At 69.8% G+C, this 57,127-nt stretch carries 49 protein-coding genes and 1 pseudogene (1 of these 50 cut by a window edge); 14 read left to right on the top strand and 36 right to left on the bottom strand.

Translation table 11 applies throughout. The features are described from left to right. The 7 genes from MMB92_RS21005 to MMB92_RS20975 all read right to left on the bottom strand — a co-directional run. Positions 1-655, bottom strand: partial view of a Gfo/Idh/MocA family oxidoreductase gene (locus MMB92_RS21005; RefSeq protein WP_006488917.1) — the 5' portion only. The gene continues 518 nt to the left of window position 1, outside the view; only the first 655 of its 1,173 coding nucleotides appear in the window; it begins with the start codon at positions 653-655; its stop codon lies beyond the left edge, outside the window. Between the two features lie 32 nt (positions 656-687). Further along, entirely contained in the window at positions 688-1,614 is a 927-nt protein-coding gene (locus MMB92_RS21000; protein WP_277562905.1) for a TIM barrel protein, read from the bottom strand. A gap of 39 nt (positions 1,615-1,653) precedes the next feature. Next, positions 1,654-2,667 (bottom strand): Gfo/Idh/MocA family oxidoreductase, encoded by a 1,014-nt coding sequence (locus tag MMB92_RS20995; RefSeq protein ID WP_006497760.1) that lies wholly within the window; start codon positions 2,665-2,667, stop codon positions 1,654-1,656. Between the two features lie 74 nt (positions 2,668-2,741). Then, positions 2,742-3,653 carry a sugar phosphate isomerase/epimerase gene (locus tag MMB92_RS20990; RefSeq protein ID WP_196445999.1) on the bottom strand — a complete coding sequence of 304 codons (912 nt, stop codon included), beginning with the start codon at positions 3,651-3,653 and terminating at the stop codon, positions 2,742-2,744. A gap of 43 nt (positions 3,654-3,696) precedes the next feature. Further along, complete coding sequence (locus MMB92_RS20985; protein ID WP_034200677.1) at positions 3,697-4,722, bottom strand: ABC transporter permease; 1,026 nt, start codon at positions 4,720-4,722, stop codon at positions 3,697-3,699. A 27-nt stretch (positions 4,723-4,749) separates the two neighbouring features. Next, positions 4,750-6,333, bottom strand: coding sequence for a sugar ABC transporter ATP-binding protein (locus tag MMB92_RS20980; protein ID WP_012492539.1), 1,584 nt, complete (start codon positions 6,331-6,333; stop codon positions 4,750-4,752). Positions 6,334-6,399: 66 nt separating this feature from the next. After that, on the bottom strand, positions 6,400-7,326 hold the full coding sequence (locus tag MMB92_RS20975; protein ID WP_012492538.1) for a sugar ABC transporter substrate-binding protein: 927 nt from the start codon (positions 7,324-7,326) through the stop codon (positions 6,400-6,402). Between the two features lie 317 nt (positions 7,327-7,643). On the opposite strand from MMB92_RS20975, the gene iolC reads away from it, so the two are divergent. From iolC to MMB92_RS20950, 5 genes are all read left to right on the top strand, one after another. Continuing rightward, positions 7,644-9,599 carry a 5-dehydro-2-deoxygluconokinase gene (iolC, locus tag MMB92_RS20970; RefSeq protein ID WP_196445998.1) on the top strand — a complete coding sequence of 652 codons (1,956 nt, stop codon included), beginning with the start codon at positions 7,644-7,646 and terminating at the stop codon, positions 9,597-9,599. A 46-nt stretch (positions 9,600-9,645) separates the two neighbouring features. Further along, entirely contained in the window at positions 9,646-11,529 is a 1,884-nt protein-coding gene (iolD, locus tag MMB92_RS20965) for a 3D-(3,5/4)-trihydroxycyclohexane-1,2-dione acylhydrolase (decyclizing) (protein WP_196445997.1), read from the top strand. Positions 11,530-11,588: 59 nt separating this feature from the next. Beyond that, positions 11,589-12,518 (top strand): myo-inosose-2 dehydratase, encoded by a 930-nt coding sequence (iolE, locus tag MMB92_RS20960; RefSeq protein WP_006481603.1) that lies wholly within the window; start codon positions 11,589-11,591, stop codon positions 12,516-12,518. Positions 12,519-12,574: 56 nt separating this feature from the next. Then, positions 12,575-13,393 carry a 5-deoxy-glucuronate isomerase gene (gene iolB / locus MMB92_RS20955; protein ID WP_060263238.1) on the top strand — a complete coding sequence of 273 codons (819 nt, stop codon included), beginning with the start codon at positions 12,575-12,577 and terminating at the stop codon, positions 13,391-13,393. A 122-nt stretch (positions 13,394-13,515) separates the two neighbouring features. Continuing rightward, entirely contained in the window at positions 13,516-14,010 is a 495-nt protein-coding gene (locus MMB92_RS20950; protein WP_006497766.1) for a heme-degrading domain-containing protein, read from the top strand. Positions 14,011-14,056: 46 nt separating this feature from the next. Here the strand turns inward: MMB92_RS20950 and MMB92_RS20945 are convergent, their stop codons facing one another. The 8 genes from MMB92_RS20945 to MMB92_RS20910 all read right to left on the bottom strand — a co-directional run bounded on the left by MMB92_RS20945 (position 14,057) and on the right by MMB92_RS20910 (position 21,126). Next, positions 14,057-14,803, bottom strand: a complete 747-nt coding sequence (locus tag MMB92_RS20945; RefSeq protein WP_006481604.1) for a glucose 1-dehydrogenase — start codon at positions 14,801-14,803, stop codon at positions 14,057-14,059. Between the two features lie 193 nt (positions 14,804-14,996). Continuing rightward, positions 14,997-15,701, bottom strand: coding sequence for an ABC transporter ATP-binding protein (locus MMB92_RS20940; RefSeq protein WP_194131257.1), 705 nt, complete (start codon positions 15,699-15,701; stop codon positions 14,997-14,999). Continuing rightward, positions 15,698-16,450, bottom strand: a complete 753-nt coding sequence (locus tag MMB92_RS20935; protein ID WP_058901375.1) for an ABC transporter ATP-binding protein — start codon at positions 16,448-16,450, stop codon at positions 15,698-15,700. Before MMB92_RS20935 ends, MMB92_RS20940 begins: the two co-directional genes overlap by 4 nt. Further along, complete coding sequence (locus tag MMB92_RS20930) at positions 16,447-17,676, bottom strand: branched-chain amino acid ABC transporter permease (protein ID WP_062910751.1); 1,230 nt, start codon at positions 17,674-17,676, stop codon at positions 16,447-16,449. Before MMB92_RS20930 ends, MMB92_RS20935 begins: the two co-directional genes overlap by 4 nt. Next, positions 17,669-18,604, bottom strand: a complete 936-nt coding sequence (locus MMB92_RS20925) for a branched-chain amino acid ABC transporter permease (RefSeq protein WP_058901373.1) — start codon at positions 18,602-18,604, stop codon at positions 17,669-17,671. The genes MMB92_RS20930 and MMB92_RS20925 overlap by 8 nt, the downstream gene beginning before the upstream one ends. A 9-nt stretch (positions 18,605-18,613) precedes the next feature. Then, positions 18,614-19,051, bottom strand: a complete 438-nt coding sequence (locus MMB92_RS20920) for a thioesterase family protein (protein WP_006485994.1) — start codon at positions 19,049-19,051, stop codon at positions 18,614-18,616. 163 nt (positions 19,052-19,214) lie between these two features. Then, entirely contained in the window at positions 19,215-19,751 is a 537-nt protein-coding gene (locus MMB92_RS20915) for an NUDIX domain-containing protein (protein ID WP_006494058.1), read from the bottom strand. Positions 19,752-19,863: 112 nt separating this feature from the next. Then, a complete protein-coding gene (locus MMB92_RS20910; protein WP_080331238.1) occupies positions 19,864-21,126 on the bottom strand; it encodes a YbfB/YjiJ family MFS transporter in 1,263 nt (420 codons plus the stop codon). Positions 21,127-21,251: 125 nt separating this feature from the next. Here MMB92_RS20910 and MMB92_RS20905 point away from each other — a divergent pair, with 125 nt between their 5' ends. Further along, on the top strand, positions 21,252-22,166 hold the full coding sequence (locus MMB92_RS20905) for a LysR family transcriptional regulator (RefSeq protein ID WP_006489674.1): 915 nt from the start codon (positions 21,252-21,254) through the stop codon (positions 22,164-22,166). A gap of 140 nt (positions 22,167-22,306) precedes the next feature. Here the strand turns inward: MMB92_RS20905 and alaS are convergent, their stop codons facing one another. Continuing rightward, a complete protein-coding gene (gene alaS / locus MMB92_RS20900) occupies positions 22,307-24,931 on the bottom strand; it encodes an alanine--tRNA ligase (protein ID WP_006497726.1) in 2,625 nt (874 codons plus the stop codon). Between the two features lie 243 nt (positions 24,932-25,174). On the opposite strand from alaS, the gene MMB92_RS20895 reads away from it, so the two are divergent. After that, positions 25,175-26,395, top strand: coding sequence for a CaiB/BaiF CoA-transferase family protein (locus MMB92_RS20895; RefSeq protein ID WP_034200686.1), 1,221 nt, complete (start codon positions 25,175-25,177; stop codon positions 26,393-26,395). Positions 26,396-26,428: 33 nt separating this feature from the next. Here MMB92_RS20895 and MMB92_RS20890 read toward each other — a convergent pair whose 3' ends face one another. Both MMB92_RS20890 and MMB92_RS20885 read right to left on the bottom strand, forming a co-directional pair. Then, positions 26,429-26,977 carry an alpha/beta hydrolase gene (locus MMB92_RS20890; RefSeq protein ID WP_006489670.1) on the bottom strand — a complete coding sequence of 183 codons (549 nt, stop codon included), beginning with the start codon at positions 26,975-26,977 and terminating at the stop codon, positions 26,429-26,431. Positions 26,978-27,168: 191 nt separating this feature from the next. Beyond that, positions 27,169-27,378 (bottom strand): ornithine acetyltransferase, encoded by a 210-nt coding sequence (locus MMB92_RS20885; RefSeq protein ID WP_006497729.1) that lies wholly within the window; start codon positions 27,376-27,378, stop codon positions 27,169-27,171. 253 nt (positions 27,379-27,631) lie between these two features. On the opposite strand from MMB92_RS20885, the gene MMB92_RS20880 reads away from it, so the two are divergent. Then, the gene (locus MMB92_RS20880) at positions 27,632-29,341 is read left to right on the top strand and encodes a glutamine--tRNA ligase/YqeY domain fusion protein (RefSeq protein ID WP_006482253.1); all 1,710 of its coding nucleotides are present in this window, start codon (positions 27,632-27,634) and stop codon (positions 29,339-29,341) included. Positions 29,342-29,475: 134 nt separating this feature from the next. Here MMB92_RS20880 and MMB92_RS20875 read toward each other — a convergent pair. The 3 genes and pseudogenes from MMB92_RS20875 to MMB92_RS20865 form a co-directional block, all read right to left on the bottom strand. Next, positions 29,476-29,959: pseudogene (locus MMB92_RS20875) on the bottom strand (NUDIX hydrolase). Positions 29,960-29,967: 8 nt separating this feature from the next. Next, positions 29,968-30,354, bottom strand: coding sequence for a hypothetical protein (locus tag MMB92_RS20870; protein WP_006482251.1), 387 nt, complete (start codon positions 30,352-30,354; stop codon positions 29,968-29,970). A 109-nt stretch (positions 30,355-30,463) separates the two neighbouring features. Beyond that, complete coding sequence (locus MMB92_RS20865) at positions 30,464-31,813, bottom strand: cytochrome c peroxidase (protein ID WP_196445996.1); 1,350 nt, start codon at positions 31,811-31,813, stop codon at positions 30,464-30,466. A 222-nt stretch (positions 31,814-32,035) separates the two neighbouring features. Between MMB92_RS20865 and MMB92_RS20860 the strand changes: the two genes are divergently transcribed. Beyond that, positions 32,036-33,622 (top strand): acid phosphatase, encoded by a 1,587-nt coding sequence (locus tag MMB92_RS20860; RefSeq protein WP_006490385.1) that lies wholly within the window; start codon positions 32,036-32,038, stop codon positions 33,620-33,622. Between the two features lie 109 nt (positions 33,623-33,731). Here the strand turns inward: MMB92_RS20860 and MMB92_RS20855 are convergent, their stop codons facing one another. Genes MMB92_RS20855 through MMB92_RS20830 form a run of 6 tightly spaced genes read right to left on the bottom strand, consistent with a single transcriptional unit; the run spans position 33,732 to position 39,414 of the window. Next, complete coding sequence (locus tag MMB92_RS20855; protein ID WP_069352003.1) at positions 33,732-35,237, bottom strand: alginate export family protein; 1,506 nt, start codon at positions 35,235-35,237, stop codon at positions 33,732-33,734. Next, positions 35,234-35,935 carry a YoaK family protein gene (locus MMB92_RS20850; RefSeq protein WP_006497734.1) on the bottom strand — a complete coding sequence of 234 codons (702 nt, stop codon included), beginning with the start codon at positions 35,933-35,935 and terminating at the stop codon, positions 35,234-35,236. Before MMB92_RS20850 ends, MMB92_RS20855 begins: the two co-directional genes overlap by 4 nt. Further along, positions 35,932-36,846 carry a glyoxalase gene (locus tag MMB92_RS20845; protein ID WP_196445995.1) on the bottom strand — a complete coding sequence of 305 codons (915 nt, stop codon included), beginning with the start codon at positions 36,844-36,846 and terminating at the stop codon, positions 35,932-35,934. Before MMB92_RS20845 ends, MMB92_RS20850 begins: the two co-directional genes overlap by 4 nt. A gap of 26 nt (positions 36,847-36,872) precedes the next feature. Then, positions 36,873-37,334, bottom strand: a complete 462-nt coding sequence (locus MMB92_RS20840) for a DoxX family protein (RefSeq protein WP_006482676.1) — start codon at positions 37,332-37,334, stop codon at positions 36,873-36,875. 1 nt (position 37,335) lies between these two features. Next, complete coding sequence (locus tag MMB92_RS20835; RefSeq protein ID WP_196445993.1) at positions 37,336-39,228, bottom strand: amidohydrolase; 1,893 nt, start codon at positions 39,226-39,228, stop codon at positions 37,336-37,338. 18 nt (positions 39,229-39,246) lie between these two features. Further along, the gene (locus tag MMB92_RS20830) at positions 39,247-39,414 is read right to left on the bottom strand and encodes a DUF1427 family protein (RefSeq protein WP_006498993.1); all 168 of its coding nucleotides are present in this window, start codon (positions 39,412-39,414) and stop codon (positions 39,247-39,249) included. Positions 39,415-39,512: 98 nt separating this feature from the next. Between MMB92_RS20830 and MMB92_RS20825 the strand changes: the two genes are divergently transcribed. After that, positions 39,513-40,436, top strand: coding sequence for a LysR family transcriptional regulator (locus MMB92_RS20825; RefSeq protein ID WP_006482668.1), 924 nt, complete (start codon positions 39,513-39,515; stop codon positions 40,434-40,436). A 63-nt stretch (positions 40,437-40,499) separates the two neighbouring features. Here the strand turns inward: MMB92_RS20825 and MMB92_RS20820 are convergent, their stop codons facing one another. Beyond that, positions 40,500-41,186, bottom strand: coding sequence for a hydrolase (locus MMB92_RS20820; protein WP_006482670.1), 687 nt, complete (start codon positions 41,184-41,186; stop codon positions 40,500-40,502). Between the two features lie 275 nt (positions 41,187-41,461). Between MMB92_RS20820 and MMB92_RS20815 the strand changes: the two genes are divergently transcribed. Genes MMB92_RS20815 through MMB92_RS20800 form a run of 4 tightly spaced genes read left to right on the top strand, consistent with a single transcriptional unit; the run spans position 41,462 to position 44,682 of the window. Further along, positions 41,462-41,722, top strand: a complete 261-nt coding sequence (locus MMB92_RS20815) for a XapX domain-containing protein (protein WP_006482681.1) — start codon at positions 41,462-41,464, stop codon at positions 41,720-41,722. Between the two features lie 25 nt (positions 41,723-41,747). Further along, positions 41,748-43,328 (top strand): sodium:proton antiporter, encoded by a 1,581-nt coding sequence (locus tag MMB92_RS20810; RefSeq protein ID WP_196445992.1) that lies wholly within the window; start codon positions 41,748-41,750, stop codon positions 43,326-43,328. Positions 43,329-43,372: 44 nt separating this feature from the next. Then, complete coding sequence (locus tag MMB92_RS20805) at positions 43,373-43,765, top strand: OsmC family protein (RefSeq protein ID WP_111442300.1); 393 nt, start codon at positions 43,373-43,375, stop codon at positions 43,763-43,765. A 32-nt stretch (positions 43,766-43,797) separates the two neighbouring features. Next, a complete protein-coding gene (locus MMB92_RS20800; protein WP_112750285.1) occupies positions 43,798-44,682 on the top strand; it encodes a pirin family protein in 885 nt (294 codons plus the stop codon). Positions 44,683-44,737: 55 nt separating this feature from the next. Here the strand turns inward: MMB92_RS20800 and MMB92_RS20795 are convergent, their stop codons facing one another. The 8 genes from MMB92_RS20795 to bcsZ all read right to left on the bottom strand — a co-directional run. Further along, on the bottom strand, positions 44,738-44,935 hold the full coding sequence (locus tag MMB92_RS20795; RefSeq protein ID WP_006482672.1) for a hypothetical protein: 198 nt from the start codon (positions 44,933-44,935) through the stop codon (positions 44,738-44,740). Then, positions 44,917-46,473, bottom strand: a complete 1,557-nt coding sequence (bcsG, locus tag MMB92_RS20790; protein WP_196445991.1) for a cellulose biosynthesis protein BcsG — start codon at positions 46,471-46,473, stop codon at positions 44,917-44,919. The genes MMB92_RS20795 and bcsG overlap by 19 nt, the downstream gene beginning before the upstream one ends. A gap of 27 nt (positions 46,474-46,500) precedes the next feature. Further along, positions 46,501-49,038: a UDP-forming cellulose synthase catalytic subunit gene (gene bcsA / locus MMB92_RS20785; RefSeq protein WP_196445990.1), complete on the bottom strand. Its 2,538-nt coding sequence runs from the start codon at positions 49,036-49,038 to the stop codon at positions 46,501-46,503. After that, positions 49,035-49,814 (bottom strand): cellulose biosynthesis protein BcsQ, encoded by a 780-nt coding sequence (gene bcsQ / locus MMB92_RS20780; protein WP_196445989.1) that lies wholly within the window; start codon positions 49,812-49,814, stop codon positions 49,035-49,037. The genes bcsA and bcsQ overlap by 4 nt, the downstream gene beginning before the upstream one ends. After that, positions 49,811-50,044 carry a hypothetical protein gene (locus MMB92_RS20775; protein ID WP_012492530.1) on the bottom strand — a complete coding sequence of 78 codons (234 nt, stop codon included), beginning with the start codon at positions 50,042-50,044 and terminating at the stop codon, positions 49,811-49,813. The genes bcsQ and MMB92_RS20775 overlap by 4 nt, the downstream gene beginning before the upstream one ends. Beyond that, positions 50,041-52,020 (bottom strand): cellulose biosynthesis protein BcsE, encoded by a 1,980-nt coding sequence (gene bcsE / locus MMB92_RS20770; RefSeq protein ID WP_196445988.1) that lies wholly within the window; start codon positions 52,018-52,020, stop codon positions 50,041-50,043. Before bcsE ends, MMB92_RS20775 begins: the two co-directional genes overlap by 4 nt. A gap of 16 nt (positions 52,021-52,036) precedes the next feature. Then, positions 52,037-55,942 (bottom strand): cellulose synthase subunit BcsC-related outer membrane protein, encoded by a 3,906-nt coding sequence (locus MMB92_RS20765; RefSeq protein ID WP_196445987.1) that lies wholly within the window; start codon positions 55,940-55,942, stop codon positions 52,037-52,039. After that, a partial coding sequence (gene bcsZ / locus MMB92_RS20760; protein ID WP_277562904.1) for a cellulose synthase complex periplasmic endoglucanase BcsZ occupies positions 55,927-57,127 on the bottom strand: 1,201 nt, incomplete at its 5' end. The genes MMB92_RS20765 and bcsZ, both read right to left, overlap by 16 nt.

Here is a 57,127-nt window from a genome sequence, read left to right as displayed (position 1 = left end):
GCGCCATCACCTCGGAGATGTACAGCGGATGCGTGCCGATGTCGCCGAGCACGTAGCTCGGGCCCGCGAACTTCGGATCGACGCGCCAGCGCGCGGCCGCGCTCGCGGCCTCGACGCCCTCGCTGTGGAAGCCGTGCGCGAACTGCATCTGCACGATGCGGATCTCGCCGAGATCGCCGCGCGCGATCATCTCGCGCGCCTGTTCGATCATCTGGTGTCCGGAATAGCCGTACGCGACGCCGACGATCCGGTTCTTCTCGACCGACAGACGCTGCAGCGCCTCGGCCTCTTCGGTCGTGAAGCACAGCGGCTTCTCGCAGACCACGTGCAGCCCCGCGTTCAGCGCGGCGCGGCAGATCTCGAAGTGCGTGTTGTTCGGCGTCGCGATCGACACCGCACGAATGCCGTCGGGGCGACGCGCCTCGGCGTCGAACATCGTCGCGTAGTCGGGATAGCAGCGCTCGGCCGCGACACCGAGCTTCACGCCGAACTGGCGGCCGCGCTCGGGATCGAGGTCGAATGCGCCGGCGACCAGCTGGAAGCTGCCGTCGCGCAGCGCGGCCGACCGGTGGCTGTAGCCGATCTGGCTGCCGAGACCGCCGCCGACCATGCCCCAGCGAATCGAATGGCCAAGCAGAATCTGTCCGTCAATCATGATGGTGGTGTTCCTGGTGCGGGTTCAGGGGATCATGCAAAACCGGCCGACGCGAGAAACGCGCGGCTCGCGGCGACGTCGCGCAGGCTCGTGCCGGCGTTGCGCGGGTCGCGCTCCTGTTCGATCGTGATGTAGCCCGCGTAGCCGATGTCGACGAGCGCCTGGCGGATCGCCGGGTAGTCGAGCACGTCGGTGCCGATCGGGCACATCACGCCGCGCGCGCAGGCCGCGAAGAACGCGATGTGCTCGCCCATCACCGCGTCGTATACGGCCGCGTCGATATCCTTGAAGTGCACGTAGTCGAGCCGTGCCGCATGGCGGCGCAACCACGTTTCGGGGTCCATGCCCGAGTAATACAGGTGGCCGGTGTCGAGACACAGGCCCGCCGTGTCGGCCGGCATATCGGCGACGATCCGGTCGATCTCGTCCGCGAACTCGATGTAGCCACCCGCATGCGGATGGATCACCGCGCGCACGCCGAACTCGTCGCGCGCGATCGTCGCGATCTGCCGGATATGGTCGACCATCCGCGCCCAGCGCTCGGCGGACAGCCGCGGCGCGCGATCGCCGTGGCCGGCCGCGTAGTCGCGTTCCTCGTGGCCCCAGTCCATCACGACCAGGTATGGCGCCGCGTAGCGCTGGCCGTCCTGCGTCGGCAGCTTCGGCAGTTGCGTGATCAGCGCGCAGATGTCGCGCGTCTGGCGCAGCAGGTTCGGCAGGTTCTCCGGCGACACGAGATCGTCGAAGATCGTGCCGGCCGTGATGCTCAGGCGTTGCCGTTCGAGCTCCGCGCTCACCGCGTCGAGATCGAGCGGGATGTAGCCGTACGGCCCGAGCTCGATGCCCGAGTAGCCGGCCTGCGCGGCCTCGGCAAGCACGTGCCGCCACGGCGGCAGGTGCGGGTTCTTCACGTCGTCGACGCCCCAGCAGCAGGGCGCGCAGCCAATCTTCATCGTCATGTCGGTCGGTCCGGCAAGTAAGCGGCGCGCAGCCGCGGGTCAGCCGCGATAGAACGCGGGACGCTCGGCCATCGCGATCGGCTCGACCGCGCCGCTCTGCTGGGCCCGCACGCACGCGTCGGCCGCGACCGCCGCCGCGTAGCCGTCCCACGCGGACGGCCCGGTCAGCGCGCCCTGCCGCACACCGTCGATGAACGCCTGCAACTCGACGTCGTACGACGCGATGAAGCGCTCCTTCCAGTCGGTCATGATCTCGACCGACTGCCGCGCCGCATGCTTGAGCCCGACGGCGGGCGGATCGGGCAGCTTCGCGATGCCCTGCTCGCCGACCACCTCGCACTGGATGTCGTAGCCGTACTGGCAGTTCACGAAGATCTCGACGTCGATGCGCACGCCGCTCGCGGTCTCCAGCAGCACGATCTGCGGATCGGCGAGATGCGCGCTCGCATGGCGCGTCTTCTTCGGATAGACGACCTGCGCGCTCGTGTAGTCCTCGCCGAGCAGCCAGCGCAGCACGTCGAGTTCGTGGATCAGCGTGTCGGTGATCGCCATGTCGGTCGTGTAGCGCTCGCCGACCGACTGGTTGCGGTGCGCGCAATGCAGCATCAGCGGCGCGCCGATCTGGCCGCTGTCGATCACGCGCTTGAGCGCGCGATAGCCTTCGTCGTACGGCCGCATGAAGCCGACCTGCACGAGCCGCTTGCCGTGCGCGACTTCCGCTTCGACGATCCGCATGCAGCCGTCGGCCGTGACGGCCAGCGGCTTCTCGCAGAACACCGGCTTGCCGTGCGCGATCGCGTCGAGCACGAACGCTTCGTGCGTCGGCCCCCACGACGTGACGAGCACGGCCTGCACGTCGGCGGCCGCGACCACTTCGTGGCCGTCGCCGTAGATCTCGGCGTCGAGCCCGTACTTCGTCACCGCATCGCGCGCCTGCTGCGGATCGATGTCGTTGACGGCCACGACGCGCGCGCCGGACAGCGTGCGGGTCAGTCTGCGGATGTGGTCCTGGCCGATCGCGCCGCAGCCGATCACGCCGATTTGCAAGGTCATGCAGTTCTCTCCAGTCGTTCGTTCATCAGCGACGCGGCCCGTGCCGCGCCGGTCAGTCATCGGTCATCAGCCGTTCAGCGCGCGGTGCGATCGAAATGGCGATCGACGTAGCGCTGGATCGCGTCGCGCATGTAGCGCGACGACGCTTCCGCGCGGTCTTCCCACGCGAACACGCACGACGACATCACGCCGTCGAAACCGGCCGCGCCGAGCGCGCGGAAAAACACGTCCCAGTCGATCTCGCCCTGCCCGATGTCGAGATGCTGGTGCACGCGGATCTGGTTCGAGCCGGGCGGGTTCACGATGTAGCGCAGCTGGCTGCTCTTGCGGTGGTCGAACGTGTCGGCCACGCGCACGTGCGCGAGGATCGGCGCGGCCTGCGCGATCATCGCGGCCATGTCGTCGCCGTAGTAGAACGTGTGCGGCGCGATGTACGACAGCTTCAGCGACGGCGAACCGAGGTTCGTGACGATGTCGATCGCCGGCTGCAACTGCTCGATCCAGTCCTCCGGATGCGGCTCGACCGACAGCACGATGCGTTCGCGCTCGAAGATCGGCAGCAGCTCGTCCATCGAGCGGAACCACGCGGCCTCGCACAGCTCCTTCGGGTTCGCGCCCGGCCGCTCGCCGACCGAGCGCTCGGGCGACGCGCCGCGCCCGAACTCCGACACCATCAGCGGGCACTCCATCTCGACTGCCACCTCGATCGCCTTCTTCCAGCAGCGCACCGACCATTGCCGCTCGTCGTCGAACGGGCTTGCCCAGCGGTACATCGGCTGCAGCGACGCGAGGCCGACGCCGCTCGCGCGCAGCGCCTGGCGGAACGCGGCCATGCGTTCCCGCGTCGCACGCGGCATCACCCACCAGTCGAGAAAGTCGCTGCGCGGCGACAGCTCGATCTGGTCGTAGCCGAGCTCGGCCACCGCGTGCGGCAGCCGGTCGAGCGGCAGATGGCGAATCATGTAGGGGTCCAGCGCGATCTTCATCGGGTGTCCTATGCGAAGTCTGATTTTGGGATCACGCGCGCGCTCAACGGCGCGACTTCTTGTTGCGGTACTGGTCGGCGATCACGGCCGCGACGATGATCGCGCCCTTCACCATCTCCTGGTAGTACGCGTCGATGCGGATGAACGTGAAGCCCGACGTCATCACGCCGAGGATCAGCACGCCGATCACGGTGCCCGTCACGCGGCCGAGGCCGCCCGACAGCGACGTGCCGCCGATCACGACGGCCGCGATCGCATCGAGCTCGTACATCACGCCCATGCCCGACTGGCCGGAGATCGCGCGCGCGGCCGTCACCGTGCCGGCGATCCCGCTCAGCAGGCCCGCGATCGCATAGACGAACACCAGGTGCCGCGTGACGTTGATGCCCGACACGACGGCCGCATGGCGGTTCGCGCCGATCGCATAGGTGTACTTGCCGAAGCGCGTATAGCGCAGCACGACGTGGAAGATCGCGGCGATCACGAGAAAGATGATCACCGGGTTGGCGCCCGCGCCGATCGCCGCGAACTGGTCGGTCAGCATCGACACCGGCATCCCGTTGGTGAACCACTTCGCGAAGCCGCGCGCGGCGACCATCGTGCCGAGCGTCGCGATGAACGGCGGGATGCCCGTCATCGCGATCAGCGAGCCGTTCAGCAGGCCGACCAGCAGCCCGACGCACACGCCGGCCAGCACCGGCCAGATGATCGGCAAGTCGGTGAGGTGCGGAAACACCGCGCGCGGGAAGTCGGACACCTGCGCGAGGCTCGCCGACACGACGGCCGCCGCCGCGACGACCGACCCCGACGACAGGTCGATCCCGCTGGTGATGATCACGAGGTTCACGCCGACCGCGATGATGCCGATCACGGCCATCTGCAGCACGATGATCTCGAGCCGCTCGGTATTGAACAGGAAGCTCTGGCCGACGACGATCCAGCCGACGATCTCGAAGAACAGGCTGATGCCGACCAGTACGAGGAAGATGCTCAGTTCGGGCGGCCACTTCGTATGCCGCGACTTGAGTGTCATGGTCTGCGCATCCGCGACCGGGTTCAGGTTGCCCATTTCAGTTGTCTCCAATCTTGTTTCGGCTCAGCGCGACGCGAGATCCATGATGCGGACCTGGTCGGCGTCCTTGCGATCGACGATGCCGGTCATGCGCCCTTCGTGCATCACCATCACGCGATCGCTCATCCCGAGCACTTCCGGCATTTCCGACGAGATCATCAGCACCGCGACGCCCTTGCCCGCGAGCGCGCTGACGAGCCGGTGAATCTCGGCCTTCGCGCCGACGTCGATGCCGCGGGTCGGTTCGTCGAGAATCAGGATGCGCGGCTGCGTGAGCAGCCACCGGCCGATCAGCACCTTCTGCTGGTTGCCGCCCGACAGGTTCTGGATTTCCTCGTGCAGCCCGGGCGATTTCACGCGCAGCATCCGGCTCATTTCCTCGCAGTCGCGCTTCAACTGCGCCTGCTGCACGAAATTGAACTTCACGTAGCGGTGGCTGAGCACCGCCGCTTCCATGTTCGCGAGCAGGTCGAGATTCAGGAAGCAGCCGGAATCCTTGCGGTCCTCGGTGAGGAACGCCATCCCGTGCTTCATCGCCTGCGCGGGCGTCGCGATCCGCACCGGCTTGCCGTCGATGCGGATTTCGCCCGAGGTGGCCGGCACGACGCCGAACAGCGCCTCCGCGACGTTCGAGCGCCCCGAGCCGACGAGGCCGGCGACGCCGAGAATTTCGCCCGCGCGCAGCTCGAAGCTCACGTCGCGGAACACGCCGTCGACGCAGAGATCCTTCACCGACAGCACGACGTCGCCGATCGGCACGTCCTCCTTCGGGAACATCTGCGTGATCTCGCGCCCGACCATCATGCGGATGATGTCGTCGCGCGTGACGTCGCTCGACGCATGCGTGCCGATGTACTTGCCGTCGCGGAACACCGAGAACTCGTCGGCGATCTCGAACAGCTCGTTCATCTTGTGCGTGATGTAGACGATGCCCTTGCCCTGCTCGCGCAGCTGGCGAATGATCCGGAACAGGTGCGTGACTTCCTTGTCGGTCAGCGCGGAGGTCGGCTCGTCCATGATCAGCACGTCCGAGTCGAACGACACGGCCTTCGCGATCTCGACCATCTGGCGGCTCGCGACCGTCAGCGTGCGCACGTCGGTTTCCGGATCGATGTCGATCGACAGCCGCTCGAACAGCGCGGCCGTGCGGCGGCGCAGCTCGGCGTGATCGATCAGGCCGAAGCGGTTCTTCGGTTCGCGGCGGATCCAGATGTTCTCCGCGACCGTCATGTACGGCATCAGGTTGAGTTCCTGATGGATCATCGCGATCCCGCGGTCGAGCGCGTCGAGCGGGCCGTTCAGCACGACCGGTTCGCCGTTGATCAGGATTTCGCCCTGGTCGGGCGTGTAGACGCCCGCGATGATCTTCATCAGCGTGGACTTGCCGGCGCCGTTCTCGCCCATCAGCGCATGAACGGTGCCGCGGCGCACGCGGAACTGCACGCCGTCGAGCGCGACGACGCCGGGAAAGGACTTGCCGACCCCGCGCACCTCGAGCACGCAGTCGGCCGCGGAAGGCGGCGGCGAACCGGACGCGCCGGCCGCCCCGGACGAAGCCGCCGGGGCGTCGCCGGCGGCCATCGGGCGCGCGATCCTGGCTGTAAACATGGACGTTCCTCGACAAGTCGCGCGAACCCGGCGTACCGGGCCCGCGCAGTTCAACGGAAAAACCGGTCAGTGCTTCGCGTACTGGTTCATGTTGTCGGGCGTCACGAGCTCGAACGGCACGTTCACGTAGCGATCGACGGGCTGCTTCTTCGCGAGCTTGAGCGCCGCGGCCACCGCCTGCGCGCCCTGCCCGGTCGCGTTCTGGTACACCGACACCTTCAGCTCGCCGGCCTTCATCGCGGCAAGCCCGTCCGGCGTCGCGTCGATGCCGGCGACGACGGTCTTCGGCGTGAGCTTGCGCGCGGCCTTCAGCGCGTTGATCGCGCCGATCGCCATTTCGTCGTTGTTCGACACGATCGCGTCGAACTTGGTCCCGGAGCTCAGCCAGTTCATCGTGATGTCCTGGCCCTGCGTGCGGCTCCACTTGCCTTCGCGCTTGTCGACGATCTTCATGCCCGCGCAATCCTTCGTCGCGATCACGTCCTCGATGTCCTTGGTGCGGGCGCGCGCCGATTCGTTGGACAGCTCGCCCATCAGCACGAGGATGTCGCCCTTGCCGCCGAGCAGCTTGCACACCTGGCGCGCCTGCAGCGTGCCCGACTGCTTTTCGTCGGAGGCGACGACCGCGACGCCGGCCGGCAGCTTGTCGAAATCGACCGGCTTGCGGTTCACGTAGACGAGCGGGATCTTCGCGGCGGTCACCATCTTCGTGATCTTCGGCGTCGCGTCGGTATCGACCGCGTTCACGATGATCGCGTCGACCTTCTGCGCGATCATGTTCTGGACCTGGCTCAACTGCTTGCCGACGTCGTTGCCGCCGTCCTCGATCTGCACCGTCGCGCCGTCCTTCTTCGCCGAATCGGCGATGCTGTTGCGCAGGATGGTCAGGAATGTGTCGTCGAACGATGCCATCGTCACGCCGATCTTCTCGGCATGCGCGAGCGGCGCAGCCAGGATCGCGGCGGCCGCGACGGCCATCAGCTTGGTCTTCATGATCAATCTGTCTCCTCATCTCCGGGGGGCGGAAGACGGCGCGTTGCGCGCCGCCGGGCCGAGTCCGATCGGGTCCGATCGGGACTGAAGCATCCGGATGAAACTGTAGATCACTTCCTCGAAAATTTGGAAATTTATTTCTACGTGATTTCACCTAGGGAACTGGATTTCCAAAAAGTCTAGACTCCGTTCCGTAGCCCGAATCCCGGCGACAGGCAGCCTCGCGTCGTGCAGCACCTGCTGCGGACAGCCGTCGCCGGATCGGTCCCCTAATCTGCCGGCAGCGCCGAACGCCGGCCGCGAGCGTGACACGTGATATGAGCCTGCTGAACTTTCCGAGTGACCGCCCCATCGATCTCGCCTGCCTCGGCCGCGTGGCCGTGGATCTCTATGCGCAGCAGTACGGCAGCCGCCTCGAGGACGCGCGCAGCTTCCAGATGTATCTCGGCGGCTCGTCGGGCAACGTCGCGTTCGGCGTCGCGCGGCTCGGGCTGAAGACCGCGATGATTTCGCGCGTCGGCGACGAGCAGATGGGCCGCTTCCTGCGCGAGACGCTCGAGCGCGAAGGCTGCGACACGAGCCAGTTGCAGACCGACCGCGAGCGCCTCACCGCGCTGGTGCTGCTCGGGCTGAGGGATCGCGATACGTTTCCGCTGCTGTTCGTGCGCGAGAACTGCGCGGACATGGCCGTGCGCGCCGACGAGATCCGCGAGGACTTCATCGCCGGTTGCCGCGCGCTCGCGATCACCGGCACGCATCTGTCGACGCCGGGTACGCGCGAGGCGTCGCTGACCGCGTTGACGTATGCGCGCAGCCACGGCACGGTGCGCATCCTCGACATCGACTACCGGCCGGTGCTGTGGGGACTGACCGCACGCGGCGCCGGCGAAAACCGCTACGTGCCCGACGCGCAGGTGACGCGGCAGTTGCAGCAGGTGCTCGGCGAATTCGACCTGCTGGTCGGCACGGAGGAAGAATTCCTGATCGCGGGCGGCGTACCGCACGACCTGGTCGGGTCGTTGCAGGCGGTGCGCGCGATCACGAACGCGACGCTGGTCGTCAAGCGCGGTGCGCTCGGCTGTTGCGTGATCGAAGGCGACATTCCGGCCAGCATCGACGCTGCGCCGACCTTTCTCGGCGAGCGCGTCGAGGTGCTCAACGTGCTCGGCGCGGGCGACGCATTCCTGTCGGGCCTGCTGTCGGGGCTGCTGCGCGGGCGCGACTGGGCCGAATCGACGCGCATCGCGAACGCGTGCGGCGCGATCGTCGTGTCGCGCCACGCGTGCTCGGCCGCGATGCCGACGCCGGCCGAACTCGCGCACTGGTTCGACGGCAGCCGCAATCCGGTAGTCGATGCCGACCGCACGCTCGCGCACCTGCATCGCGTGACGGTGCCGCGCCGCGACTGGGACGACCTGTGCGTGATGGCGTTCGACCATCGCAGCCAGTTCTACGAGCTCGCGGTGCAGGCCGGCGCGGACGAAGCGCGGATCAAGACGCTGAAGCGCCTGCTCGTGCGCGCGGTCGAACAGGTCGAGCGCGATCGCGGCATCGCCGGCCACGTCGGCGTGCTGATCGACGGCGGCGCGTACGGCAGCGACGCGCTCGCGTCGGCCACCGGGCGCGGCTGGTGGGTCGGCCGTCCGGTCGAGCTGCCGGGCTCGCGCCCGCTGCGGTTCGACGACACGCGCTCGGTCGGCTCGTCGCTCACGCACTGGCCGACCGAACAGGTCGTGAAGTGCCTGGTTCACTATCACCCCGACGACCCCGTCGACCTGCGTGTCGAGCAGGAGCAGCGCGTGCTGGAACTGTGGGAAGCCACGCGTGCGAGCGGCAACGAGCTGCTGCTGGAAATGATTCCGCCGCGCGCGGTCACGCCGGCCGGCACCGAGGACGACGCGGTGCTGCGCACGGTCGCGCGCTTCTACAACCTCGGCGTGAAACCCGAATGGTGGAAGCTCACGCCGCTCACCGCCGACGGCTGGACGCGGCTCGCCGCGCTGATCGCCGAGCGCGACCCGCATTGCCGCGGCGCGGTGATCCTCGGGCTGAACCAGCCGCTGCAATACCTCGTCGACAGCTTCCGCTCGGCGACCAACCCGATCGTCAAGGGCTTCATGGTCGGCCGCACGCTGTGGGCCGATGCGTCGCTGAACTGGTTCGCGGGCCGGATCGACGATCAGGCGCTGATCGACGAAGTGGCCGGCAATTTCGCGCAACTGGTCGACGCGTGGCTCGGCCGCCGGGCCGCCGCCCGCGCCGCCGCGGCCTGATGCCTCCGTTCGTGACGACCACCCGACTTCTCTCTATCGACCGACGATGACCACCACCGTAAGACTGACCGTCAGCCAGGCGCTCGTGCGCTACCTGGCCGCCCTGCGCGCCGAAGTCGTCCAGCCCGACGGCCGCACCGAGATCCTGCCGTACTGCGGCGGCGTATTCGCGATCTTCGGCCACGGCAACGTGGCCGGGCTCGGCGAAGCGCTGCACGCGGAGAAGGACCGGCTGCCGACGTTTCGCGCGCACAACGAACAAGGAATGGCCAACGCGGCCGTCGCGTTCGCGAAGGCGAATTTCCGCCAGCGGATGATGGCCGCGACGTCGAGCATCGGCCCCGGCGCGACCAACATGCTGACCTCGGCCGCGCTCGCGCACGTCGGCCGCCTGCCGCTGCTGCTGCTGCCCGGCGACGTGTTCGTGTCGCGGCTGCCCGACCCCGTGTTGCAGCAGGTCGAGGATTTCGAACAGGGCGACGTCAGCGCGAACGACTGCTTCCGGCCCGTGACACGCTACTTCGACCGCATCACGTCGCCCGAGCAACTGCTCGTCGCGCTGCCGCGCGCGATCCAGGTGATGACCGATCCCGCGCAGTGCGGCCCCGTCTGTCTCGCGCTGCCGCAGGACGTGCAGACCTTCGCGTACGACTGGCCCGAGGCGTTCTTCGCGCCGCCGCTGATCCGGATGCGCCGGCCGCCGGCCGACGCGCTCGAGCTCGCCGATGCGCTCGACGTGCTGAAGGCCGCGAAGAAGCCGCTGATCGTCGCCGGCGGCGGCGTGCTGTACAGCCAGGCGTGGGACGCGCTGCGCGCGTTCGCCGACACGCATGGCGTACCGGTCGCCGAATCGCAGGCCGGCAAGGGCAGCCTCGCGTGGGATCACCCGCTGAACCTCGGCTCGATCGGCGTGACGGGCTCGCCCGCCGCGAACCGCGCGGCCGCGCAGGCCGACGTCGTGTTCGCGGTCGGCACGCGGCTGCAGGATTTCACGACCGGTTCGCACGCGCTCTACGGCGACGCGACGCTGCTGAGCCTGAACGTGCAGCCGTTCGACGCGGGCAAGAAACGCGGCCGGCAACTGGTGGCCGATGCGCGCACGGGCCTCGGCCAATTGTCGGCCGCGCTGGCCGGCTGGCGCGCCGACCCGGCGTGGATCGCCGCGAGCCGCGACCAGGCCGCCGCGTGGAACGCGCGCGTGACGGAGCTGACCACGCGGATTCCGACGGACACGCTGCCGTACGACGCGGAAGTGATCGGCGCGGTGCGCGACTCCGCGGCCGACGCGGGCCTCGACAGCGCGCGCGACGATCTCGTCGTGTGCGCGGCCGGCACGCTGCCGGCGGAGTTGCACAAGCTGTGGCGCAGCGGCGTGCCGGGCAACTACCACATGGATTACGCGTATTCGTGCATGGGCTACGAAGTCGCGGGCGGCCTCGGCGCGAAGCTCGCGCGGCCCGAGCGCGAAGTGATCGTGATCGTCGGCGACGGCTCGTACATGATGCTCAACGCCGAACTCGCGACCTCCGTGATGCTCGGCCGCAAGCTGATCGTCGTGATCCTCGACAACCGCGGCTACGGCTGCATCGAGCGGCTGCAACTGAATTGCGGCGGCGCGAGCTTCAACAACATGCTCGACGACTGCGTGCCCGAAGGCGGCGAACGCTCGACGATCGACTTCGCGATGCACGCGCGCGCGATGGGCGCCGAAGCCGTGCACGTGCGCGACATCGGCGAATTGCGCGACGAAATGAAACGCGCCCGCGCGGCGAAGAAGAGCCAGGTGCTCGTGATCGACACCACGCACCGTCGCACGACCGACGACGGCGGCGCATGGTGGGAAGTCGCGGTGCCGCAGGTGTCCGAACGCGCGGGCGTCGTGGACGCACACCGCGCGTATCTCGACGCGAAAACCCGCCAGCGACGCTGAGCCGCCCCCTTTCCATCGGCCGCGCCGAGACAACAACATTCGAATCAAGGAAGCACGTCATGAGCTGGAACGTCCGCATCGGTATCAACCCCCTGTCGTGGATGAACGACGACCTGCCGTCGCTCGGCGGCGAGACGCCGCTCGAAACGGCGCTGAAGGAAGGCGCCGAAATCGGCTATGCGGGCTTCGAGCTCGGCAACAAGTTTCCGAAGACCGGCCCCGAACTGAAGGCGAAACTCGCCGAATTCGGGCTCGTATGCGTGTCGGGCTGGTATTCGGGCTTCCTCGCGGAGCTCGCGCCGGGCATGACCGACGCCGATGCGGTCGCCGCCGAAATCGAGCGCTGCCGCGCGCACATGACGAAGCTGCAGTACAACGACGTGACGGTGGTCGTGTACGGCGAGTGCGCGGGCACGATCCAGGGCAGCATCGACACGCCGGTCGCGAAGCGGCCGCGTTTCGTCGACGACGCAGCGTGGCGGCGCTATGCGGCGCGCCTCGATGCGTTCGGCGCGCACCTGCTCGACACGTACGGGATCCGGCTTGCCTACCATCACCACATGGGCGCGTACGTCGAATCGCCGGACGACGTCGACCGGTTGATGGCGCTGACCGATCCGGCGAAGGTGTTCCTGCTGTTCGACACCGGCCACGCGTATTTCGGCGGCGCGGCCGACCCGGTCGCACTGCTGAAGAAGCACGTATCGCGCGTGGCGCACGTGCATTGCAAGGACGTGCGGCCGCAGGTGGTCAACCAGGCGCGCAACGACGGCTGGAGCTTCCTGAACGGCGTGATCAACGGCACCTTCACGGTGCCGGGCGACGGCGCGCTCGACTACGACGCGACGCTGCGCACGCTGAAGGACGCCGGCTACGAAGGCTGGCTCGTCGTCGAGGCCGAACAGGACCCGGCCGTCGCGCCGAGCTACGCGTATGCGAAGAAGGGCTACGAGTCGCTGCGCGCGATCGTCGACCGGTTGAGCGCGTGAGCCCGCACGAAGGCGCGTGAGCGCTCGAGCCCCACCCTATTGCGGAGACCCCTTTCATGACGATTTCTCCCCTGCTGGTCAAGGCATCCGCCGACCGCGAAATCTGCAACGTCACGCCCGAATCGGCCGGCTGGCAGCACGTCGGCTTTCGCGCGCTGCGTCTGAAGGCCGGCGACACCGAAACGCTCGACACCGGCACCCGCGAACTGTGCGTCGTGGTGCTCACGGGCACGGTGCGCGCGGACGTCGACGGCGCAACCTACGATGCGCTCGGCAAGCGCGACAGCGTGTTCGAGGACGTGTCGCCGGACGCGCTGTACGTGCCGGGCGGCAAGACCGTCACGCTGGTCGCGACGCGCGATGCGGAAGTCGCGCTGTGCACCGCGCCGTACGCGAGCGGCGACAAGCCGGTACGGCGCCTCGACGGCGAGCGGATGCGCCGCTCGGTACGCGGCCAGGGCACCAACACGCGCTACGTCTGCGACATCCTGATGGGCGACAATCCGGCCGCCGACCGGCTGCTGGTCGTCGAAGTCGTCACGCCGGCCAGCCATTCGAGCAGCTATCCGCCGCACAAGCACGACCGTGACGCGGCCCCCGACGAAACCTCGCTCGAGGAAACCTACTATCACCGGATCGATCCGCCGCAGGGTTTCGCGTTCCAGCGCGTGTACACCGACGACCGCAGCCTCGACGAGGCATGCGCGGTCGAGAACCACGACGTCGTGATGGTGCCGCGCGGTTACCACCCGGTCGTCGCGCCTCACGGCTACAACCTGTACTACCTGAACGTGATGGCGGGCCCCAGCCGCGCATGGGCGTTCAAGAACGATCCCGCGCACGAGTGGATGCTCGATGCGACGCCGAAACGCTGAAGCGTTGAAGCGCTGAAGTGCCGAAACACCGAAGCACTGAACGAAACACGGGCCCGCGCGCGGCCCGTGACGATGCGACGCCCGGCGCGCGCGGACAGCGCCGGCAACGCTACGGAGCCGCCATGGTGACGCCCCCCTTTCGCCTCGAACCCCACGCCTTCGACGACGATGCGTCGAATCCGGCGCTGCCGCACTTCAACGCGGCCGCCGCGCGCCGCATGGGAGAAATCGCGGTCAACCTCGCGTCGCGACGCGGGCTGCCGATCGCGGTCAGCATCGTCGGCGAGCAGGCGCCGCTGTTCTACTGCGCGCTCGACGGCAGCGACGCGCACGACAGCGACGCGATCCGCCGCCGGCAGAACACGGTGCTGCGGTTCGGCCAGAGTTCGCTCGCGGTCGGCGCGCGCTTTCGGCGGGCCGGCTGGTCGCTGCGGTCGCAGGGCCTGTCGGACGACGACTACGCGCTCGACGGCGGCGGCGTGCCGTTGCGGATCGCCGGCGCCGGCATCGTCGGCGCGATGACGATCGCGGGGCTCGGCTCCGAAGCCGATCACGCGCTCGTCGTCGAATGTTTGCGGTGGCACGTCGGCGCGAATGCGCTGGCGATGAGCGCGTAGCGGCGCGAACGGCGCCCACCCACCGTTCGCGCGGTACCGCGGACGATCAGTTCAACCCGCCGCTCACGACGAGGTGCTCGCCAGTCATCCAGCGCGCATCGTCCGACGCGAGGAACACGGCGACCGACGCGATGTCGTTCGGCTCGCCGAGGCGGCCGAGCGGCGTCTGGCCGAGCACCTGCGCCTCCAGATCGGAGCCGATGATGCCCGCGCTGTGCGTGCCCTCGGTCACGATCATCCCCGGGTTGATCGCGTTCACGCGGATCTTGCGCGGGCCGAGTTCGAGCGCGAGCACGCCGGTGATCGCGTCGACCGCGCCCTTCGTGCCGCTGTACACGGCGCTGGCCGGCGGCGTGATGCTGGTCACGACCGAACTGATGTTGATGATGCTCGCGCCTTCGCCGAGATGCTTGACGGCCGCCTGCGTGGTCAGCAGCACGCCGAACACGTTCGTGTCGAACTGCCGGCGATAGTGTTCCTCGGTGATCGCTTCGATCGGCGCGAATTCGTACACGCCCGAATTGTTGACGAGCACGTCGAGACGGCCATACGTTTCGATCGCCGTATCGACGATGCGTTGCGCGTCGGCGGCCTTCGACACGTCGCCGCCGACCGCGACCGCGCGGCCGCCCGCTTCGGTGATCGCGCTGACGACCGCGTCCGCGCCTGCCTTGCTGCTCGCGTAGTTGACGACGACCGCCGCGCCTTCGTCGGCCAGTGCCTTCGCGATTGCCGCGCCGATGCCCTTCGATGCGCCCGTGACGATCGCGACCTTGCCTGCCAGCTTGCTCATGATTTCATTCTCCAGTCCGAAGACGTTCGATGGATGGTGCCGGTTGCCGCAGCGAGGCGGTGATGCGTCGTTGCATCGTTGCGTCGTGATGGCGACCGGCCTGACTGGCAATGTACTTGTGCGGCACCGCAGCGATAAAGCGGCTTGAAGCGAATTGACTGGCGGAGTTTGCCGAACAATCGATCGGGCGTCGTCAGCCGGCGCTCAGCCATGCGTGGGCGACTTCGCCGCCCAGCCCGTCGAGCGCGCCGTCGTAGACGATCCGTCCCCGCCCCATCACCGCCACGCGCCGCGCGAGCCGCGGCGCGAGCTGCAACCGCTGCTCGATCAGCACGATCGCGACGCCGTCGGCCTGCAGCGCGGCAAGGCACGCGCCGACTTCATCGACCGCGAGCGGCGCGAGTCCTTCGGCCGGCTCGTCGACGATCAGCACGCGCGGGCGGCCGGCGAGCGCGCGCACCAGCGCGAGCACCTGCTGCTCGCCGCCCGACAACCGCCCCGCCTTCACGTCCGCGCGTGCGGCCAGCAGCGCAAACCGGTCGAACAGGCGGTCGAGCGCCGCGCGTTCGGCCGTGCCGCGCGCGCCGCGCAAACCGAGCCGCAGGTTGTCGCGCACGGTCAGCAGCGGGAACACGTCGCGGCTTTCAGCCACGTAAGCGACGCCGCGCCGCGCGATTTCGAACGTGCGCGCGCCCGTGCATTCGGCGCCGGCGATGCGCACCGAGCCGGCCGTGCGTACGAGCCCCATCACGGCCTTCGCGAGCGTCGAACGCCCCGAGCCGTTGCGACCGAGCAGCGCGAGCGTCTCGCCCGGCGCGAGCGCGAGATCGACGCCGTCGAGCACGGGCTGCGCCCCGTACCACGCGCGCAGCCCGCGAATGTCGAGCACGGCGCTCATGTCGCGCCCTCGCCCAGGTACGCGGCCCGCACGCGCGAATCGGCGCGGATCGCGTCGGGCGCGCCGGTCGCGACCACCGCGCCGCGCACGAGCACCGTGATGCGTTCGGCGAACCCGAACACCGCGTCCATGTCGTGCTCGATCATCAGCACCGTGCGGCCCTGCGTCGTCGCGCGGATCAGCGCGATCATCCGCGCCGCCTGCGCGCGGCTCATGCCGGCCGTCGGCTCGTCGAGCAGCAGCGTACGCGCGCCGCTTGCAAGCGCGATCCCGAGATCGAGCGCGCGCTGCTCCGCATAACTCAGTTCGCCGGCCGGCGTGTCGCGCCGCGCGTCGAGGCCGACGTCGTGCAGCACGCGCGCGGCCGCGAGATCGATCGACGCCGATTCGCGCAGCCGGTTCCACCAGCGCCGCCGTTCGGCCGGCGCATGCAGCGCCGCGCAGCGCAGATTGTCGAATACGGTCAGCCGCGCGAACGCGCTCGTCTGCTGGAAACTGCGGCCGATGCCGAGGCGGCTCGCGACGACCGGCCCGCGTCCGCGCAGCTCGACGCCGTGCAGCACGACACGCCCGCGCGTCGGCCGCGTCGCCCCGGCGATCACGCCGAACAGCGTCGACTTGCCTGCGCCGTTCGGCCCGATCAGCGCGTGACGCTCGCCGGCCGCGATGCTCAAATCCACACCGTCGAGCACCGTCTGCGCGCCGAAGCGCTGCACGACGCCGTGAAGCGCGATCGCGTTGCCGTTCATCGCGCGTCCTCCCGCGGAGTCGCTGCCGCGTCATGCGCGAGCCGCGCGCGCCAGCCCCACAGCAGTGTGCCGATGCCGGCCGCCGAGCATGCGACGGCCCAGCCGACCGGCGTATCGGCATCGATGCCCCACGCACCGAACGCGAGGCCCGTGCCGTCGTCCTGCGCGAACCGCCACGCATAGCCGAGCTCGGCCGCGCAGACGATCGCGACGCCCCAGAACGCGCACGCGCCGACGCCGCACAGCACGCGCCACCGCTCGGCCGCCGGCGCGCCGCGGCGCAGCGCATGCGCGAGCGTTTGCGCAATGCCGGCGATCCCGCCCGGCGCGGCCACGACGACCGCGACGAACAACACGCCGAGATACAGCGCCCACGCGCGCGACACGCCCGCGACGACGATACTCAGCGCGGTCAGCACGGCCGCGCCGACCGCGGGCCCGAAGAATGCGCCGGTGCCGCCGATCACCGCGGCGATCAGCACGGTCGCCGAGCGCGCCATCGACACGCTGTCGGGCGTCGCGATTTCGACGTCGATCAGCGTCAGCGTGCCGGCGATGCCGGCGAAGAACGATGCGCAGGTCACCATCGCGAGCCGCACGCGGCGCGGATCGGTGCCGAGCGCCGCGACGCGCGCCGGGTTGTCGCGCACCGCGTTCGCGAGCCGCGCGAGCGGCGTGCGCGTCAACGCATGCATCGCGCACGCCGACACGACGCACCACGCGGCGATCACCGCATACGCGTGCGCCGGCGCGCCGAAATAGCCGTTGCCCCACGACGCGCCGCTCGCCCGGTCGATCGGCACGCCGCCGAGGCCGCCGAACCACGCGGGCACGCTCCACGCGGCCGCCGCGACGCATTCGCCGAGCCCGAGCGTGATCATCGCGAACGCGGTGCCGGAGCGGCGCGTCGCCAGCAGCCCGGCGACGAACCCGAAGCCCGCGCCGGCCGCGCCGCCGACGAGCGGCAACAGCGGCAGCGGGCCGCCGACGCGATTGAACCAGTGGGCGGCCGCGAACGCGCCGAGGCCCGCGAACGCCGCATGCCCGAACGACAGCAGCCCGGTCGTGCCGAGCTGCAGGTTGTACGACAGCGCGAGCACGACGAGCGCGGCCGTCTGCGCGAGATAGCCGAGCACCGCGCCGTGCGGCCACAGCCACGCGGGCAGCGCGACGCACGCGGCGAACAGCGCCCAGCGCGCGGATCCGGCCAATGCGCGGCTATGCATCGACACGCTCGCCGAACAACCCGCGCGGTCGCGCGACCAGCACCGCGACGAGCAGCAGGTACGGCACCAGCGGCGCCAGTTGCGCGATCGACACGGCGGCGACGCTATCCGGCAGCGCGATGCCCGTCCATTGCACGAGGTCGCGCAGCGACGTGTCGCTCGCCGCCGCGAAGGTCTGCGCGAAACCGACCGCGAGCGACGCGACGAACGCACCGCCGAGCGAGCCGAGCCCGCCGATCACGACCACCGCGAACACGACCGACCCGACGGTTTCGGCCAGCGCGGGCTCGATTACCGCGAGCGGCGCACCGATCACGCCGGCCAGCGCCGCGAGCGCGGTGCCCGCGCCGAACAGCGCCGTCATCACGCGCGGCACGTCGTAGCCGAGCGCCTCGACGGCCGCGCGATGCGTGAGCGCCGCGCGCACGACGAGCCCGATACGCGACGCACGCAGCAGCACGCCGAGCGCGACCAGCATCGTCGTGGACATCGCCATCATGAACAGCCGGTAGCGCGGCAACGCGAGACCGAACACGGTCACCGGCGCGCCGTCGAACAGCGGCGGCACGGGCGCCGGCAGCGGCGCGAGGCCCCACGCGAGTTTCGCGCCCTCGCCGATCAGGTACGCGAGACCGAAGGTCAGCAGCAGTTCGCTCGTATGGCCGCGCGCCTGCACACGGCGCAGCAGCGCGCGTTCGCAGCCGGCGCCGAGCAGCCCGACCGCGAGCGGCGCGAGCACGAGCGCGGACCAGAAGCCCGCCCAGGCCGCGATGCCGTAGCCGACGTACGCACCGAGCATGTAGAAGCTCGCATGCGCGAAGTTGAGCACGCCCTGCACGCTGAAGATCAGCGTGAGGCCGGCCGACAGCAGGAACAGCAGCAAGCCGTAGCTGAGGCCGTTGAAGGCCTGGAGCGCGAACGCGTGCACCGCGTGGCGTCAGGCGGCGAGCGGTTCGAGCGCGGCGCGCAGCGCGTCGGGCAGCGGCACCGGACGGCGCGTGCCGCGATCGACGTACACGTGCACGAAGTGCCCCTGCGCGGCGGGTGACGCATCGCCCTGCGCGAACAGCCCGACTTCGTAGCGCACGCTCGACGTGCCGAGCTTCACGACGCGCAGCCCCGCGTCGACCGCTTGCGGGAACACGAGCGGCGCGAAGTAGTTGCACTGCGTCTCGACGACCAGCCCGATCGTCTGCCCGTGCTCGACGTCGAGCACGCCCGCGCGGATCAGGTACTCGTTCACGACGGTGTCGAAGTAGCTGTAGTAGACGACGTTGTTCACGTGCCCGTAAACGTCGTTGTCCATCCAGCGGGTCGTGATCGGCAGGAAGTGGCGATAGGCGTCGCGCGGACGCGGCTGTGGCTTGTCGGACATGGCGATGGCGGTCAGGACGATGGAAGCGAAGGGAACGATGGGGATGACGACGGCGAAGACGACGCGTGGCGGCCGCACGACGCGGCGCGCCGGCCGGCGACGAAGCGCCGCGTCGCGATCGCGCGCGCCGCGGCGGATGAAACCCTGCGGGCAGGCCGGCCCGTCACTGCCCCGGCCGGTCGACGAATTCGAAATCGAGGCCGCGCGCGCGCATCCAGTCGGCGAGCGCGACGCCCGTGCCGGCGCGCCACGGGCGCAGCAGCGGCGGATCGACGAGCTTGTACTCGAGCAGTTCCGGCGACAACGACACCGTGCCCGACGCCCGCACGTGGTACGCGATGATCAGTTCGTTCTTGCGGATGAATTCGTACACGCCGACGAGCGATACCTGCTCGGCCTTGAGCGCGGTTTCCTCGAACACCTCGCGCGCGATGCCGTCCTCGGGCGTCTCGCCGTTTTCGAGAAAGCCGGTGATCAGCGCGAACATCCCTTCGGGCCACGCCGCGTTGCGCGCGAGCAGGATCTTGCCGTCGAGTTCGACGATCGCGGCGACGACCGGCAGCGGGTTGTTCCAGTGCACGTAGCCGCACGACTCGTCGGGGCACGCCTGGCGAACGCGGCCGCCCTCATGGTCGGGATCGGCCCGCTCGGTGAGCGGGCTCGCGCAGCGCGGGCAAAAACGGTAGTCGGCGGTGGTCATCGATGGGAATCTGGCGGGCGCCGGACGGCCGCCTGCCGGCTGCCCGCGCACCCGCTCGGCGCGGGAAAGGCTTCATTCTAGCGAGTTTGCCCGCGCCGGAGACGATCCGGCCCTACCCGCGCCGGGATGATCGGCGCCCGCGCGCGGCGGTCGCCGCGAAGCCGGCGGCGCCGATCAGCAGCGCGGCCACCGCGACCCACAGCGCGGGCGTAAACGACCCGAAGCGCGCGGCCAGCGGCGCCGCGACGAGCGGCCCGAGGATCTGCCCGACGCCATACGAGGCGGTCGCGTAACCCATCAGCCCGGCCGCGCGCTCGCCGCGCAGGCGCCGCGCCTCGCGCATCGCGAACAGCGTGATCGCGGTGAACGGCAGGCCGAGCAACGCGCTGCCGATCGAGAAGCCGGCCGCGTTCGGCCACACGATCCCGGCCGCAATGCCGAGCGCCTGCGTCGCGCAGCCGGCCGCCAGCAGCAGCCGGTTGTCCCAGTGGCCAGGTAGCCGCGCGGCGGTGATCGCGCCGACGATCAGCGCCGCGCCGAACATCGGCCAGAACAGGTCGGGCCACGGCGAACCGGCCGGCAGCGCGGCGCGCGCGATCACCGGCAGGAACGTCGCGGTGATGATGTAGCCGAAGCCCGGTGCGCCGTACAGCACGACGAGCCACGCGGCGTCCGCGCGACGGCTTCGCGGGGCGGCCCGCGCCGCCGGGGCGACCGGCGCACCGGTGGGCGCGGCAGCGGTCGACGTTGGCTGCGCGTGCGCCACGGCCGGCGCTGCACCGAACGTGCGCCAGATCGCGACCGACAGGACGGCCGACAACGCCGCGAAACCCAGCCAGCCCACCGCCGCATGCTGGCCGGCCAGCGCACTGCCGATCAGCCCCGTCACCACGATGCCGACGCCCGGCCCCGCGTAGATCACCCCGCTCCATTCGGGCGCAGCCAGCTCGGCCAGACGCCGCAACCCCCATTGCGACATGAACACGAACGTCCATGCGCTGACGACGCCCGCGACGAAACGCACGACGAGCCACGCCGGCAGCCAGTGACCGATGCCCATCGCGGCGGTCAGCAGCACGGTCGCCGCGAGCCCGAAGCGCACCATCCGCGCCGGCGCGACGTGCAGCGCCGCGCAACTGGCCGCGCCGACGAAGTAGCCCGCATAGTTTGCGGACGCAAGCCAGCCGCCGGCTTTCAGGCCGATCGAGCCGTCCGCGAGCATCAGCGGCAACAGCGGCGTGAACGCGAAACGGCCGACGCCGAGCACGACGGCGAGCCCGACCATGCAGGCGAGCGCGGCCGCGCGGGCGCGGCGGTCGGCCTGGTCGGACGAAGGCACGCGGGCGGCGGCAGGCGGAGCATCGAAGCGGGACATGGCGGCATGGGCCGGCGCTTCGCGCGCGCCAGCCGGATCGGAAATCGGAATGGGTCCATCCTAGCTTGACCAACCATTCTCGAAAAATGAATAATTAAGAATCGACTCATCCCTCGGAGAGAATCATGGACCTGGCGGCGCTGGCGATTTTCCGGGCGGTCGTGCGCGAGAACGGCGTGACGCGCGCGGCGGCCAAGCTCAATCGCGTGCAGTCGAACGTCACGACGCGCATCAAGCAGCTGGAGGAGGAACTCGGCGCGGCGCTGTTCGTGCGCGACGGCCGCCGACTCGTGCTGACGCCGGCCGGGCAAACGCTGCTGCCGTACGCGGAGCGCCTGCTCGCGCTCGCCGACGAGGCGCGCGACGCGGTGCGCGAGGACACGCCGCGCGGGCGGCTGCGGCTCGGCACGATGGAAAGCACGGCCGCGAGCCGGCTGCCGACCATCCTCGCGCGCTATCACCACGCGTGGCCCGACGTGTCGCTCGAATTGCTGACGGGCACGACGGGCTGGCTGATCGACCGCGTGCGCGACTTCGAGGTCGACGCCGCGCTGTTCGCGCGCCCGCCCGAGCCGGACATGCTGCCCGACACGTTCGAGACCGTGCCGATCTTCCGCGAGGATCTCGTGCTGCTCACGCCGCGCGGCCATCCGCCGGTGCGCACGCCACGCGACGTGATCCTACCGACGCTGATCGCGTTCGAGCGCGGCTGCACGTATCGCAAGTACGTCGAGCAGTGGTACGCGGCGCACGGCGTGAAGCCGGCCCGCGTGCTCGAGCTCGGCTCGTATCACGCGATCGTCGCGTGCGTCGCGGCCGGCGCGGGCATCGCGGTCGCGCCGCGTTCGGTGCTCGATCTGCAGCCCGAGACCGGCAACATCGCCGCGCACAGGATTCCCGAACTCGAAGGGATCGACACGCTGCTCGCGTGGCGGCGGGGCTATGCGTCGGCGGCGCTCGCCGCGCTGCGCGATGCGCTCACCGACACCGCGCGGCAGCCCGGCGACGTGACGAAGCCGACGGTGACCGTACCGGCCTGACCCGTGCCCGCGCGTCGCCGCATCGATCGACACGCCTCGACCGCACAAACGAAACGACCCGACCGGCGCCTGCCGATCGGGTCGTTTTTCGATTCACGCGATGCCGTCGGGGCGACGGCATCGCATCGGTCGTGCAACGATCAGAGCCGCTCTTCGACCCAGCCCTTCACGCCGGCCAGCGCGCCCGGCAGGTTCGCCGGCTCGGTGCCGCCTGCCTGCGCCATGTCCGGACGGCCGCCGCCCTTGCCGCCGACCTGCTGCGCGACGAAGTTCACGAGCTCGCCGGCCTTGACCTTCTTGCTCGCGTCCGGCGTGACGCCCGCGATCAGGCTGACCTTGCCGCCTTCGACGGCCGCCAGCACGATCGCCGCGCTCTTCAGCTTGTCCTTCAGCTTGTCGACCGTTTCGCGCAGCGTCTTCGCGTCGGCACCGTCGAGCGTCGCGGCCAGCACGTACACGCCGCCGATCTCGACGGCCTGCTGCGCGAGCTCGTCGCCCTGGCTCGACGCGAGCTTCGACTTCAGCGCGCCCAGTTCCTTCTCGAGCGACTTCACCTGGTCCTGCACCTGCGCGATGCGCTGCGTGAGTTCCGACGGCTGCGCCTTCAGCGCCGCGGCCGCTTCGTTCACGCGTGCGTCGAGTTCCTGCACATAGCGCACCGCGTTGTCGCCGGTGATCGCCTCGACCCGGCGGATGCCGGCCGCGACGCCGCCTTCGACGACGATCTTGAACAGGCCGATGTCGCCGGTGCGGTGCACGTGCGTGCCGCCGCACAGTTCGCGCGAGAAGCCGAGGTCGAGCACGCGCACTTCGTCGCCGTACTTCTCGCCGAACAGCGCCATCGCGCCGCCCTTCACCGCTTCGTCGTACGGCATCACGCGCACGATGCCCGGCGCGTTCGCCAGGATCTCGTTGTTGACGATCTGCTCGACGCGACGGATTTCGTCGTCGGTCATCGGTGCGTTGTGCGCGAAGTCGAAGCGGGTCTTTTCCGCGTCGACGAGCGAACCCTTCTGCTGCACGTGTGCGCCGAGCACTTCGCGCAGCGCCTTGTGCATCAGGTGGGTGGCCGAGTGGTTGCGCTGCGTGCGCGCGCGGCGCTGCGCGTCGATTTCCGCGCGCAGCACGTCGCCGACCTTCAGCGTGCCCTGCTCCAGCGTGCCGTGATGGCCGATCACGTCGGCCTGCACCTTCAGCGTGTCGGCCACCGCGAAGCGCGTCGCGGCGTTCGCGAGCACGCCCTGGTCGCCGACCTGACCGCCCGATTCCGCGTAGAACGGTGTGTGGTCGAGCACGACGACCGCATCCTGGCCGGCCTTCACTTCGTTGACGGCCGAGCCGTCGACGTACAGCGCGACGACCTTCGCGTCGTCGAACGCGATTTCCTCGTAACCGTGGAAGGTGGTCTTCGCGCCCGAGTATTCGAGGCCCTGCGTGGCCTTGAACTTGCCGGCCGCGCGCGCCTGCTCGCGCTGACGCGCCATCGCGTCGTCGAACGCCGGCTCGTCGACCGTCATCCCGCGCTCACGGCACACGTCGGCCGTCAGGTCCAGCGGGAAGCCGTAGGTATCGTGCAGCTTGAACGCGAGTTCGCCGTCGAGCACCTTGCCGCCCTTCGCGTCGACGTCGGCCAGCGCGGCCTCGAGGATCGACATGCCGTGCTCGATCGTCTCGAAGAAGCGCTCCTCTTCCTGGCGCAGCACGTCGGTCACGCGCTGTTCGGCTTCCTTCAGCTCCGGGTAGGCGGTGCCCATCTCGGCGACGAGGTCGGCCACCAGCTTGTGGAAGAACGCGCCCTTGCGGCCCAGCTTGTAGCCGTGGCGGATCGCGCGGCGCACGATCCGGCGCAGCACGTAGCCGCGGCCTTCGTTGCCGGGGATCACGCCGTCGACGATCAGGAACGAGCACGCGCGGATGTGATCGGCGATCACCTTCAGCGAGTTGTTCGTGAGGTCGCTGATCTCGGTCACGCGCGCGGCGGCCTTGATCAGGTTCTGGAACAGGTCGATCTCGTAGTTGCTGTGCACGTGCTGCAGCACCGCGGCGAGACGCTCGAGGCCCATGCCGGTGTCGACCGACTGCTTCGGCAGGCGCGTCATGTTGCCCTGCGCGTCGCGGTTGAACTGCATGAACACGAGGTTCCAGATCTCGATGTAGCGGTCGCCGTCTTCCTCAGGCGACCCCGGCGGCCCGCCCCACACGTCCGGGCCGTGGTCGTAGAAGATCTCGGTACACGGACCGCACGGGCCGGTGTCGCCCATCGTCCAGAAGTTGTCCGATGCGTAGCGCGCGCCCTTGTTGTCGCCGATCCGGATGATCCGCTCGGTCGGCACGCCGACTTCCTTCGCCCAGATGTCGTATGCCTCGTCGTCTTCCTGGTAGACGGTGACCCAAAGTTTTTCCTTCGGCAGCTGGTAGACCGTGGTCAGCAGCTCCCACGCGAACTTGATCGCGTCGTGCTTGAAGTAGTCGCCGAACGAGAAGTTGCCGAGCATCTCGAAGAACGTGTGGTGGCGCGCCGTGTAGCCGACGTTCTCGAGGTCGTTGTGCTTGCCGCCCGCGCGCACGCTGCGCTGCGCCGTCGTGGCGCGCGAGTACGGGCGCGGGTCCGTGCCGAGGAAGACGTCCTTGAACTGGACCATGCCCGAGTTCGTGAACATCAGCGTGGGGTCGTTACCGGGCACGAGGCTCGACGAGCGGACGATCGTGTGGCCCTTCGATTCGAAGAATTTGAGGAATTTCTCGCGGATTTCGGCAGCTTTCATGGCGTGCGGGGACAGTCTGGCAAAGACGGCTTCAAACGCCGGCGCCCCAGGCGGGGCGCGCGGCGGCATGGATTCGGAAACGATCGATTATACGATACAGACCGCCCGCCCAAGCGGCGGCGGCCCGCTGCGCCGGACGACCGGCCTGGGCCACCCGCGCGGCCGATTCGCCTTAAGATGCTCGGCATGCCAATCGGCCTTGCCCGGCAAGGCAGGCCAGCCATGAAAGGAGACGATTCGACGATGGGTGCCCTGAGCCATATCCGCGTGCTGGACCTCACCCGCGTGCTCGCGGGCCCGTGGTGCGCGCAGACCCTTGCCGATTTCGGCGCGGACGTGATCAAGGTCGAGCGCCCGGGCGCCGGCGACGACACGCGCCACTGGGGGCCGCCGTACCTGAAGGACGCGGACGGCGCGGATACCGCCGAGGCCGCGTACTACCTCGCGGCGAACCGCAACAAGCGCTCGGTGACGATCGACATCGCGACGCCCGAGGGCCAGCGGATCGTGCGCGAGCTCGCCGCGCAGAGCGACGTCGTGCTCGAGAACTACAAGGTCGGTCAGTTGAAGAAATACGGGCTCGACTACGACGCGCTGCGCGCGGTGAAGCCCGATCTCGTCTACTGCTCGGTCACCGGCTTCGGCCAGACCGGCCCGTACGCGCACCGCGCGGGCTACGACTTCATCGTGCAGGGGATCGGCGGCTTCATGAGCATCACCGGCGAGCGCGACGGCGAGCCGGGCGGCGGCCCGCAGAAGGCCGGCGTCGCGATCGCCGATCTCGCGACCGGCCTCTATTCGACGATCGCCGTGCTCGCCGCGCTCGCGCACCGCGACCGCACGGGCGAAGGCCAGTACATCGACATGGCGCTGCTCGACGTGCAGGTCGCGCTGCTGGCGAACATGAACACCAACTTCCTCGCGAGCGGCAAGCCGCCGGTGCGCTGGGGCAACGCGCATCCGAACATCGTGCCGTACCAGACGTTCCAGACGAGCGACGGCTGGATCATCGTCGCGGTCGGCAACGACGGGCAGTTCCGCAAGTTCGTCGAAGCCGGCGGCCGGCCCGAGCTGGCCGACGACGAGCGCTTCGCGACGAACCCGTCGCGCGTGCGCCATCGCGACACGCTGGTGCCGATCCTCGCGGAAATGGTGAAGGCGCGCGGCAAGGCCGACTGGATCGGCGCACTCGAAGCGGCCGGCGTGCCGTGCGGGCCGATCAACGATCTCGACGAGGTGTTCGACAACGAGCAGGTGGTCGCGCGCGGGATGCAGGTAGCGCTGCCGCACCCGTGCGGCGCGGACGTGAAGCTCGTGCGCAACCCGATCCGGATGAGCGCGACGCCGCCGGACGCACGCACCGCCCCGCCGCTGCTCGGCGCGCAGACGGAAGAGGTGCTGCGCGACATGCTCGGCTACGACGACGAGCGAATTGCCGCGCTGAAGGCGAAACAGGCGATCTGACGCGTCAGGCTCGCGCGGCGGCGAACGGCCCGGCTAGCGCGCGAGCGCGTCGAGCCAGCCGCGTGCGGCCGGCCAGTCGCCGAGCCCGCTGTCGGCGTTGATGTGGCCGCGCGGGCCGATGTCGCGGAACGCGCTGCCCCACGCATGCGCGCAGCCGCGTGCGAACGCGAGCGAACCGTACGGATCGTCGCTGCTCGCGACGACGCAGGTCGGAAACGGCAATCGCTCGTGCGGCACCGGGCCGAAGCCGTGCGCGTCGACCGGGAACGCCGGCCCCGCGGGATCGGGCAATGCGACGAGCAGCGCGCCGCGCACTTTCGCGAGCGCGGCCGGGCGTGCGTAGCGGGTCGCCCACCAAGCGGTGGTCAGCGTACCGAGGCTGTGGCCGGCGATCAGCACGGGCCCGCGCGCGGCTTCGACCGCCCGGTCGAGCGCGAGACACCAGCCGTTGCGGAACGCACGGTCCCAGTCGGGCATCGCGACCCGCGAGAAGCGCGCGTCGGCGCGCTCCCAACGGCTCTGCCAGTGAAGCGGGCCCGAATTGGCGTAGCCCGGCAAGACGAAAACGACGGAGTCGGTCATGGAAGGGTTGGTCGACGAATGGAATCGTGTTGTAGCGTCGACGCAGTGTCGCACACCCGCCTCTCCCTGATGGTGCCTGTCGAAATCCGGGGGATGTGCGTGACGTTCGTGCGGGTCGTGATGCACTCAGGGAGGCGTCACGACCGGCCGGCATGCGTGGCGCCCGCGTCGCGGGCGCCTGCCGGCGGGGATCAGCGGACGCCGGCGCCGACCAGGCCGCCTGCCGCCGCGCCGGCCACCGTGCCGACCGGGCCGCCCGTGATCAGGTAGCCGAGCGCGCCGCCCGCGGCCGCGCCGATCCCGGCATTGCGTTGCGTATGCGTCATCGCGCATGCGCCGAGTTGCGACAGGGCCGCGACGATCACCGCGGTACGAACGAGAAAAGTGGTCTTCTTCATCATGATTATTGGCTTCCTCCCGCCACGCAAAAATTGCGAATGGCGGCATTGAATCGGTAAAGCCATCATAGGAAAACCCGAACGGCGCCGGCAATCCGATTTACGTCGTGTTACAGCCGACACACACTCGATATATTGCGGTACGCATCGCGAACGGACGGCGCCGGACCGGCAGGCCGCGCGGGACGGACCCCGGTCAGGTAGAATTACAGGATTAAACCGGCGCGACGCGCCGACACAACCTGACGCCAACCGCATGAGCACCGAACGCAACGACGCCCCCGCGGCTTCCAATTTCATCCGTAACATCATCGACGACGACAACCGCACCGGCAAATGGGGCGGCCGCGTCGAGACGCGCTTCCCGCCCGAGCCGAACGGCTATCTGCACATCGGTCACGCGAAGAGCATCTGCCTGAACTTCAGCGTCGCGCGCGACTACGGCGGCGTGTGCCACCTGCGCTTCGACGACACGAACCCGGAAAAGGAAAGCGTCGAATACGTCGACTCGATCGTCGACGCGGTGCGCTGGCTCGGCTTCGACTGGCGCAAGGACGCGGTGGATCATCAGTATTTCGCGAGCGACTACTACGACAAGCTGTACGAGTTCGCCGAGCTGCTGATCAAGCGCGGCAAGGCGTACGTCGACAGCCAGAGCGCCGACGAAATGCGCGCGAACCGCGGCTCGCTGACCGAAGGCGGCAAGCCGTCGCCGTTCCGCGAGCGCACGCCGGAAGAGAACCTCGACCTGTTCCGCCGGATGAAGGCCGGCGAGTTCAAGGAAGGCGAGCACGTGCTGCGCGCGAAGATCGACATGGCGTCGCCGAACATGAACATGCGCGACCCGGTGATCTACCGGATCCGCTACGCGCACCACTACCGCACCGGCGACGCATGGTGCGTGTATCCGATGTACGACTACACGCACTGCATCTCGGATGCGCTCGAAGGCATCACGCATTCGCTGTGCACGCTCGAATTCGAGGATCACCGCCCGCTGTACGACTGGGTGCTGAACGAACTCGCGGAAGCCGGCGTGTTCACGCGCCCGCTGCCGCAACAGATCGAATTCTCGCGGCTGAACCTCACGTACGCGATCACCAGCAAGCGCAAGCTGCTGCAACTCGTCACCGAAGGCCACGTCGACGGCTGGGACGACCCGCGGATGCCGACGATCGTCGGCGTGCGCCGCCGCGGCTTCACGCCGGAGAGCATCCACCTGTTCTGCGAGCGGATCGGCGTGACGAAGATCGATTCGTGGATCGACATGAGCATCTTCGAAGGCGCGCTGCGCGACGACCTCGACGACAAGGCGGCGCGCACGGTCGCGGTGCTCGATCCGCTGAAGCTCGTGATCGACAACTATCCGGAAGACCTCGAGGAAGCGTGCACGGCGCCCGTGCATCCGCACCATCCGGACCGCGGCGTGCGCACGTTCCCGATCTCGCGCGAACTGTGGATCGAGCGCGAGGATTTCGTCGAAAACCCGCCGAAGGGCTATTTCCGCCTGTTCCCGGGCAACAAGGTCCGCCTGCGCTACGGCTACGTGATCGAATGCACGGGCTTCGACAAGGACGCCGACGGCAACGTGACGGCCGTGCACTGCAACTACTTCCCGGACAGCAAGTCGGGCACCGAAGGCGCGAACACGTACAAGGTAAAGGGCAACATCCACTGGGTCAGCGCGAAGCACGCGCAGCCGGCCGAAGTGCGGATCTACGACCGCCTGTTCAAGGAGCCGCACCCGGACGCGGGCGGCGCGAACTTCCTCGAGGCACTGAACCCCGATTCGAAGAAGATCGTGCAGGCGTACCTCGAGCCGGGCAACGGCGACGTCGCGCCGGAAACGCGCCTGCAGTTCGAGCGCCACGGCTACTTCGTTGCAGACCGTGTCGATTCGAAGCCGGGCAAGCCGGTGTTCAACCGGATCGTCGGGCTGCGCGACAGCTGGGGCAAGCCGGCCTGACGGCCTGCTCCGCGCGGTAGCGCGCGGCTCGCAAGCCGCCGCTGCCTCGGCATGAAAAAACCGGCCCTGGAGCCGGTTTTTTCATGGGCGCGGGCCGAAGAACGGCAGGCGAAAACGGAAGCCGCGGCGCCCGTTCACGCGCCCGACAACCGCCGATGCAAGTCCGCCAGCGACAGCTTCGTGCGAAACAGCCGCGCGAGACTGCGGCTCGCATAGGTGTCGATGTCGCCCGGCACGGTCCAGCGGTACGCGTCCATCTCGGGAATCATCGAGCCGTCGCGACGGCTCGGAAACAGCGACGTGCACGTGCAGTGCGCGGGATCGATTTCGCCGTCGGCCACCTGCACCGCGAACAGGTGCAGGTCCTTGTCGTGCCGGTACGCGAAGCGGCCGAGATCGAGCAACCGCGCCGGCGCGAACGCGATGCCGGTTTCCTCCAGCAGTTCGCGCAGCGCGGCGTCGGCCGGCGTCGGCCGGCGTCTCGCCCGGTTCGCCCTGCCCCTTCGGGATGTCCCAGTGCGTGGTGTCCGTCGCATGCGCGAGGAACACGCGACCGGCCGCATCGAGGATCACGACGCCGCACGATACCGTGCGCGGCGCGCCGCCCCGCTTCGTCATGCGCGTGCTCAGCGCTTCTGCAGCTGCCACTTGCCCGCGGCCGTCTTGCAATAGACGGGCTTGAGCGTCATCGTCTGGCCCTTCGCGGTGATTTCGGTCGCGACTTCGCGGCAGGTCTTGCCGTCCGCCTCGGTCGTGCTCGGCGTGAGCTTCGCGTCGATCTGCGTGCCGCGGCCGCTGCTCTGCCACGTCGTGGTTTCGCCGTCCTTGCCTTCGTCGCGCGCCTGCACGACTGCCTTGGAAAGCGACGCGCGGTCGGTCTTGCTGAAATAGCTGATCGGCGTGTCGTTCAGGAAGTTCAGGTTGTTCTGCGCGTGGGCGGGCAGCATCGCGGCTGCGCACGCGGCGCCGGCCAGCACGCGCGTGACGACGGAAAGGGATGCACGCATCGACATGTTTTTCTCCTTGGATGTTCGATCGAAAGGCGCGGTGCATGCCGGCGAACCGGCACGCACCGCGCCCGTCAGCGAGCGAGCATAGCATGCGTGCTGCGATGAAGGCCTTCTAGGGCTTGGCGGCGACGGCCGTTTGCTGATATCCGTCAGTCAGCGTGCCCAGGAACGCGATCACGTCCTTGATCTCGGCCGTATTCAGCGCCGGCTGGTCGCCGCGCTTGCGGTCGAACGGCGCTTCGCGGTTGATGTTCGGCCAGTAGCGCTTCGGCAGGTCGTCGTAGATCTGCACCTTGCCGTGCACGACCGGGTAGAACTTCTCCGGATGGATGTCGCGTTCGACGTAGAAGCGCATCACGTCCTCGAGCGAGTGATACACGCCGTTGTGGAAGAACGTCTTGCGCAGCGCGACGTTGCGCAGCGACGGCGTGCGGAACAGCCCGCAGAATTCGTCGCGCCCCTTCAGGTCGGTGCGTTCGGGACCGCAGGCGCCGAGATCGTAAAAGCGCGGGTCGCGATTGACCGGCAGCGCGCGGTTGCGCGGCACCGCGATCGCGATCAGCCCGAAATCGCTGAACTGCGGCGGGCCGCCTTCGAGCGTGCGCTGGCTGATGTGGCAGCTCGCGCAATTGCCCTTCTTCTCGTCGTTGAACAGCTGCAGCCCGTGCAACTCGGCGGGTGTGAGCTGCGCGTGGCCGGCCAGATATGCGTCGTATTTGCTCGTGTACGGATCGAACAGCGCCGGCTGCTGCTGGAATGCATCGAGCGCGCGCAGCACCGCATCGAACGTCGCCCGGTCGTCGCCGAGTACCTGGTCGCCGAACGCCTTGCGGAACGCGTCGGCATACGGCGCGGCGCGGACCGCCTTCGCGACTCGCGCAGGCGAGCTGCTCATCTCGAACGGCGACAGGAGCGGAATGCGCGCCTGCGCATCGCGCGTATCGACGCGGCCGTCCCAGGTCAGCCCACCGGTCGGACCCGCGTCGACGCTTTCGTCACCTTCGTCCGGCGAATCGTGGAAGTGCTCGCTGAACGGCGGGATGCCGCGCAGGTACTTCAGCGACGGCACCGCGCGAAAGCCGGTACGGTGCATGTCGTCGCCGCCCAACTGCACCGACAGCGCGTTCGGCGGCCCGAACGCATGCTCGGCGCTATGGCACGACGCGCAAGCGAGCTTGCCGGACCCGGACAGCGACGGATCGAAGAACAGCTGCTTGCCGAGCGCCGTCATCTGCTTCACGCCCTCGAACACCTGCGCGCGCGTCTGCGGCTGGCGAGCCGGCGCGACCGCCGGGGCGGCCGGAGCAGCCTGCGCCGCCGGGACGACGGACGCGGCCGACGCGGTCGTGCCGGGCTGCGCGTCGCAACCGACGAGCGCGGCGAGCGCGCCAGCCACCGCGAGCGTCGCCGCGGCGGGGACCAGCGACCGCGCGAACGCGAAGGATTTCAGAAAGGTGTGCATCGTCGTTGTTCTGGTAGCGGTGGGCAATCGGCCGGAGCTTATGTCAGTTCCGTGACCGTTGGATGACGTTCAACCGACAGTCAATTGAAAGCGTCCCTACACCCGGCTGTCAAATCGGTTCCAGATAATGCGCGCAGCCGGGCGGTACCGCGAGGTTCGCGCGCCGGCCCTCCGCCACCCGGTTCCCACACGCGACCAACGACGAATGAGAGAGAACATCGCATGAAGAAGCACGCCTGGATTCGCTACACGCCGATCGCCCTTGCGGCCGCGCTCAGCCTGACCGCCTGCGGCGGCGACGACGTGACGCAGCAGGGCCTGTCGGCCGTCAAGAACGTCGTCGTGATCTACGCGGAAAACCGCAGCTTCGACAACCTGTACGGCAACTTCCCGGGCGCGAACGGTCTGCAGAACGCGACGGCCGCGAATTCGGTGCAGAAGGACCGCGACGGCTCGACGATGGCGACGCTGCCGAAGATCTGGGGCGGCCTGACCGCGACCGGCATCACGCCGGCGGTGACCGAGGCGATGACGGCGAACCTGCCGAACGCGCCGTTCGCGATCGACGATCCGAACGGCTTCAACCAGTCGATGAGCATCGCGACGCGCGACATCGTGCACCGCTTCTACCAGGACCAGATGCAGATCAACGGCGGCAAGAACGACATGTACGCCGCATGGACCGACGCGGGCGGCCTGACGATGGGCCACTACACGGCCGATCCGTCGAAGCTGCCGCTGTGGAAGATCGCGCAGCAGTACGTGCTCGCCGACAACTTCTTCATGGGCGCGTTCGGCGGCTCGTTCCTGAACCACCAGTACCTGATCTGCGCGTGCGCGCCGTACTACCCGAACGCCGACAAGAGCCCGGCGGCCGGCAAGATCGCCGTGCTGAACGCCGACGGCAAGTCGCTGAAGGTCGCGACGAACTCGCCGGCTTCCGCGCTGAGCGGGCCGCCGAAGTTCGTCAACGACGGCGCGCTGACGCCGGACTTCTACGGCATCAACACGATGCAGCCGGCGTATCAGCCGAGCGGCAACAAGGCGGCCGCGGGCGGCGATCCGCTGCTGGCCGACCCGGCCAATCCGTCGACGATGCCGCCGCAGACGGCGACCAACATCGGCGACCTGATGACCAACGCGGGCGTGTCGTGGGCGTGGTATGGCGGCGCGTGGGGCCAGGCGCTGCAGGCGAGCCAGAACGGCACATCGAACGTGATCTACGGCGCCGACCTGTCGACGCCGAACTTCCAGCCGCACCACCAACCGTTCAACTATTTCGCGAACCAGGCGCCGGGCACCGCGAGCCGCGCGCAGCACCTGCTCGACGGTGGCGCGAACGGCGCGGAGTTCATCAAGGCAATCGACGCGGGCACGCTGCCGCAGGTCGCGTTCTACAAGCCGCAAGGCAACCTGAACGAGCATCCGGGTTACACGGACGTCACGTCCGGCGACCAGCACATCGCCGATGTGATCGCGCACCTGCAGGCCAGCCCGCAGTGGAAGAACATGGTCGTGGTCGTCACGTACGACGAAAACGGCGGCTTCTGGGATCACGCCGCGCCGCCGACCGCCGACCGCTGGGGCCCGGGCACCCGCATTCCGGCACTGATCGTGTCGCCGTTCGCGAAGAAGGGCTTCGTCGACCACACGCAGTACGACACGGGTTCGATCCTGCGCTTCATCACGCGCCGCTTCTCGCTGCCGCGCCTCGCCGGCCTGCAGCAACGCGACGACGCGCTGAAGGCGAACGGCGCCCAGCCGATGGGCGACCTGACGAACGCGCTCGCGCTGTCGCCGAACCTGTAATCGCATCGCGGTCACCGCGAACGAGCCGGCGGCGATGCCGGCTCCGAACGAACGAAGGGCGGCCTTCTGGCCGCCCTTGTTCATGGGTCCGCGTGACTGCGCGCTTGCCTTACCAGCCGTACTTCAGCTCGACGCCGACGTAGTCGGCGTTGTGCCCGCCCGCCTGCCGGATCGCATCGCCGACCTGGAAATGCACGGCCTCGAGCGCGCCGATCAGGTTCGCGGCGATCGTCCAGTCCGCACGCAGCTGCACGTACATCCCCGTCCACAACCCGCCCTTGCCCGCGGTACCCGGCACGACCGCATTGCCCTGCTGGTAGACGGCGTCGCCGGTCGTCTCGCGCCACTGGAAGCCGAGCGCGCCGAGCAGCGACAGGTTCGGCGACGGCTTCAGCGTCACGGACGGCTTCACGTGGATCAGGTTCGAGTAGCCGGTGTAGCCGGCGAGCGTGAAGTAGTAGCCGTTCGGAAACAGCGGATTGAACGTGCCGATCCGGCCATCGCGCGGATGCCGGTCGCCCGACGCCGCGTCGACCTGCAGCGCGATGCGCGGCGACCACGGCGCGTCGAGCCGGTAGCCGGCGATCGAACCGACGGCCCATGCGGCGATCGTGTCGTTGCCGACCGTGCCCGTCTGCAGCATCGTTTCGAGGTCCCAGTCGAAGCGGCCGTGCGTGCCCGTGTAGCGGACGTCCCACACGTCGCGATGCTCGGGGCCGCTCGCGTCGAGGAAACGCCCGTGGCCGCGGTTGTAGCGCGACCAGTAGCCGGACAGATCGCCCGGCCCGACCGACTGCCGCTCGAAGCGCACGCCGCTGAACGTGAGATCGCGATTCGACACGTCGTCGAACGTGGACACGGTACGGTTCTGCACCGGCTGCGTCGCATACGCGATGAAGCGCCACTTCCGATACTCGTAGTCGACCCACACCGCATCGAACGCCTGCCGCACGTTCGGGCCGTCGCGCGCGGCGATGAAGCGCTGCAAGTCGAACGCCATCTCCTGACGGCCGACGCGGAACTTCAGCGTGCCGCCGCCGAGCGCGCCCGTGTAGGTCGCGAACGCCTGTTCGAGATCGAGCGGATTGCGGTCGACCGGCGCGATCGTGTTCTTGCCGAACGCGCGCGCATCCTGCAACTGCACGAAGAACTGCCAGTGCCGGCCGAGATGCGCATCGGCATGCACTTCGACGCGCTGGATCAGGTACGTATCCGATTGCGCGGCGCCGATGCCGAACAGCGGCGCGTCGTTGGTTTCGAGCCGCTCGCGCAGGTTCACGCCGAGCGACAGATAGGAGGACGGATCGTTGCCGAGCGCAATGGCTTTCAGCCCGTCGAGCGGCGCGCGCGGCACACAGGGATTCGCGAGCACCGACCAGTCTTCCTGCCAGCGGTTGAACAGGACTGCGGGACGCTTGGCCGGGCACGTCGATGCGCTGGTGGCCGCGGGCGCCGAGGCCGATGACGCGCTCGATGTCGGCGTCGACGCCGACGCGGCTGCCGTTTCCGCGAACGCCGCGTCGGCGCCCGAGAGCATCAATCCCGCGACGATCGACACGCGCGCGGCCCGCTCGAAGTGGCGGCCGCGGCGCCCGCTTCGCCGACGCTCGATCATGCGGGCTCCCGCGGGGTCGTGCCGGCCGCTGGCGACGCCGCCCCCAGCGCCAGCGCCGCCAGCGCACCGACGGGCGCGAGCAATGCAAGAAACCCGACGGCGCGAAACCCGAGCGCGCCGCATGCCGCGCCGAGCGCGAACGCGACGATCGCCGGCAGCATCTTCGCGAAGCGCGCCCGCGCCGTCGCACGCGCGCTGTCCGCCGTGCCGGGCGACAGCATGTCGACGGCATCGAGGATCGCCTGCGTCACGTTGCCCGTCATCACCGTGTTCGGCACGCCGCCCGCGCGCGCGATCACGCGCGGATGCGCATTCTGCACGCCCATCGCGAACGTGCCGACGATGCCGGCCACGAGCGCCGGCAGGCTGTCCGGTTGCGTGACGGGCGTCGCCCACACGCCGGCCGCGCAGAACCCGAGCAGCAGCACGGCCTGCACCGCGTGCAGCATGCGCGTGCCCTGCCAGGCCGGCCGCGCGGCCATCGACCGCGCGATCAGGCTGCTCGCGATCACGCCGCACACGAACGCAGGAAACACGCTGAGCTTCAGCACGACGCCCTGGCCGAAGCCCGCGATGCCCGCGCCGATCAGCACGAAGTTGCCGGTGACGTGCGCGGTGAACAGCCCGAACAGCGCGACGAAGCTCAGCGTGTCGACGAAGCCGGCCACCGCGGCAAGGATCGTATCCTCGTGCTTCATCGCGCCGCGCTCGCGTGGATCTCGGCGACGTAGCCGCCCGGAAACTGCACGAGCGCCGCGTCGCGGCCGTCCGACGTGAAGGCCGGCACGAGCACCGTCACGCCCGCGGCCTGTGCCTGCTTCAGCGTCGCGGCGAGATCGGCCACTTCGTAGCCGGTCATCTCGCGGCCGAACGGGTAAGGCAGGTGACCATCGGTCGCGAGCACGGTCATCTTGCCGAAGCCCGATTCGATGCGAATGCGGCGGTACGTGTCGTTCGGCCGGCCGATTTCGATGCCCGGCGCCTTCAGGTCGTCGGACACCACCTTGCCCTTCGAGAACTTGACGAAATCGTGCACGAACTTGCGTACGCTCTGCGGCGACACGTACACGCGATTCTCGGGGATGGTCTGCAACGCGTCGTAGTGCGGCGCCTGGGTATGCCAGTAGAGCTGCATCTTCACGTCGCCCGCCCACGCGATGATCGCGTCGCGGCCGATCGGATCGGGGAACGTGTCGACGATCACGTCGGCGCCGTGCTCGCGCGCGGATTTCACCGCGACGTCCATGTCGGTCACGAGATAGCCGGTGCGTTCCGCGCAGAACGGATACGGGATCGGCGTCTTGAAGCCGAATACCGAGATCGTGCCGACCGGCGTCAGCACCAGCTGCGACATCGTCTGGCTCGGCGTCGGCGTGACCTGGAACACGCCCTGCTTCGACTTCGTGCCGCCGAACGTCGCGACGAAGCTGTCGGTGAAGCGGTCGAAGTCTTCCGGCGCGACGCACACGTGGGTCGTGTCGTACTGCGGACCGACCGCCACCGTCGGCGCGACCGCCGGCGGCACCGGCGGTTTCGCGAACGCCGCCGGCGCACCGGCAAGGCCGCCCGCGCACATCGCGGCGAGCAGCACTGAACGAATCGTTTTCATGAAAGGCTTTCCTGGTTGTTGCATCGTCATCGATTGGAGCGGCCATCATCGGCCGCGTGCGGTGCATCGGCGAGCCGGGTCGCGAGCACGAGTGCCGCGATCAGCCCGAGATGCTCGAAAAAGCTGTTGAGCGCCATGAAATGCTCGGCGCCCGTCCGGTTCCAGAAATCGTTGGCCACGGCCATCGCGACCAGCGTCAGCATGCCGAGGCTGCCGGCGCCGAGCCACGTGAAGCGGTTGAACACCACGCACAGCGAGCCGGCGATCTCGACCGCGATCGCCAGCGCCGCCCACAGCGCAGCCGGCTGCAGGCCGAAATGCGCCTGCTCCGCCACCGCGCCGTGAAAGTCGAGCGCCTTCGCGACGCCGCCGATCAGATACGCGGACACCAGCGCGAGCCGCGCGAGCGGCAGCACCCCCGGCTGCGCGAGCAGCGCGCGGACCCACGCCGGATTGCCGGCGCCGCCGCGGTGGGTCGGGGCCGCCATGTCAGACCGCCCAGCACGAACAGCCGAACGCACCCCAGAAGCCCTTCGCGTCCGACGTCGGCAACGCGCGGCCCCATGCGCCCGCATGCGCATGCCCGTGCACGTTGCACGCGCTCGAACAGCCGCACGCCGCGGCGGCCGCTGCCGCGCGCTGCAACGGCGCGCCGTTGCGCTGCGTCGCGCCCCAGCCGCCATAGCCGCCGTACTCGCGCACCGGCGACCAGTCGGGCATCGCCGGCGGAATCGGCGCGTCGTGCGACGCGAACGGCCCCGCGCCCCACACGATCTTGCCGCCGACCACCGTCAGCAACGCGCTCGTGCCGACGATATCGTCCTCCGCGCAGGTGAAGAAATCGCGATCGGGGACCATCAGGTCGGCCAGTTGCCCGACCGCGATGCGCCCTTTCTTGCCCTCTTCGTTCGAGAACCACGTCACGTATTCGGTCCACATCCGCAGCGCGGTTTCGCGATCGAGCAGGTTGCGCTGCGGATACATTCTGAGGCCACCGACCGTCTTGCCCGTCACGAGCCACGCGAGCGACACCCACGGGTTGTACGACGCGACACGCGTCGCGTCGGTGCCGGCCGACACCTTCAGCCCCTTGTCGAGCATCTTCGCGACGGGCGGCGTCGCCTCGGCGGCGCGCGCGCCGTAACGTTCCACGAAGTATTCGCCCTGGTACGCCATCCGGTGCTGCACCGCGATACCGCCGCCGAGCGCGGCGATCCGGTCCATCGATTGCTCGGAGATCGTTTCCGCGTGATCGAAGAACCAGTTCAGCCCTTCGAGCGGGATGTCTTCGTTGACCTTCTCGAACACGTCGAGCGCGCGGCTGATCGTTTCGTCGTAGGTTGCGTGCATGCGCCAGGGCCAGCGGTTCTGCGCGAGCACGCGCACGACGCCTTCGAGATCGTCTTCCATCTGCGCGGGCAGGTCCGGGCGCGCGACGCGGAAGTCTTCGAAGTCGGCCGCGGAAAACACCAGCATCTCGCCCGCGCCGTTGTGACGGAAATAGTCGGTGCCGTCGTGATACGTGACGCTCCTGGTCCAGTTCACGAAGTCTTCCTTCTCGGCATTCGGCTTCTGCGTGAACAGGTTGTACGCGATCCGCACCGTCATCTCGCCCGTGTCGTGCAGCTTGCGGATCACTTCGTAGTCATCGGGATAATTCTGCGAACCGCCGCCCGCGTCGATCACGCCCGTCACGCCCAGCCGGTTCAGCTCGCGCATGAAGTGGCGCGTCGAGTTGTACTGATACTCGAACGGCAGCTTCGGGCCTTTCGCGAGTGTCGCGTAGAGGATCGTCGCGTTCGGGTTCGCGAGCAGCAGGCCGGTGGGGTTGCCCGCGTCGTCGCGCAGGATCGTGCCGCCCGGCGGCTCCGGCGTGTCCTTCGTGTAGCCGACCACCCGCAGCGCGGCCGCGTTCAGCAGCGCGCGGTCGTACAGGTGCAGGATGAACACCGGCGTGTCGGGTGCGACTGCATTGAGTTCGGCGATCGTCGGCAGCCGCTTCTCGGCGAACTGGTGCTCGGTGAAGCCGCCGACCACACGCACCCACTGCGGCGCGGGCGTGATCGCGACCTGGCGCTTGAGCATCTCCATCGCGACCGCGAGCGACCGCACGCCGTCCCAGCGCAGCTCCAGGTTGTAATTCAGGCCGCCGCGAATCACGTGCGTATGGTTGTCGATCAGGCCCGGCAGCACGGTGCGGCCGTCGAGGTCGACGACCTTCGTCGCACGGCCCGCGAGCGGCACGATCTCCGCATTGCCGCCGACCGCGACGAAGCGGCCGTCCTTGATCGCGACGGCGGTCGCGACCGGGTTCGCACGATCGAGCGTCGTGATGCGCCCGTTGTGCAGGATCAGATCGGGTTGGGTATCGGTTGCGCTCATGAAATGTCCTCGATGCGGTCAGAAGCCGAGCCAGTGACGAACCGGCGCGATGGCCTGCGCGCCGGCCAGCATGCCGGCGAGGCCCACCAGCGCGATCAGCGGCGGTGCCGGCGAGCGCACCCTGATCACGCTGTACACGACGCCGATCAGCACGCCGGCGCCCAATGAAATTAGATAAGATTCCATAACGTTTTTTCTCCCGGCCGGATTAGAATCACCGGCATCGCGAGGCCGCCTGCGCGGCGCATCGCATCCGTTTCGCTTCCCTGCCATTCACGCCGACCATGCAACACCTTCCTGATCTCGAAGCCTGGGCCATCTTTGCGCGCGTCGCGGAGACCGGTTCGTTCGCGAAAGCCGCCGACCTGCTCGGCGTATCGCAACCCACCGTGTCGAAGGCGATCGCGCGCCTCGAAAAACGCCTCGGCGCGATGCTGCTGTACCGCACGTCGCGCAAGCTGTCGCTCACGCCGACCGGCGAACTGCTGCGCGACCGCGCGATCCGCCTGCTCGCCGATGCGGAGCTGATCGAGAACGAAGCGTCCGCGCAGGCGCTCGAGCCGCACGGCCTCGTGCGCGTGAATGCGCCGATGTCGTTCGGGCTGCGCCATCTGTCGCCGGTGCTGCCCGCGTTTCTCGAACGCTATCCGCGCGTCGACATCGATCTCGTGCTCACCGATCACATCGTCGACATCGTGTCGGGCGGCTTCGACGTCGCGATCCGCATCGCCGAGCTGAACGATTCGACGCTGCGTTCGCGCCGCCTCTGCGCGGTGCGCCGGCCGCTCGTCGCATCGCCCGCGTATCTCGACCGGCGCGGCCGCCCCACGCATCCGCGCGACATCGAACAGCACGTGTGCCTCACGTACACCAACTTGCCGACCCCCGAGCACTGGCGCTTCCGCCATCCGGCGTCGGGCGACGAAGTCGGCGTGTCCGTCCACGGGCGCATCCGCACCAACAACGCGGACGTGATCCTCCCCGCGCTCGTCGGCGGTCACGGCCTGGCGCTGCAGCCCGAGTTCCTCGTGTGGGACGCGATGCAGCGCGGCGAGCTCGAGGAAGTGATGAGCGACTGGAAGATCGCGGACATCAACGTGAACCTCGTCACGCCGCCCGGCATGCTGCGCGCCGCGCGCGTGACGGTGCTGCTCGACTTCCTCGCGGAACGCTTCGCGCACGCGCCGTGGGCGCTGCCCGCCGCCTGAACGCGTGATGAGCGGTGGCAGGCGCTCGCCGCCTCCGGCGCGGCGAGCGCGGCCGCCGGCCCGTTACTTCGCGGGCACGGCCGGAATCGACTCGTGCGGCGTCGCGGTGCGCTGCGGCGCCTTGTGGACCATCGTGTACGCGTAGTCGACGCCCATCCCGTATGCGCCCGAGTGCTCCTTCGCGATCGCCATCACGGCGTCGTACGTGTCGCGGCGCGCCCAGTCGCGCTGCCACTCGAGCAGGACCTGCTGCCACGTGACCGGCACCACGCCGGCCTGCACCATGCGCTGCATCGCGAAATCGTGCGCGGCCTGCGACGTGCCGCCCGACGCGTCGGCGACCATGTAGATCTCGTAGTCGCCCTCGAGCATCGCGCACAGCGCGAACGTCGTATTGCAGACCTCGGTCCACAGCCCCGACACGATCACCTTCTTGCGACCGTTCGCGGCGAGCGCGTCGCGCACCTTCTGGTCGTCCCACGAATTCATCGACGTCCGTTCGAGCGTCTTCTGGTTCGGGAACACGTCGAGCAGCTCGGGATAGGTGTGGCCCGAGAAGCTGTCGCTTTCGACCGTCGTGATCGTGGTCGGGATGTCGAAGACCTTCGCGGCCTTCGCGAGCCCGACGACGTTGTTCTTCAGCGTCTGGCGATCGATCGACTGCACGCCGAACGCCATCTGCGGCTGCTGGTCGATGAAGATCAGCTGGCTGTTGTGCGGTGTCAGTACTTCAAGCTTCGGGTTGCTCATGGCGAATGAGGTCCTGTGAACGGAAAAAGGGGGGCCTGCCTCGACCGTGAAAACGGGAGGAGCCTGGTGTGCGTCGACGCCGGATCGTCATCCGGGCCGAAATATTTAAGCCGCAAACGCACGGCGCGAACACCCAAGAAATGGAATCGATCCGATTCCTGAACGAATGCCCGTTCGGGGCTGCCCGCCCTTTTTTTCTTCACGCAAACCCGCTACGCTTTCAAGTTCTTGACGGCATGCACCGCGCCGCCCGTCGGCCCTCACGGAAGCTCACCATGAAACCGTATTTCCTGTCGCTGATCGCCGGCCTCCTCGCGGGCGTCATCTACGGCGCACTCGGCGTGAATTCGCCGGCGCCGCCGCTCATCGCGCTCACCGGCCTGCTCGGCATGCTGGCCGGCGAACAGATCCTGCCCGTCGCGCGCCGGATGTTGTCCGGCCATCGGCTGAACACCGCATGGCGCGACGCACAGTGCAGCCAGCACATGTTCGGCGCGCTGCCGGGCGGCGCCGCGAACGACCGCAAGCCTTCGTGATCCACCCCATCGCCGCCGGCCGCGCATGACCAACGTCGAGCTGTTCCATTACCTGCTGCTGTTGATCTGCGGCGCGGGCGCCCTCACCTGGCTCGCCGAGCGGATTTCGATTCCGCCGGCCGTCGTGCTGCTGCTCGGCGGCTGCGTGGTCGCCGTCGCGGGCAAGCGCGTGCCCGACATGGACCCGGCACTGCTGCTCGCGGCCGTGCTGCCGCCGCTGTTGATGTCGAGCGGGTTCTACACCGCGTGGAAGGAATTCCGGCAGGAACTCGCGTCGATCGCGTCGCTCGCGCTCGGCGCCGTGGCGTTCACGACCGTCGCGGTCGCGCTCGCCGTGCATGCGGCGAATCCCGCGCTGCCGTGGGCCGCGTGCTTCACGCTCGGCGCGATCGTGTCGCCGCCCGACGCGGTCGCCGCGAAGGCAATCCTGCAACGCCACCCGCTGCCCGCGCGGCTCGTCGCGGTGCTCGAGGGCGAAAGTCTCGTCAACGATGCGTCGGGCCTGCTGCTGTACCAGATGGCCGTGTCGGCCGCGCTCGCCGTGTCGATCACGGCGGCCAGTGCCACCGGCCTGTTCTTCTCGCTCACGCTGATCGGCATCGCGGTCGGCCTCGCGTGCGGCCACGCGATGTGCTGGGTGCTGCCGCGCCTGCGCGATCCGATGCTCGGCATCGTCGTGACGTTCGCGATGGCATGGGGCAGCTACGGGATCGCGGAAGCCGTCGACGGCTCGGGCGTGCTGTCGGTCGTCACCTGCGGGCTCGTGCTCGGCGTGCGCCAGCATCGGGTGTTCAACGCCGACATGCGGATCAAGGCGAAGGCGACGTGGGAGGCGATCGTGTTCGTGCTCGACGCGCTCGTGTTCATCCTGATCGGCCTCGCGCTGCATGCGATCCTCGCACGCGTGAACCACGAAGGCGCGGTGCTGATGGCCGGCCTGCGGGTCGCGCTGCCGGCGACGGCCGCCGCGATCGGTGCGCGCGTCGTGTGGGTGTTCGTCGCGATGTGGCTGCCGGGCCGCCTGCGTGCGCGGCGCGCGGGCCACACGCCGTGGTCGTGGCGCGAAGCCGTCGTGCTCGGCTGGTCGGGCATGCGCGGCGTCGTGAGCCTCGCGGCCGCGATCGCGCTGCCGGCCAACTTCCCCGGCCGCGACCTGATCCTGTTCAGTACCTTCCTGCTGATCATCGCAACGCTCGTCGTGCAGGGCGGCACGCTCGCGCCGCTCATTCGCGTGCTGAAGCTGCGCCCGGCCGCGCGCCACACGATGTCCGAACATGCGGTGCGCGCGCACACGTTCGGCGCGGCGCTCGCCGCACTCGATACGCTCGGGCAGCACGGCTCGGCGCTCGAGCAGCCGTCGCTCGACCGCCTGCTCGCCGAATACCGCAACCGCGTCACGTTCAACGAACGCGCGCACCGGCAAGGCGCCGAACCGGCCGGCGTGCGCGCCCGCATGCTGCGCGTCGAACTCGAGCTCGTCGGCATATCGCGCCGCGCGCTGCTCGACCTGCATCGCGACGGCAAGGTCGACGACGCGGTACTGCACCGCATAGAATCGGAACTCGATTTCGAGGAGCTGCGGCTGCAGCGCCTGCTCGAACCGTAACGTCCGGCCTGCCCGGCCCGTCCCCTTTCCCACCTGGAACCGCAATGAGCGAACTGTCCGTCGAAGCGAGCATCGGCTCGGTCGATTACCTCGTCCACTTCACCGACGGCGTCCATCAGTGGCGCGCCGACGAACCCGCGTCGCTCGGCGGCGGCGATGCGGCGCCGACGCCCGTCGCGCTGCTGCTGTCGAGCCTCGGTGCCTGCACCGCGATCACGCTGAAGATGTATGCGCAACGAAAGGGCTGGCCGCTCGCCGAAGTGCACGTGAAGCTCGCGCACGAATCGGGCAGCGCAGGCAGCACGATCGTGCGCCGCATCACGCTCGACGGCGACCTGACCGACGAGCAGCGCGAACGCCTGCTGCAGATCGCGAACGCGTGCCCGGTCCACAAGATCCTCACGCATCCGATCGCGATCGACACGGCGATCGCCTGATCGCTGCCCGCCACCGTCACGAGATTCCCGTCATGTCCGCCTCGATCAAGACCCTGCTCACGCCGCGCGAAAGCGACATCGGCAACCTCGTCGTGCGCCGCGTGCTGCCCGCGCGCGCCGCGCGCCTCGTCGGCCCGTTCATCTTCTTCGACGAAATGGGGCCCGCGGTGCTGCCGGCCGGCCGCGGCATCGACGTGCTGCCGCATCCGCACATCGGGCTCGCGACCGTCACCTACCTGTTCGACGGCTCGCTGATGCATCACGACAGCCTCGGCTTCCGGCAGAAGATCGTGCCGGGCGACGTGAACTGGATGACGGCCGGCCGCGGCATCGTGCATTCGGAGCGCTCGCCCGACGAGGATCGGCCGCGCGAGCAGCCGGTACACGGCATCCAGACCTGGGTCGCGCTGCCGGTCGAGCATGAAGACACCGCGCCCGCGTTCGTCCACCACGCGGCCGACACGCTGCCGTCGTTCACGCGCGACGGCGCGACCGTGCGCGTGATCGCGGGCACCGCGTTCGGACTCGCGTCGCCGGTCGCCGTGTTCTCGCCCACGCTTTATGCGGTTGCGGAATTCGCGTCGGGCGGGCAGCTCGCGCTCGATGCGGAGCACGACGAACGCGGCGTATATCTCGTCGACGGCGACCTCACCGTCGACGGCACGCCGCTCGCCCCGGCGACGATGGCCGTGCTCGAACCGGGCGCGACCGTCGCGCTCGCGAGCGCGCACGGCGCACGCGCGATGCTGCTCGGCGGCGCCCACCTGCCGGGCGAGCGGTTCATCGAATGGAATTTCGTGTCGAGCGAACGCGCGAAGATCGACGCGGCGCGTGCCGCATGGGCCGATCAGACGTTCGGCAAGGTGCAGGGCGAAGAAGGCGAATGGACGCGCCAGCCGGAACGCCGAACGCAGTAAGCGGCGCGCCCCGCCCCACCGACGACGGCCGGCCGCCACGCCGGCCGTCGTGCGTTTACCGCTTCAGTCCCATCAGCTTCGCGAGCGTCGGCCAGCGATCGAGCGACGCATCGAACGCGCGGCGCGCCTGTTCGTCTACATAGCGTTCGGGATCGAGCGCGGGCAGATGCCGCGCGAGGCCGATCACGTCGTTCGGTTGCGACAGGCGCTCGTCGTCGCCTTCGCCGGCGATCGTTACTGTTCGTCGATCCATACGCCATCCGGAGTTTTCACCGCGTAACCTGCGGCCGTCTGCATCGTCACCGTGCCCTCGTTCTCGCCGATCATCCGCGTGCGCGGCAAATCGGCCGCGTATTGCGCGAGCGTCGCGCCCGGCTTGAACGGGCTGTTCGACACGAGGTTCGACAGCAACTGCGCGAGCGCGAGGAAGCTGGTCGGCTGCTCGATCACGGTCGTCGCGCCGTGGTTGCCGGCGAAGCCGACGAGCCGCACGCCGACCGGCCCGTGCACGATGCGCGGCGTCGGAATCTCGCGCAGGCCCGCGACCTGGTTCTTGTCGCCGCGCAACGCGGCGCCGTGCTCGGGCACGAACACGATCACCGCGCGGCGGCCCGATTGCGCGATCAGGTCGGCGAGACGATCGAAATCGGTCATCATTTTCGTCGCGCGCTGCGGATACGAGTCGATGCTCGTCAGCGCGCTGCCGACGACGCGGTTGCCGTCGTGCAGGCTGATCGTGTTGTAGTACAGCGCGACCGGCCCCGGCACCGCCGCACGCTGCGCGTACCAGTTCGCGAGCGTCGCGTAGTCGTCCTTGATCGCCGAGCCGTCGAACGCGTGCATCGCGACGGGCGCGGCCGCGTTCGAGATCATCGGCGCATCGGCCACGCCGATGTTGTCGTGGATCACCTGCAGGAAGTTGTCGAAATGGCCGTCGTGGTTCAGCAGCGACTGCACGGTGTAGCCGGCGCCCGCCAGTTGCGAGAACAGGTGGCACTGCGGCGGCGCGCTCTTGTACAGGTCCGCATGCGCCTCCTGCCCGCAGCTCGCGCGCAGCACGCGGATCGCCGCCGGGCCGCTGTAGCTCGCGGCCGTGCTGAAGTTCGTGAACAGGTAGTCGAAGTGGCTCAGCATCGGGTGGTTGCGCACCTTCGCCGCATCGAGGTCGTCCCACGACAGCGAGCAGATGTGCAACACGATCACGTCGAACTGCGCGGCCGGATCGCTGCCGAGATGGCCGAACGCGACCTGCCGCTGCGACTCCTGCGCGCGGAACGTCGCGAGCGCCGCGTTGTGGTCCTCGGGCTGGTCGACGCGCGTGGCGCCCGCCACGTTCGCCTGCGGCTGGGCCGGCGCGACGACGCGCGCCATCAGCCCGCTGCCGGCCTGCCACAGCGGCATCACGATCAGCACGGCCAGCACGAACGTCGCGACGCGCAGCCAGCGATTGACGATGAAATAGACGATCAGCACGCCGACGATCGTCAGCGCCAGCACCGGCGGCAACAGACGCGGCAGCAGTTCCATCCAGTAGTCGAGGCGGAACGTGCTGACTTCGCGCGCGGCCTCCGCGAGACGAGCGAGCGGCGGCGCATGCAGCTCGCGCGCGAGCAGCGGCACCGCGATCGCGATCGCCACGACCTGCCGGACGATGCGCCACGCACGCGCGCGCAGCGGCGCGCTCGCCGCCAGCGCCACCGCGAATGCGAGGTTCGCGAGCCAGAACGGCTGCAGGTGCCCGGTCGCGAACAGCGCGAACTTCAGGATGAAATACAGATTCCAGAACGTCATCTAACCCACTCCATGATGCGCGCCGCGTCAGTCGCGCGCGCGATCGAGCTTCGGCGCGAGCATCGTCTGCACGCCGCGCGCCGCACCCTTCCACATTCGTACGTAACCGTCCAGCCCGATCCGCAGCACTTCCTTGAGCCCGCCGAGCGGCGTGTCGGGCCGCGCGCCTTCATGCCAGTCGAGCCACGCATCGGCGCGGCCGAACGTGCATTGCACGAGCTGGCGTTCCTGTTCGAGCGTCAGTTCGTCGAAGCTCACGCCGACATGGGTCGACGTCACGCGCGTCACGCGCACCGGGAACGGGAACGCGCGGTCGCCGCGCGTCACGCACACCGTCAGCGTGTCGCCGACGGCGAGCGGCAGCCCGGGCACCGCTTCGAGCCCGAGGCCGCCGGTCGAGTAGTCGCTCGTGAAGCACGCGGCGGTCGAGCCGTCGGCGAGCAGCAGCATCGCCGGCACGCGCATCGCGATCCGGTGCGTGACGCGCACCTGCCTGGTCTCGCGCGCGACGGCCAGCGCCGCGCCGAGCATCGCGAGGTTGTACACGGTCCAGCCGAGCGTGATCAGGATCGTCGACGCCTCGTCGCCCTGGTCGGCCACGAGCCGCCACAGGCCGGCGGCGATCGCGAGCACGTTCAGCGCGAACAGCACGAGATACGGCTTCGACGTCGACCAGTCGACGTAGCCTTCGTCGATCTTGCCGCCCTTGTCGGTCACGTTGAACTTGCCGTGCTTCGGGCTGAAGAACGCGACGGTGGTCGGCAGCGCGATGTACCACGCGAGCACCGATTCGTAGACCTCGGCCCAGAACGAATGCCGGTAGCGGCCCTGCATCCGCGAGTTCGCGATGTTCGCAAGCACGAGATACGGGATCACGTAGCTGGCGAGCGCCAGCGACGACGCGTTGATGAAGTACAGGTGGAAGAACAGGTACGCGAGCGGGATCGTCAGGAACACCAGCCGCGGAATCCCGTAGAAGAAATGCAGCATCGCGTTGCCGTAGCAGATCCGCTGGATCAGGCCGAGCCCGCGCCCGAGGAACGGGTTGTCGATGCGGAAGATCTGCGCCATCCCGCGCGCCCAGCGCGTGCGCTGCTTCACGTGGCCCGCGAGGCTTTCGGTCGCGAGGCCGGCCGCCTGCACGGTCGGCAGGTACGCCGACGTATAGCCGCGCCGGTGCAGCTTGAGCGCCGTATGCGCATCCTCGGTCACGGTCTCGACCGCGACGCCGCCGACCTCCTCCAGCGCGCTGCGCTTGAGCACCGCGCACGAGCCGCAGAAGAACGTCGCGTTCCACAGGTCGTTGCCGGACTGCACGAGGCCGTAGAACAGGTTGCCTTCGTTCGGGATCTCGCGGAACGTGCCGAGGTTGCGCTCGAACGGATCGGGCGAGAAGAAATGGTGCGGCGTCTGCACGAGCGCGCACTTCGGGTCGCGCAGGAACACGCCCATCGTCGTCTGCAGGAACGAGCGCGTCGGCACGTGATCGCAGTCGAAGATCGCGATGTACTCGCCGCGCGTCTTCGGCAGTGCGCGGTTGATGTTGCCGGCCTTCGCGTGAAGGTTGTCGTCGCGCGTCAGGTAATCGATGCCGGCCTCGGCCGCGAATGCCGCGAATTCCGGACGGCGGCCGTCGTCGAGCAGGTATACGCGCAGTTTCGCGCTCGGCCAGTCGATGCTCTGCGCGGCGAACACGGTCGGCTTCACGACCGACAGCGGCTCGTTGTAGGTCGGGATATAGACGTCGACGGTCGGCCAGTTGTCCGGATCGTCGGGCAGCGGCACGATCGGCCGGTCGAGCGGCCACGCGGTCTGCACGAAGCCGAGCAGCAGGATCATCCACGTATAGGCTTCGGCGCCATACAGCAGGTAACCGGCGACGGCTTCGACCGGGCTGCGGAAGTCGAGCGTCTGGGTCGTGCGCCACCACACGTAGCGCACCGCCGCGAGCAGCGCGAGCGACGCGAGCGCAAGGGTCGGCAAATGGCCCGGCAGGCGGCGCAGCGCGAGCGCGAGCACCGCGACGATCGCGAAGAACGCGAACTGCGCGCCGGGCATCAGCGGCGACATCCCGGCCGCGGCCCACAGCACCGCGCCGGCCACCAGCAGCAGCGGCGCGAGCCAGCGGCGCCGGCCGACGCCGTTCGCGCGCGCATCGAGCCAGCCGCCCCAGCGCGCCCACGGCAGACGCTCGAGCATCGCGTTGATGCGCCGGCCGAGCGCGCGCCCGGCCACGTAGACGGGCACCACGAACGTGTCGAACCACGCGAGCGGATCGCGCGCGGGACGGCCGTCGGCCACGCGCGGCGCGCGCACGATCGCGCGCCACAGCCATTCGCGCACGCTGAGCGGCTGCAGCACGCCCCAGTCGTGCGCGAGCCGCAGGAACGCGACACGCACCCAGCGGCGTACGTGATCGGGCCGGCCAGGCGGCGGCGCGTGGAAAAACAGCCGCACGAGCCAGTCCACCCGCGTGCGTTCCGCCGGCAGCCCGATGCCGCGCGCGCACCAGTCGGCCACGCGCCGGCCGAACGCACGCAGTCGCGCGCCGAACGCGGCCTTCATCGCCCCGCTCCGGTATGGCCCGCGACGGCCGCCGCGAGCCACGTGTCGACCCAGTTCGCGACGCCGTTCAGGTCGTGCGACGCCTGCGAATACGGCGCGTCGTCGAAGATCCAGCTGCCGCGCGCGAGCGCCTCGGGCACGGCCGCGTCGACGTGGATGCGCTGCTCGAGCATCGACGCCGGCCCCGCGACCGCACGCAGCATCGCCAGCGCGTCGCGCTGCATGTCGCGCGCCGGGTTCAGCCGGTTCACGACGATCTGCAGTTCGCCGCGGCCGGCCCGCAACGCGCCGAGCCGCGCGGCCGTCGTCGCGCACGCGACCGGCTCCGGCGGCACGACGACGAGCGTCAGGTCCGCGCAACGGATCGCCTGCGCGGCCTGCGGCGACGGATAACGGGCGGTGTCGACCAGCACGACGCCATCGGCCGGCAGCGCGATCTCGTCGAGCGCGCGCGGCAGCCACGCCGGATCGGCCACGAGCCGCGCATCGCACGCGGCGGCCTCCGCCGCATCGACTTGCCCGTACGGCACGAACAGCACGCCGTCTGCGTTGCGCCACGTGTGCGCGTGCCACGGTTCGGCGCCGCCCAGCAGGCTGTGCGCGAGACCGTGTTCGGCCAGCGTATCGACGCCGAGCGTCGCGCCCATCAGGTTCTGTGCATCGAATTCGACGGCGACGACCGGCCGGCCGCGGCGCGCGAGCAGTACCGCGAGCGCGGCGGCGAGCGTCGTGCGGCCCGCGCCGCCCGTCGTCGAGGTGAGGGCGATCGTTTTCATCGTGGCGCCTTGCTGTCGCGCTCGTTGAGTTCGCCGCCTTCGTTGCCGGCGCCCGGCAGCAGGCGGCCGCGCAGCGCGACCGGCACGAGTGCGCACGGCACCGCGTCGCGGCGGTCGATGCCGCGCGGCGCGTGGAAGCCGCGGCCGACGCCGAGGTGCTGCGCGACGATCCATACCGGCACCGCGATCACGATACCGACGATGAAGCCGATGACGAGTTCGGCGATCATGCGTCCTCCTGCTTGCGCAGCGGCATCGCGCTGCGGACGGCGCCGCGCGCACGCGCGGCGGGAATGACGGGGTCCGGCGTCGACGCGACGCCGGCCTCGACGGCGGCGGGCGTGGCCTGCTGCGGCACGCCCATCGCGTCGAGCACGACCAGGGTATCGATCGCGTCGATCGCGGCGCTCACCTCGCTCGCGTCGGGCAACGCCGCACCGGGCTCGGCGGGCGCGGTCGATGCGCGCGCGGCGCCCGCCGGCTGCGGCGCCGCGAACAGGTCGCTGTAGTCGGCGATCGGCGCGCGCCGGTTCGCGGCCTTCAGCGTCTCGAGCTCGGTATCGATGCTGCCCTGCCCGAGGCACACGACGCGGTCGGACAGCGTATCGACCGGCACGTCGAAAATCCGCGCGAGCGCATCGTCGGCGTCGACCGGCTCGCACGCGAACAGGAACACGAACAGGTGCGCCGCATCGGCCGTCACGACGTCGCCCGCGCGACGCGGCCGGCAGTGCCGCAACGCATCGACGTGCGACACGCCCGGCAACAGCGTGAGCTTCGCGAGCGTATGCGGCAGCGCGAGCACCGCGCCGCGATCGAGCACCGCGCGAATCCGCTGGCAGAACGCGCCGACCGGCAGATAGCCGAGCACCGAATCGCCGAGCGCGGCCGCGAGCGCCGCGCGATAGTCGGCCGCGACGGGCCGCGCGTAGAGCTGGCCGCGCAGCGCATGCACGGCGGCCTGCATCCGCGAGACGGGCAAGTCGCGCGCGACGACCCGGTTCGCGCCGACGCTCAGCACGAGCACCTCGAACTGGTGGCGCAGCACCTCGCCGCGCTCGACGACCGCGATCTTCAGCGCGCCGCCGCACTGCCGGCGCAGCGCGTGCACGTCCGCGCACAGCGCTTCGAGTTGCGCATGCGAGCGGAACACGAGTACCGCGGTCGCGGCCTGCGCGCTCGCGCACGCGGCGACGACGGCCGCATTGTCGTCGACGATCTCCCAGCCGTCCGGCACGCGGCTCGCGCCGTCGACCACCGCGCGGCTGACCACCACGCGATCCTCGTCACTCGCGAGCTTCATCCGGCGCGCCGGTTCGGTCGCGCCGCCGTCGACGCTCGCCGACAGCCGGCCGCTCGGCGCGAAGCGCAGCGGCCGCACCTCGCCGGCCGCGAGCGTGTCGCCCGCGCGCCAGAAATCGACGATCCACAGCAGCTCGCCATGCGTGCGCTGCAACTGCGCGACGCCCGAGCAGATGCCGTGAAAGCCGCTACGCGGCGTGCGATCGGCATCGCGCACGAGCGGCGCATCGTCGGCGCGCGCGTCGCCGCCCGCGCGGGTCGCTTCGGGGTCGAGCAGCAGCACGAGCGCGATCCGGCGCGTGCGGCACCAGTCGGCCAGCGCGTGCGCTTCGTCCGCGAGCGCGACCGGATCGTCCCAGCTGAACCAGCGCTGCGCGCCTTCGACGAAATACAGCGAACGGGCATGCAGCCCGTAGCGCTTCATCGCGCGCAAGCCGCCGGTCAGCCGCGCGAACGGGCCCGGTGCCGCGCGACGCGGCGTGCCGCCGGCCGCACCGGCATCCACACCGTCGTCGGCCGGCCCGGCCGCCGGCGGCATCGCCAATACGTTCAGGTTGCGCGGCCAGCCGGCCGGCTGCGCGCCGCCCGCGAAGCCGAGCGAGGCCATCTGCGCGGCGACGCGCGCCGGATCGCGCGCCAGCACGACCGTGACGTCGCGCGTGCGCGCCTGGCGCGCGCTTTCCCACACGAGCGCATCGCAGCCCGGCGTGCCGGCGGCCGCGTAGATCGCATACAGGCCGCCGGCTTCCAGTTGCGTCCAGGTATCGGGCAGGCCGTCGATCGCGAGCCGGCTCAACGCGCCGGCGCGGCCGCCCGCCAGCCCCATGCGCAACGACGCGCGCAGGCGATCGACCAGGCTGGTGGCGCCGGGCGCGAGGCGGATGGCATCGAATTCCGTAGTCACGGCGTTCCCCTAGTCCCTAGTAATCCGAATAAAGCCGCACCGGCGTCGGCGTGACGAGCCAGCTGCGCGGCGCGCGCGCATCGAACGCATAGCGCAGGTACACGAGCGCCGAGCTCGGCGCATAGTCGTGCGACCGGTCGATGTGCAACTGCGCGCCGACGCTCAGGTGCGGGTTCACGCGATACTCGACGATGCCGTTCACGCCGTAAGAAAACGACACGCCGCGCGTCGAGCTGCCCGCATAGACGAACCCGGCCGCCACCTGCGCGGCGCGCTGGTCCGAGAACGTCGGGTAATACAGCGAATCCTTTTCGTAGCTGTTCGAGATCCCGCCGGTAACGGTCAGGTCCCACGACAGCGCATCGCGCCGCCCCGCCCATTCGATCGGCACGCCGAGCGACAGGTAGCGCTGCGGGCTGTAGTAGCCGCCCTGCCCGTACGTGTAGTAACGCAGGTTCTGCGCGTAGTGCCACGCATTGCCGACGAGCCCCGTGCTGAGCTTCATCGTCGCGCGCTCGTACACGGGCACCGTGAAGCCGGTGCGCAGCGTGACTTCCGCGTTGCGTTCGACGTTGCGGCCGGACAGCACGCCCGCGCCGAGCTCCGCGAACAGGTTCGTGCGGCCGACGTCGACCGACGCACGCAGGTTCACGCCGTCGCGGCGCACGCCGCCCCACACCGCGCCGGTCCACGGGTCGCGCATCCCCGCGTACGACAGCACGCTGCTCGTTTCCGGCCTTCGCGACGCATTCACCGAGAAGCTCGCGGGGCCCGCGTCGAAGCGATAGCGCACGCCGCCGACCAGGTAATGCACGGGGAAGCCGAGCGGCGACGTGCCGAGATCGACGCGCCACGCGTCCGACAGATAGCCGGCGCCGAGCGCGACGCCCGTCGTCGACTGGTGCAGCGAACCCGGCGGATTCGCGAGCAGCGCGGCGGCCGGCTGATTCAGCTGGAATGGCGGCGGCAACCCGTTTTGCGCGCGGAGCGCCGCGTAGGTGCCGAACGTCTTCAGCGAATAGGCGTCCGGATTGCTCGTGTCGAGCGTGCCCGGGTCGAGATGCACGGTGTCGATCTGCGCGAACACGTGCCCGTCGTAACGGACCGGCATCTGCATATAGATCGGCACCTGCTGCGCGCGATACGACGAGATGCCTTCGTCGCCCGATTTGTACGCGGGTATCCAGCCGGTCTCGATCTCGGGATTGCGCCGCTGCTGCAGATCCGCGAACGCGGCCTGCGCGGGCGTCAACCCGTCGCGGCCCGGGCTCACGCCCGTCGCGCGCTCCTGCGACTGCGACAGCCGGTACAGCGACGCCGCGTCGTCATAGCGCCCCTGCGCCTCGGCCACGCGTCCGGCCGCGACCGTCACGTCGGCGCGCGCCGGATACGCGGCCTGCAGCCGGTCGGTGACCTGCGCGGCTTCGTCCGGGCGGCGCAGCGCGTTCAGGCGGCGCACGGCCGACAGTTGCGTGTCGACGTCGTCGTCCGGCGTGCGCGCCAGCACGGCCTGCACGCGCGCGCGTGCGGCGGCACGGTTGCCGCTGTCCTCGTCGATTCTGGCGAGCGCGAGCTGCACATCGGCATCGTCCGGCGTGCGCGCCACGACCGGCGCGAGCGCATCGCGCGCGGCATCGTAATGGCCCTGCGCGCGTTCGAGATCGGCGAGTTCGAGCGCGTAACGCTTGTCCGCCCGGCCGGCCGGGCTCGCGCGGTCGAGCAGCGTGCGCGCCTGTGCGTAGTCCTGTCGCGCGATCGCGTCGTCGGTCTGCCGCAGCACGAGCCGCAGCGACTGATCCTCGAGCCGCGCGGTCTGCGCGGGCGTCAGCGACGAGTCGCGGCGCAGCGTGTCGAGCCACGCGGCGAGTGCGTCGTCGCGCCCCGCGCGGCCGAGCAGGTCGCCGTAGCGCAGCCGCACGTCCGCGTCGGCTTCGCGCGGATGCGCGGCGATCCAGTCGCGCAGCGGCGCGAGGCCGCGCTCGGGTTCGCCCGCGTCGATCCACTGCGCGCCGATCGCGGCGAGCATGTCGGGATCGTCCGGTGCGCTCGCCTGCGCGTGCGCGAGCGTGGCGGCAAATGCCGCGCGGTCGCCGCGTGCATGCGCGCTGCGTGCGTCGGCCAGCGCGCTTTCGGCATCGAGCTTGCGCGCCAGTGCGCGCATCCCGTCCGAACGGTGCGCGTCGTCGACCGGCGCCAACACGGCTTGAGCGCCCGCGACATCGTCGAGCGAGTTGCGGTACAGCGCGTTCGCGTAGCGCATCTCGGGCGTATCGCGCTGCGCGAGCCCGTCGTCCATCACCGTGCGGCCGAGCTGCGGCAGCCCCATGTCGCGATAGAGGCGCGCGAGCGCGAAGCGCGTCCACGGCGCGTCGGGCGCCGCGCGCACGGCCGCCTCGTAGCGCTGCGCGGCCGGCCCGCGTGCGCCCTTGTCGGCCAGCGCGCGCGCCTCGTTCGCGAGCAGGTCGCCGCGCAGGCCGTCGAGCGCGCGGCGATCGTCGGCGCCCGTCACGCGCCCTTGGAGCGCGTCGAGCAACGGGCCGATCCGGTCCGCGCGGCCGGTGTTTTCGTACAGCGTGGCCGTGTCGCGCACGGCCGACAGGCTCGGCGAACGCGCGGCCAGCAAGCCGCGCAGCAACGGCTCCGCCTGCGCCCAGTCGCGCTGCGCGAGCAGCGCATCGGCGAGCTGCAACTTCGCGTCCGGGTTGTCCGGCTGCATCGCGAGCGCCGCCCGCGCGGCGCGCTCGGCCTCCTTCGGGCGCCCCGCACTGGCCGCTTCACGGCCTTGGGCGAGCACCCCCCAGAACTGCGCGGTACGCGCGAGGCTTTGCCATTTGCCGCGCTGGTCGGTCGCACGCGTCGCGGCCCGCGCGAACAGCACGCGCGCTTCGTCGTGCCGCCCCTCGCGCAGCCGCAGCAGGCCGAGCCCGCCCAGCGCATCGGCGTCGTCCGCCCGCGCCCGCGCGGCGCGCGCGAGCAGCGGATCGGCGGCGGCCAGATCGCCGCGCGCGAGTGCCTGCAGCCCGCGCTGTTGCGCGATGTAGTCGGGATCGCGTTCGAGCCGGCGCCGCGCGTCGCGCTGCCGATCGAGGCCGGCGGCGCGGTCGCGGAATTCGGTGTCGTCCGGCGCGAGCGCGAGATACGCGTGCAGCGCGTCGAGATACGCGGGATCGCTGCCGGCCGATTGCAGCACGCGCCGCCACAGCGCCATCGCTTCCGTGTGGTCCGCGTCGTTGCGCTGCGCGAGCGACGCGGCGATCCGGTTCGCTTCCGCGCGCGTGTCGTCGCGCTGGTTCAACAGCCGCGCGAGCGCGACCGATGCGCTCGTGTCGCCCGGATCGGCCGCGATCGCGCGGCGCAGTGCGGCGATCGCCGGCTCACGCCCGCCCGGCGCATTGGACACGATCTGGTAATACTCGGCGCCGAGCGCGCCCGCCGGTGCGCCGTTCGGAAACAGCGCGACGATCCGCCGTGCCGCCTCGTCGGCACGGCCGCTGCGCGCGAGCAGCCGGATCTGCGCCATCTCGCCGCGCCCGCTCGTCGCGACCCGGTATTCGTCGGCCACCCGCCGCGTGGCCGGCACATTCGGCGACTGCGCCTGCAGCCGCGCCAGCGACGCCTGCGCGCCTTTCGCATCGCCCAACCGCAGCAGCACGCGCACCTGTTCGGCCAGCAGCTCGGGATCCCCCGGCGCAATCAGCAGGCCCTTGCGCAGCGCATCGCGCGCGAGATCGTCGCGATGCTTGATGCCCCACATCCGCGCGGTGTCGAGTTCGCGCCGCGCATCGGCGGCGGCCGAGGTCGACGGTGTCGCCGAAGTCGCGGAGTTCGCGATCGCCGGGCCCGACGCCGCCGCGCACACCGACGACGCGAGCCATGCGAATCCCGCGACGTGCGGCGCGGCGCACTTCAGCGGGCGGCGCACGAACGGTCTCCCCAGCGGGTGTCGAGCGTGCCGTCCGCCCCGAACCGGTAGCGGCCGTCGCGCCAGCCGAGGCCGAACAGCGTCAGCACGCTGGTGTAGTAGCCGGGCGCCGACTGGCGCGCGAGCGTATCGACGCGGGCCGCCTGTGCATCCGCGAGCGCGTGCTGGCCGCGCGCGTCGAGAAACGGCACGGCCGCCGCGGAGAAGCCGCCGTTGCCGTCGTTCGGCCCCGCGACGCCCGTCGTCGTATCGACCCGCTCCGGCGGCGCGCCGTGCGCGGCGATGGCATCGGCGAACGGCGCGAACTTCGCGAGCAGCGGCGCGGCGAGCGGATCGGCACGGTCGAGCATGCCGGCCCACAGGTACACGCGGATCGCGTTGTACGCGCTCTGCGCATGCGTGTCCGGATCGGGCCCGAAACCCTTGCCCGCGCGATACAGCGCCCAGTCCGGCGAGAACCCCTTCGGCGCGGTGTCGAGCAGCACGCGCCCGGTACTGGACGCCAGCGCGGCCCAGCGACGGTCGTCGGGCAGCCGCGCGCCGAGCGCGCGAATCACCTGCGGCGGCGAATAGCTCGGGTTCACGCGCCATTGGCCGTCGGCCAGCTTGAACCCGGTCGGCCCCGGCAGCAGCGTGAGGCCGAGGCCCGGCACGGTCGCCGTCTCGGCGTCGAGCACGCGCTTCGCGAGCAGCGCGCCGCGGGCCGTATAGCTGCGCTCGCGCCACAGCCGTCCGGCCTCGACGAGTGCATACGCGATCCACAGGTCGGCGTCCGACGCAGGGTTCGCGTCGAGCACGCGCCACGCGCCGTCGGGCGCGCGGCCCCACAGCCACGCAGGCAGGTGCGCGCTCAGGTCGCCCTGCGCGAGGTTGTTCTCGGTCCATGCGAGGATCGTGTCGAACATGCGCCGGTCGTTCGCGACCAGCGCGAAGAACAGTCCATACGCCTGCCCCTCCGATACCGTGCGCGAATCGGCCGAGCCGACGTCGATCACGCGGCCGTCGGCCGAGATGAAATCGCGCTTGAACGCGTCCCAGCGCGGCCACGCCACGCTGCATCCGGCGCCGGCCGCGTCGGCCGCGCCAGTCCCGGCGGCGTGCGCGCGCGTGGCCATGCCGGCCGCCGCGCACGTCACCGCCAGCGCCAGCGCGAACGTCGCGCCGACACGCCGCGCCGGCCGCGTT

Origin of the sequence: Burkholderia sp. IO2, assembly GCF_029522185.1 — a bacterium.
Lineage (GTDB): Bacteria > Pseudomonadota > Gammaproteobacteria > Burkholderiales > Burkholderiaceae > Burkholderia > Burkholderia cenocepacia.
Note: the sequence above shows the minus strand (reverse complement) of the source record. Positions and strands in the feature narration are given on the sequence as shown.

What these genes read in the sequence shown, in the direction of transcription:
- MMB92_RS21000 (WP_277562905.1), bottom strand. Translation starts at nt 1,614, where the DNA reads ATGACGATGAAGATTGGCTGCGCGCCCTGCTGCTGGGGCGTCGACGAC.
- MMB92_RS20995 (WP_006497760.1), bottom strand. Translation starts at nt 2,667, where the DNA reads ATGACCTTGCAAATCGGCGTGATCGGCTGCGGCGCGATCGGCCAGGAC.
- MMB92_RS20990 (WP_196445999.1), bottom strand. Translation starts at nt 3,653, where the DNA reads ATGAAGATCGCGCTGGACCCCTACATGATTCGCCATCTGCCGCTCGAC.
- MMB92_RS20985 (WP_034200677.1), bottom strand. Translation starts at nt 4,722, where the DNA reads ATGGGCAACCTGAACCCGGTCGCGGATGCGCAGACCATGACACTCAAG.
- MMB92_RS20980 (WP_012492539.1), bottom strand. Translation starts at nt 6,333, where the DNA reads ATGTTTACAGCCAGGATCGCGCGCCCGATGGCCGCCGGCGACGCCCCG.
- MMB92_RS20975 (WP_012492538.1), bottom strand. Translation starts at nt 7,326, where the DNA reads ATGAAGACCAAGCTGATGGCCGTCGCGGCCGCCGCGATCCTGGCTGCG.
- iolC (WP_196445998.1), top strand. Translation starts at nt 7,644, where the DNA reads ATGAGCCTGCTGAACTTTCCGAGTGACCGCCCCATCGATCTCGCCTGC.
- iolD (WP_196445997.1), top strand. Translation starts at nt 9,646, where the DNA reads ATGACCACCACCGTAAGACTGACCGTCAGCCAGGCGCTCGTGCGCTAC.
- iolE (WP_006481603.1), top strand. Translation starts at nt 11,589, where the DNA reads ATGAGCTGGAACGTCCGCATCGGTATCAACCCCCTGTCGTGGATGAAC.
- iolB (WP_060263238.1), top strand. Translation starts at nt 12,575, where the DNA reads ATGACGATTTCTCCCCTGCTGGTCAAGGCATCCGCCGACCGCGAAATC.
- MMB92_RS20950 (WP_006497766.1), top strand. Translation starts at nt 13,516, where the DNA reads ATGGTGACGCCCCCCTTTCGCCTCGAACCCCACGCCTTCGACGACGAT.
- MMB92_RS20945 (WP_006481604.1), bottom strand. Translation starts at nt 14,803, where the DNA reads ATGAGCAAGCTGGCAGGCAAGGTCGCGATCGTCACGGGCGCATCGAAG.
- MMB92_RS20940 (WP_194131257.1), bottom strand. Translation starts at nt 15,701, where the DNA reads ATGAGCGCCGTGCTCGACATTCGCGGGCTGCGCGCGTGGTACGGGGCG.
- MMB92_RS20935 (WP_058901375.1), bottom strand. Translation starts at nt 16,450, where the DNA reads ATGAACGGCAACGCGATCGCGCTTCACGGCGTCGTGCAGCGCTTCGGC.
- MMB92_RS20930 (WP_062910751.1), bottom strand. Translation starts at nt 17,676, where the DNA reads ATGCATAGCCGCGCATTGGCCGGATCCGCGCGCTGGGCGCTGTTCGCC.
- MMB92_RS20920 (WP_006485994.1), bottom strand. Translation starts at nt 19,051, where the DNA reads ATGTCCGACAAGCCACAGCCGCGTCCGCGCGACGCCTATCGCCACTTC.
- MMB92_RS20915 (WP_006494058.1), bottom strand. Translation starts at nt 19,751, where the DNA reads ATGACCACCGCCGACTACCGTTTTTGCCCGCGCTGCGCGAGCCCGCTC.
- MMB92_RS20910 (WP_080331238.1), bottom strand. Translation starts at nt 21,126, where the DNA reads ATGTCCCGCTTCGATGCTCCGCCTGCCGCCGCCCGCGTGCCTTCGTCC.
- MMB92_RS20905 (WP_006489674.1), top strand. Translation starts at nt 21,252, where the DNA reads ATGGACCTGGCGGCGCTGGCGATTTTCCGGGCGGTCGTGCGCGAGAAC.
- alaS (WP_006497726.1), bottom strand. Translation starts at nt 24,931, where the DNA reads ATGAAAGCTGCCGAAATCCGCGAGAAATTCCTCAAATTCTTCGAATCG.
- MMB92_RS20895 (WP_034200686.1), top strand. Translation starts at nt 25,175, where the DNA reads ATGGGTGCCCTGAGCCATATCCGCGTGCTGGACCTCACCCGCGTGCTC.
- MMB92_RS20890 (WP_006489670.1), bottom strand. Translation starts at nt 26,977, where the DNA reads ATGACCGACTCCGTCGTTTTCGTCTTGCCGGGCTACGCCAATTCGGGC.
- MMB92_RS20885 (WP_006497729.1), bottom strand. Translation starts at nt 27,378, where the DNA reads ATGATGAAGAAGACCACTTTTCTCGTTCGTACCGCGGTGATCGTCGCG.
- MMB92_RS20880 (WP_006482253.1), top strand. Translation starts at nt 27,632, where the DNA reads ATGAGCACCGAACGCAACGACGCCCCCGCGGCTTCCAATTTCATCCGT.
- MMB92_RS20870 (WP_006482251.1), bottom strand. Translation starts at nt 30,354, where the DNA reads ATGTCGATGCGTGCATCCCTTTCCGTCGTCACGCGCGTGCTGGCCGGC.
- MMB92_RS20865 (WP_196445996.1), bottom strand. Translation starts at nt 31,813, where the DNA reads ATGCACACCTTTCTGAAATCCTTCGCGTTCGCGCGGTCGCTGGTCCCC.
- MMB92_RS20860 (WP_006490385.1), top strand. Translation starts at nt 32,036, where the DNA reads ATGAAGAAGCACGCCTGGATTCGCTACACGCCGATCGCCCTTGCGGCC.
- MMB92_RS20855 (WP_069352003.1), bottom strand. Translation starts at nt 35,237, where the DNA reads ATGATCGAGCGTCGGCGAAGCGGGCGCCGCGGCCGCCACTTCGAGCGG.
- MMB92_RS20850 (WP_006497734.1), bottom strand. Translation starts at nt 35,935, where the DNA reads ATGAAGCACGAGGATACGATCCTTGCCGCGGTGGCCGGCTTCGTCGAC.
- MMB92_RS20845 (WP_196445995.1), bottom strand. Translation starts at nt 36,846, where the DNA reads ATGAAAACGATTCGTTCAGTGCTGCTCGCCGCGATGTGCGCGGGCGGC.
- MMB92_RS20840 (WP_006482676.1), bottom strand. Translation starts at nt 37,334, where the DNA reads ATGGCGGCCCCGACCCACCGCGGCGGCGCCGGCAATCCGGCGTGGGTC.
- MMB92_RS20835 (WP_196445993.1), bottom strand. Translation starts at nt 39,228, where the DNA reads ATGAGCGCAACCGATACCCAACCCGATCTGATCCTGCACAACGGGCGC.
- MMB92_RS20830 (WP_006498993.1), bottom strand. Translation starts at nt 39,414, where the DNA reads ATGGAATCTTATCTAATTTCATTGGGCGCCGGCGTGCTGATCGGCGTC.
- MMB92_RS20825 (WP_006482668.1), top strand. Translation starts at nt 39,513, where the DNA reads ATGCAACACCTTCCTGATCTCGAAGCCTGGGCCATCTTTGCGCGCGTC.
- MMB92_RS20820 (WP_006482670.1), bottom strand. Translation starts at nt 41,186, where the DNA reads ATGAGCAACCCGAAGCTTGAAGTACTGACACCGCACAACAGCCAGCTG.
- MMB92_RS20815 (WP_006482681.1), top strand. Translation starts at nt 41,462, where the DNA reads ATGAAACCGTATTTCCTGTCGCTGATCGCCGGCCTCCTCGCGGGCGTC.
- MMB92_RS20810 (WP_196445992.1), top strand. Translation starts at nt 41,748, where the DNA reads ATGACCAACGTCGAGCTGTTCCATTACCTGCTGCTGTTGATCTGCGGC.
- MMB92_RS20805 (WP_111442300.1), top strand. Translation starts at nt 43,373, where the DNA reads ATGAGCGAACTGTCCGTCGAAGCGAGCATCGGCTCGGTCGATTACCTC.
- MMB92_RS20800 (WP_112750285.1), top strand. Translation starts at nt 43,798, where the DNA reads ATGTCCGCCTCGATCAAGACCCTGCTCACGCCGCGCGAAAGCGACATC.
- MMB92_RS20795 (WP_006482672.1), bottom strand. Translation starts at nt 44,935, where the DNA reads ATGGATCGACGAACAGTAACGATCGCCGGCGAAGGCGACGACGAGCGC.
- bcsG (WP_196445991.1), bottom strand. Translation starts at nt 46,473, where the DNA reads ATGACGTTCTGGAATCTGTATTTCATCCTGAAGTTCGCGCTGTTCGCG.
- bcsA (WP_196445990.1), bottom strand. Translation starts at nt 49,038, where the DNA reads ATGAAGGCCGCGTTCGGCGCGCGACTGCGTGCGTTCGGCCGGCGCGTG.
- bcsQ (WP_196445989.1), bottom strand. Translation starts at nt 49,814, where the DNA reads ATGAAAACGATCGCCCTCACCTCGACGACGGGCGGCGCGGGCCGCACG.
- MMB92_RS20775 (WP_012492530.1), bottom strand. Translation starts at nt 50,044, where the DNA reads ATGATCGCCGAACTCGTCATCGGCTTCATCGTCGGTATCGTGATCGCG.